A 57,671-nucleotide genomic window follows, 5' to 3' on the forward strand; every position below is an offset into this window, starting at 1 on the left:
TCCTCCGCTATATTACTATGTCTGTCATACTATTAGTGTCGTACTACGTCTGCCGTAGTACTCTATCTATCGCAGTACTATACTACGATAGCTGAAGTATGTCAACATGAAATTTTAAAATTTTTACTGCCTATATTTATTTTTCGATTTTAGGCTGTAGCCTTCTTTTGATTTACTACTGCTTATTTCTATTTTTCTCATCTAGGCAGTACCCTTTTTCAAAATTGCTACTGCTTATTTCCGTTTTTCTCATCTAGGCAGTACCCTTTTTCAAAATCGCTACTGCTTATTTCCATTTTTCTCATCTAGGCAGTAACATTCTCCAAAATCGCTACTGCTTATTCTCATTTTTCTCATCTAGGCAGTAACATTCTCCAAAATCGCTACTGCTTATTCTCATTTTTCTCATCTAGGCAGTAGCATTCTCCAAAATCGCTACTGCTTATTTCCATTTTCCCTATCCAGGCAGTAGCCGACCTCAGATTCGCCACTGAAATAAACAAAAAAATCTCCCCACACGGGATATAATTACTTATCCCGCATGGAGAGATCCAATTATTTATTAATCAATATTTAAGCCTAGAAGCCATCCAAAGCAGCTAATCCTAGAAACCTGCCAACGCTACAGGCCCGCCAATCCTACAAATCTCTAGACTTCTCAACGCAAACGCGCTCTGCTTCAATAACTGCATTTCTGAATCCAAGAGCCTCAAGTGTAGCAACTGCCTCGATTGTAGTGCCACCTGGTGAGCATACAGCATCCTTAAGTACGCCAGGGTGCTCCCCTGTCTCAAGAACCATCTTGGCTGAGCCAAGTACAGCCTGGGCTGCAAACTTGTATGCCTGTGCTCGTGGCATGCCCTCTGCAACTGCTCCGTCTGCAAGTGCCTCAATAAACATATATACATAAGCTGGAGAAGAACCGCTGATACCAACTACAGCATCCTGCAATTTCTCAGGGACGATCTCGGCCTTACCAAATGACTCAAATAAATGAAGCACGATGTCAGCCTCATCCTCTGAAACAAGCTCGTTAGGACTAAGTGCACTCATAGCCTCTCCAACAAGTGCTGGAGTATTTGGCATAACACGGATGAGCTTGAGCTGCTTGCCAAAAAGCTCAGTAAGCTTTTCAATAGACTGACCTGCTGCAATGCTGACAACAATCTTATCTGTAAAATCCATATCCTTGATTCCGTCAATAGCTCCAGCTAAGTACTGAGGCTTAACAGCCAAGAATACAATATCTGCAAAATCTACAACATCACGATTATTAGTGCTTGTTGCAATATTTAACTGGTCGCTAATTCTATCAAGTGCAGCCTGGAAAATATCGCTAGCCATAACATTAGATGCAGCCACGATTCCCGATGAAACCATACCGCCCATCATTGCACTGCCCATGTTTCCAGTTCCAATAAAACCGATTTTCATTTCATTTCCTCCACATATCCTTTTGCTTTAAACAACAACCTAAGTGTAGCATTTTCCGCGTTCTTTGTACATTTTTTGTTGTTTTTTCACTACTATTTTTCCCATAAAAAATCCTGTCTCATCTGTTATCAAAATTATTGATAGTCAGCTATAGGATTTCTGTGGAACTAGACATATTGTGAATTTTGGTGGTTTTTGATATTATCCTACTAACCTACTGGTTTAGTAGTTAATAGGTATGGGGAGGTGATTTATGTTGCAGATTAATAAAGAAGCATTCTTTAAGCTGACATCAATCTCTGAGGCTCAGTATCCAAATGAGGCCTGCGGTGTATTGCTTGGCAACAGTGACTTAAATCAAGTAAACGATGTGTGTAATCTACCGAATTTGGTAGGGGAAACTGACAGTTTCAGAATCGACTCACTGGACTATCTGATGATAGAAAAATGGGCCCAGCACCACCATCTAGATGTTATTGGATTCTTCCATTCTCATCCTGATGCTGCAGCTATTTTATCTGAGGAAGATAAAACCTATATGATTCCCAAACTTAACTACTGTATCACCTCTGTTGCCAGTGATGGCACCAAGCAGATAAAAGCTTATTTTCGCCAGAATATCTGGGAAGGCATAGAAGAATTGGAAATAAACGTGAAATAAGGAGTGGAGAAATGAGCGTATATATATCAGCAACATTGCGAGGATTCTTTGGAAAAAATCATAAATTCGATATCCCCGCTGAGAATATCCGAGGAATACTTGACTGGCTTACAGATGAATACCCAGATTCTAAGGAAATACTATTCGATGAGGACAAGCATCTTCGGAGCTTTATTCAAATATATGTAGGGGACATAAATAAATCAGATGAGTCTACTTGGAGCGATGCATTAATACCAGGTCGAGATGTCTATCTGCTTCCTGCTATTGCTGGTGGCAGCCCTAAAAATAGCATTATATCTGACGAGCGAGCAAAGGCAGTTTCCTTTGACGATTCAGAAGTTGAGCGCTTCGGGAAGCACTTGATGCTTAGAGACATCGGTGTTAAGGGCCAAAAGAGAATAAAGGCAGCAAAGGTGGTAATTATTGGCGCAGGTGCCCTTGGCTCTCCAGTCATCCAGTACTTAGCTGCTGCAGGGGTTGGCACTATAAAGGTAGTAGATTTCGATGTGGTTGCCCTTGATAATTTGCAGAATCAGGTGCTCCACTCTTCTCGCGATTTAAAACGACCAAAGGTAGCATCTGCTAGAGACAAGGTTAAAAACATTAATAAAAACATTGTCTTTGAACCTGAAAATGTGAAATTAGATGCGGACAATATAGTAGAAATAATCGACGGTTACGATCTTGTAATCGATTGTACTGACAACTACAAGGCTAGATATTTGATAAATGATGCCTGCGCTCTCATTGGCATCCCACTTGTATTCGGAGCCATTTATCAGTACGAGGGCCAGGTGGGCATATTTAATTTAAATGGCGGTCCATGCTATCGATGCGTATTTCCAGCTCCACCACCAGCAGGACTTGTTCCTACATGCTCAGAAGGTGGCGCCATCAGCCCACTTCCTGGAATTGTAGGCAGCATTCAGGCCAACGAGGCTCTAAAGCTAATTATAGGTATCGGTGAGAATCTTTCAGGCAAGCTACTTACAGTAGATAGCCTCTACCTTCGCTCTAACCTGCTCACCGTAAACAAAAGCCATAAGTGCCCAATTTGCGGCGATAATCCATCCATTATCAAGGTGGAAAATTTTGATTATGACGATTTCTGCGGATTAAAAGAAGCTGAGGAAGAAATCCCAGTTGAAGGATTCACAGCTGAAGAATTCGCAAGCAAGATAGAAAACGACGAGGCTCTTACCATCGTAGATGTTAGAGAACCTCACGAGCGAGCAATTCTCCGCTTCCCTAATGCGGTAGTAATCCCAATTGGTCAGCTTGCTCGCAGAAAGGGAGAACTTAACCCGGAAATCCCAACTGTCTTCCTATGCAAGGAGGGCAAGCGCAGTATCCTAGCCATCAACACTCTTCGTGAGGCAGGCTATGATGGACCAATGTACAACCTAAAAGGAGGTATTGATTCCCTTAAGGATATTATGTTCTCACATGAGGGAGCTTGGCTGTAAAAAAGGCATATAGTCATAAGACTTTATATATGCAAAACATTCAAAGGAGGATAACAAAATGTCAAAGGAAAATGTTGAGACAAAGGAAGGCATTAATGCACTTGGCGCAAAAGCCGCATATAACCTTGCCAATGTCACAAAGACAAAGCCACAGTACGGTGCTCTCACACCAAAGTGGCTCACAAAGCTTCTTGAGTTCAAGGGACTTGAGACAGGAATTTTTAGAGTAAACAAGGTTGTAGAGGGGGAGACACCTCTCGATGTACTTTGCAGCCAGACTAAGAAGTCCGACATCATCCCTGATGGTTATGTAGAGTACGAGACTGAGCCAAGAGAATACAGACTCAACTCTATTTCTACAATCATCAATGTCAACACTGCAATCGAGGATGTTTACAGCGCTCCTTATGATCAGGTTCAGGAACAGCTTGGCCTTGCAATTGAATCATTACGCGAGAGACAGGAAAGCCAGCTCATCAACAATGATGACTATGGTCTTCTTAAGAATATCGCTGATTCACAGAGAATCCAGACAAGAAACGGCGCACCTACTCCAGACGATTTAGATGAGCTTATTTCAAAGGTTTGGAAAGAGCCTTCATTCTTCTTGGCTCACCCTCGTGCAATCGCTGCATTCGAGAGAGAATGTACAAAGAGAGGCGTTCCACCTGTTACTGTTAACATTGCAGGAGGCACTTTCTTAGCTTGGAGAGGAATCCCAATCATTCCTACAGACAAGTTACTTGTAGACGGATTAAAGAATCCACAGTCTGAAGGTGGAAAGACAAATATCTTACTTATCAGAACTGGTGAGGCAAAGCGCGGTGTAATCGGTCTTTTCCAGGCTGGTTTAAAGAACGAGCACTCAAGAGGTCTTTCTGTAAGATTTAGAGGAATTGATGATAAAGGAGTTGCTTCTTATCTTCTCTCTCTATACTGCTCTGCTGCAATTTTAGCTGATGATGCTATTGCTGTTTTAGAGGATGTAGAGGTAGGTGAGTACTATGACTACGATTGAGAATTTGGCTGGAATTCCCAGCGCTAAGGAGCTGACTCTTTTAGCAAATGAGCTTTTTCCAGACTTAGTTGGAGACACAGCTGCATCTATTACAGCTGTCCCTTCTGCTCCAACTACACTTGATACTCCAGATGCCGTAACAAATGCTGCTGGAGGCAGTGAGGTGGTAAGCAGCATCCCTCAAGGTGATAATGTAAACTACGCTTCTTCCGAATTTGACTGGGAGCATCCTTTTGCTTACGGTGGAGCATCTTCTGAGCCTTGGTTAAACTCTGTTCAGGTAGCTGAAAATCCATACTCTGAATTTTTACCTGATGAAAAAGATTTGCCAAATGAGAATCCTGCATCAGTTTCATATTCACCTGTAGTTTTATCTAAAACACAGGCTCAGGAAAATGAAAGAAAAATCGATGCTCCTACATCTCTTGGTGGTGACAGAGTCACAAATCAAAGCAATATTGAGTTGCCTTATTCATCTAGAGATGAGTCTATTAGAATTGGCTCAAAAACACTTGCACAGATTAGAAGCGATTTCCCTATCCTTTCAGAAAAGATAAATGGAAATCCACTAGTTTGGCTTGATAATGGTGCCACAACTCAGAGACCAAAGGCCGTAATCGACCGTTTGTCTTACTACTATGAGCATGAAAATTCAAATGTTCATAGAGGCGCCCATACCTTGGCTGCACGCTCTACTGACGCTTATGAAAATGCAAGAAATATTGTCCGCGACTTTATTGGCGCATCAAGCTCAGAAGAGATTGTATTTGTAAGAGGTACAACAGAGGCCATCAACCTTGTTGCAAACGCCTATGTTAAGCCTACTTTGGAGCCAGGTGATGAGATTATCGTATCTATCTTAGAGCATCACGCAAATATCGTTCCATGGCAACTTATCGCCCAGGAAACAGGTGCTGTAATCAAGGTAATTCCTTGTGATGAGACAGGCCAGCTGATTTTGCATGAATATGAAAAGCTCTTTACTAAGAGAACAAAATTCGTAGCAGTTACCCACGTTTCTAACGTACTTGGAACTGTTACTCCTGTTGAGGAACTTGTAGCTATCGCTCACCGTCACGGAGTTAGAATTCTCGTTGATGGTGCACAGTCTATAGCTCATATTCCTGTTAATGTAACAGCCTTAGATACAGATTTCTTTGTATTCTCCGGCCACAAGATTTTTGCTCCAACAGGTATTGGCGTTGTATATGGTAAAAAAGAACTCCTTGAAAGTGCAAGACCATATCACGGCGGCGGCAATATGATCGCTGACGTTACTTTTGAACGTACTATATACAATGCTATTCCTAATAAATTTGAGGCAGGAACAGGAAGTATCGCAGATGCTGTTGGCTTAGGTGCAGCTCTTACATACCTTTCAGAAATCGGCATGCCATGCGTGTTTAGATGGGAGCATGAATTGCTTCAATATGCCCTCAAAGAAATGAAGTCAGTAAAGGGAATCACACTAGTTGGCACAGCTTTAAACAAAGCATCTGCTCTAGCCTTTAAGCTTGATGGATACTCAGATGAAGAAGTTGGTAAACGTCTTGATGCTTATGGCATTGCAGTTAGAACAGGCCACCACTGTGCTCAGCCAGTTTTGAGACACTTTGGATATGAAAGTGTAGTCAGACCTACTCTTGCGATTTACAATTCGCCAGACGATATTGATGCACTAGTTAAAGCACTGAAAACATTTGCATAACAAGTGAGGTTAATATGAACGGGATTATAGTAGAAGCTGAAATCGAGAACATCGTTGATACTGTCATTTCAGATTTTGATGGAGATAAAACTATCGACGCAGTTAATATCTTCAACAAGCCTGATAAGGCTGAAGTTACGATTTTAGTTGAGAATTTGCTTAGGATTATCTATCCAGGATACTTTAGAGACCGTACTTACAAGATATATAATCCAAATAATAGCTTTGCAATTACAATTGAAGATATTTTTTATCACCTGAACAAGCAGGTTACACTTGCTCTTGATTTCTGTAAAAAACGAGGTACATTGACAGAGGAAAGCCGTGCTGAGGAAAGCTACAGAATCTGTAAAGAATTCTTCTCCCAGATTCCAAAGGTCAGAGAGTTTATCGAGACTGATGTGCTAGCCGCTTTCGACGGAGATCCTGCTGCAGGATGTTTTGAAGAAATCATCCTTGCTTATCCTGGTCTATTTGCCACTACGGTGTACAGAATAGCCCATGAGCTATACAAGCTTCAGGTTCCCGTTCTTCCTCGTTTGATGACTGAATATGCCCATTCTCAGACAGGTATCGATATTCATCCAGGAGCTACCATCGACAAGTTCTTTTTCATTGACCATGGAACAGGAATTGTAATTGGAGAAACTGCTGTGATTGGTAAAAATGTGAAGGTATATCAGGGAGTCACAATCGGCGCCCTCTCCACAAGAGGCGGCCAAAAGCTTTCGGGCAAAAAAAGACACCCTACTATCTGCGACAACGTAACAATCTACGCAGGTGCTTCTATTCTAGGTGGAGATACTGTTATCGGTGAAAACACCGTAATCGGCGGCAACACATTTATCACTAGATCAATTGGGGCAAACACTGTTGTCAGCATGAAGAACCTGGAAATGGAATACCGTACCAACAACAATGAGCTAAAAACAGAAGAAGTTGTTCAAAGCGATGAATGGTACTACATAATCTAACCCAAAATGGCCCTAGGGGACGGGGTTAGTGGTCCAAAATAAACTTCAACAAAAAGAGCTACGTTCTAGGACGTAGCTCGTACTTTTTTAGATATGTTTTTTTTGATTAGTTAAGGACAGAATAAGCTCCTCCATCCTCTGCAATTAAATGATATGTTACATCAGCTGCAAAATCGTTATCCTCGTTATATGCTCCGATTGTAAAATTGATAGTCTTATCATCGTTGATAACAATATCATAAACAAGTGTATACTCAGCATCAGTACCATCATTTTCACCGTACTCTGCATAGTAGTCATATCCACCGCCCTGGAACATATCACCAGTTTCATAGAATACTTCTGTTGCAGAAGTTGTGCTTTCAATGTTTCCTCTCAATGCACCATTGATGAAATCAGTATATAAGAAGTTAACATACTGCTTGTTCTGGTCGAGCTCAGGTCCCTGCTTAATAGTCTCATCATAAGAAAGACCCTCATATCTTGCATCCTTTAATCTATCACCTACACACTGGAAGGCACCGAACTCACCGCCCATGTGGACTGCACTGATATCTTCATTTCCATCAGAAGAATAAATTAATTCCATATCTTCAGGATTTTTGATTCTAGTATCATAATATGCGTCACCATCAGCTAATTCCTGAGCATCAATCTTTTCTGTCTCGATTATATCTTTTTCCTGGTATAAGTTAATACCACCGGTCTTAGTCTCAACTAGCAATAAGAATTGCTGGTCATCCACATTAGATACTTCTTCGAATGCTGTATAACCCTTGCATTTATCCATAATTGAAGCTGTTGCCTCATCTGAAGTTGCGTCTGTCTGCTCATCAACATTCTGCTCAACAGTTGTATTATGACGATGATGGCAATGTCTATGACCTCTGGCCTCTACTGTTGTATGAGATGTAAGTAATATTCCCGCAGAAAATGCCAATGTAAGTGATAATGCAATAACTTTTCTTCTATTCATGTAAAAATCCTCTCTTTCTTATTGTTGCCATAAGAAACATATTATACACACTTTTGTCGCGACGTGGATATTGTCCCATACTACACATCTTTTTGCAATATAGTTAAGACTTTATTAATAATTTATTAAAATAATTTTACATAAATATTTTTAACAATATTGGCTTTAAACAAACAAATAAAGAGCCACGACAACTGTCATAGCTCTTTATAATATGCTCACCCCTAAGGTGCATTTTTAATAATATTTTAATTAATTGTCCTGCTAGCAGATTATCATCCTACTCTGCTTTTGCGTGAATAAGCTTTTCAAGATATGCAATACGTGCACATACTGTAAATACCTCAGCAGCCTGCTCAAGCTCTTCGATTGGTGGAAGAGATGGAGCAAAACGGATAACTGAATCGTTAGGATCCATGTGATATGGGAATGGAGCGCCTGCTGGTGTAAGCTTAACACCTGCCTCTGCTGCCAAATCTACGATACGAGTAGCTGTGCCCTTTGGAGCATCAAATGTGATGAAGTAACCACCCTTTGGTGAAATCCAAGAACCACATCCTGCCTCTGCAAGGTCTCTCTCCATTGTCTTGATAACAAGCTCAAACTTAGGACGTAAAATTTTAGCATGCTTTTCCATGTGCTTTGAAACAGACTCAACATCTGCAAAATATCTAGCATGACGGAGCATGTTAATCTTGTCGAAGCCGATTGTCTGAACTGTAAGTGTCTTCTTGATCTCCTCACGGTTCTTGTGGTTACATGCGATTGCAGCAATACCGCCACCTGCAAATGTAATCTTTGATGTAGAAGCAAACTCAAATACAAGATTTGGATTGTCTGCTTCCTCACACTCGTGGAGAATGTTTAAGATCTTGCTCTTCTCTTTGTATAAATGATGTACCGCATATGCGTTATCCCAGAATACTCTAAAGTCCTTAGCTGCTGGCTTGAGGTTAGCAATTCTGCGAACAACCTCATCAGAATATACAATACCCTGTGGATTAGAGTACTTAGGCACACACCACATACCCTTGATTGTATCATCTGCTGCAACAAGTCCCTCTACAACATCCATATCTGGACCATCCTCATTCATAGGGATGTTAATCATTTCAAAACCAAAATGCTGTGTAATAGCAAAATGTCTGTCGTAACCAGGAACTGGGCAAAGCCACTTCACACGGTCAAGCTTGCACCATGGTGTGCAACCATCGAAACCAAACATGTAACCACGTGATACTGCATCAAACATCATGTTAAGTGAAGAGTTGCCGCCTACGATAACCTGCTCTGGCTGGCAATCCATAATCTCTGCAAAAAGATGCTGAGCCTCAACAATACCCTCCAACTGGCCGTAGTTTCTAGTCTCTACTCCGTTCATGCACTTCATAAGTGACTTACCATCGAGAATATCGAAAAGTGGCATAGAAAGATCAAGCTGCTCAACTGATGGCTTACCGCGGCTCATATCAAGCTTGAGGCCTTTTGACTGCCATTTTTTATACTGGGCAGTGAGCTGCTCCTTCTCTGAATTTAGTTCCTCTAGTGACATTTCACTGTACTTTTTCATTTTGGGGTTTCCTTCCTTATTGCTTATTTATCTGAGCGTATCTTATTAAGATACTCATTGATAACCTTTTCATATCCCAACTCTCCTGGTCGATAGAAATCACCTATCTCCAGCCCATCAGGCAGGTATCTCTGATGAGAAAAATGATTTGGGAAATCGTGGGCATATTCATAACCTATGCCATGGCCCAACTTACTTGCTGATTTATAGTGGGCATCCTGCAGGTGTGTTGGAATCTGTCGCGTGGTATTATTTCGTACCTCCTGCATGGCCAAATCGATAGCTCCGTAGGCTGAATTGGATTTTGGCGCACATGCTACATAGGTAGCTGCATGAGATAAAATAATTCTAGATTCAGGCATTCCAATTCGCTCAACAGCTAAAAATGCTGAAGTAGCAACAACTAAAGCCTGTGGATCAGCATTGCCCACATCCTCTGATGCGCAGATGCAAATACGCCTTGCGATGAATTTAGGATCCTCGCCTGCATATAGCATCCTAGCCAGATAGTAAACTGCCGCATCTGGGTCAGAACCTCTCATACTCTTAATAAAAGCAGAGATGGTGTCATAATGATTATCGCCATCCTTGTCGTATTTAATAACACGGCGCTGGATACATTCGCTGGCAACATCGATAGTAATATGGATCTTGCCGTCGGATTCGTCCCTGTCTGTGGTCAACACACCCAGCTCAATAGCTGTAAGTGCCGCTCTGGCATCGCCATTAGCTATATCAGCTAAAAACTCTAGGGCGTCATCATCGATAACTGCTCCATAGCTGCCCAGTCCCTTTTCCTCATCTGTCAAAGCCCTATTGATAAGTGTCTTAATATCCTCTGTATCAAGTGGCTTCAGCTCAAAGATGATAGAGCGGGAAAGAAGCGCTCCGTTGACCTCGAAGTAAGGATTCTCAGTGGTGGCTCCTATTAAAATAATGGTGCCATCCTCCACAAATGGAAGTAGATAATCCTGCTGTCCCTTATTGAATCTATGAATCTCGTCTATAAATAGGATTGTCTTTTTACCATAGGCACCAAGTGTCTGCTTAGCTCCCTCAACAACTGCCTCCATATCCTTCTTACCAGAAGTGGTTGCGTTGATGGATGTAAACTCCGCTGAAGTAGTATGGGCAATCACCTGGGCAAGAGTGGTCTTGCCGGTCCCTGGTGGACCATAAAATATAATAGAAGAAAGCTTGTCAGCCTTGATGGCTCTGTAGAGGAGCTTGTCCTTGCCAATGATGTGCTGCTGTCCTACTACCTCATCTAAAGTGGTAGGTCGAAGACGCGCTGCAAGAGGTGACTCCTTTTTCTTAGCTTCCTGCCTCATGTAATCGAATAAATCCATTTATATCCTTCCTTTTGAATACTCATTTTTCGCAATTTAATTATATCATAACGTAAAAAAAAGTATCAAAGGCTTGTACTTTAACTAACTAAAGCATTTACCTTTGATACTATACACTAATTATATTCTAAAAACAACAATTATTTTGCCTACAGCGGACATTTGTCCGTCTGAGAAAGTTTTTTATTATGTACAATCTGCTCTAAAGCCCTTTATTTAGCCAAAAGTTGACTTCCGTCTGAATCGATTGTAATGACAGTACCCTCGCTAATATCTCCTGCGAGAATGATTTTAGCCGCCATTGTCTCCACATTTTTCTGGATGTATCTGCGAAGTGGTCTAGCGCCATAAACTGGATCATAGCCCTGGTCTATAACAAACTGCTTTGCTGCATCTGTAAGGTGAATGCGAAGCTGTCTGTCAGCAAGTCTGCCATTAAGCTCTTCTATAATAAGATCTACGATTCCACCAATGTTGTCCTTTGTGAGTGGCTTGAACATAATAATCTCATCAAGACGATTTAAAAACTCTGGTCTAAATGAATTTCTTAAGTCATTCATTACAAGGTCATTTGTTTCCTTTGTAATCTCACCTGTCACACCATCGATTCCCTCAAGAAGATACTGGGAACCAATATTACTTGTAAGGATAATGATTGTATTCTTGAAATCCACTGTTCTACCCTGAGAATCAGTGATACGACCATCATCAAGGACCTGAAGCAGTACGTTAAATACATCAGGATGGGCCTTCTCAACCTCATCAAAAAGTACTACCGAATATGGCTTACGTCTAACTGCCTCTGTAAGCTGACCGCCCTCATCGTATCCTACATATCCTGGAGGCGCTCCGATAAGTCGGCTCACGCTGAACTTCTCCATGTACTCAGACATATCAAGTCTAACCATTGCATTCTCATCATCGAAAAGTGCCTGGGCAAGTGTCTTTGCAAGCTCTGTCTTACCAACACCTGTAGGACCTAAGAATAAGAATGAACCGATTGGCTTGCTAGGGTCTTTGATACCAGCTTTTGAACGAATAATCGCCTCTGAAACAAGCTTTACTGCATCGTCCTGACCCATTACTCTCTTGTGAAGTTCCTCATCCAGATGAAGTGTCTTGCTACGCTCAGTCTCATTTAATTTAGCAACAGGAATACCTGTCCACCGAGAAATGATTCGGGCGATTTCCTCTTCAGAAACATTCTCATGTACAAGACTTTCATTTCTGCTCTTAAGCTTCTCCTCAGCTTCTGCAAGCTGTGCCTGTAGTTCTGGAAGTCTGCCGTACTGAAGCTTGGCAGCCTCCTCCAAGTCGTATTTTTGCTGAGCAATCTTTATCTGACCCTGAACATCATCAAGCTCTTCCTTGGCCTTTGCCACATCCTCAACCAGCTTTTTCTCATTGTCCCAAGCAGCCTTCTTTGTATTGTACTCGTCTCTAAGCTCTGAAAGCTCCTTTTGAATATCTGCCAGTCTATCCTGAGAAAGCTTGTCCTTTTCCTTCTTAAGAGCGGCCTCCTCAATCTCAAGCTGCATAACTCGACGATTCATCTCATCAAGCTCTGCTGGCATAGAGTCAAGCTCTGTCTTAATAAGAGCACACGCCTCATCCACAAGGTCAATTGCCTTATCAGGAAGGAATCTATCGGATATATATCTATTAGAAAGTGTTGCTGCACTTACAAGTGCGCCATCTGTAATTTTTACGCCGTGGAAAACCTCGTATCTTTCCTTAAGTCCACGGAGAATTGAAATGGTATCCTCTACAGTTGGCTCGTCAACCATTACAGGCTGGAAACGTCTCTCAAGAGCTGCATCCTTTTCAATGTACTCTCTGTACTCATCAAGTGTTGTGGCACCGATACAATGAAGCTCACCACGGGCAAGCATTGGCTTTAACATATTGCCTGCATCCAATCCGCCACTTCCATTTTTACCTGCACCGATGATTGTGTGAAGCTCATCTATGAAAAGAATAATCTCGCCGTCAGAATTCTTGATTTCATCAAGGACTGCCTTTAATCTTTCCTCGAATTCACCCTGATATTTTGCGCCGGCAATCATAGAGCCGATTTCAAGTGAGAATACCTTTTTATTTTTAAGGCCATCTGGCACATCTCCTCTGACGATTCGCTGAGCTAGTCCCTCTACTACTGCAGTCTTACCAACACCAGGCTCACCGATAAGAACCGGATTGTTCTTAGTCTTACGACTTAAGATTCTGATCACATTTCTAATCTCTTCATCACGACCAATTACTGGATCAAGCTTGTTCTCTCTAGCTCGCTCTACCAAATCATAGCCGTACTTTTCAAGAGTGTCATATGTAGCTTCTGGATTATCCGTATTTACGGTTTGATTTCCCCTAACTGTTGCAAGTACAGCAAGAAATGTATCTCTATTGATTCCAAACTGCTTGAAAATATTTTTCACTGGAGTACTAGGCTTTTTAATCATGGCAAGCATAAGATGCTCTACAGAAACGTAGCTATCTCGCATTGCCTTTGCCTCGTCCTCAGCGTAAGTAAGCGTGTAATTAAGGTGCTGACCGACTCTCAGGTCGCCCCCTTGAACCTTCACTCTAGCCTGAAGAGCTGCATCCACAGCACTTTCAAACTGGCCCACATCTATATTCATCTTGCTAATCAATGAAGGAATCAATCCATTCTCCTGACGCAACAGCGCCATCAAAAGATGCTCCTGCTCCAGCTCCTGATTCCCATAATCCATTGCTATCTTTTCACAGGCATTGATTGCCTCAATTGATTTCTGCGTAAATTTCTGAATGTTCATATTCTCACCTCCTAAACCCTTGGTGTTCTCCCTGTAAATTACTATCACAAATTTTCTAATTATGTTTTAACATAAAAATTAGCACTCATCAAGAGAGAGTGCTAATAATTTATAATTATTTAATAATTCCGGCAAGCTAGACCTTATATAAACTGAAAAATATTCATCTGATTATCTACCCAGCTGCGCTGCTCAGCCTCAGTCACAATATCATCTGGCCCTATGTTTCCTATTAAAAGAGGAGAATTCACATCGTGGAATCCTCTGTTGATTCTGACTTGATTTATATCATTGTTGGCGTAGCAGTATTTACAGAAATGGGCACAGGTGTCGTAGGCTCCTATGTCTGCTGTGATGTAGCAGGAGCAATTTTCTCTGGCTGGCTTGTTCTTGGATTTTGGAACTACAAGGCTTTTGCCAATTGCTTTTTCATAGTCAGCTATAGTCATGCAGCCTCCGCAGTCAGCTCCGTATTTTGCCAGAAAATCACCTTCTGCACATGGCTTTACCACCATGTCATGGGCTGCTGCTATCTCCACCATTTTCTGTCCCAGGTACACCTTTTCTTCGGCAGTAACACCCTTGGCCTCTGGGAAATTGCGTTTTACCTTTTCATATATATCTATGAAGCTGATAACCACTCGATTGGTGTACCCCTCTAGATTGGCGGCCATCTCCTGAAATCTTTGCAAATGATAGTCTACAGTGTATTTTTCATCCACAAAAATTGGGTCGTAGCGCCATCCCACAGAATTAATCCCGACTCTTTTAGAAAGCCACTTAAAATCCTCCATGACCTTCTCCTTATCCGGCACCCCAGGCTCTATGTCCTTGCCATAGCCAGTTATAGTCACATACCAAAACTGCCCATAGCCATCCAGCAAATCCATGTATTTAAAAAATGGCCCCGGATTCTTGCTGCAAAATCCAATGACATCCACCACTTCTCTATCCAACCTATATCGACTCACCTGCAGAGGGTTGTATGGATTTCTCACCATGACAAATCCCTCCCTTAATCTGTTGGCAAACCACTCAGGATAAAATGCAGGAATATCAGTCCTCTGTCCTGTATTTATTATCATTAATTCTTCTCCGCCAAAAGAAGGGCCAACACATGAGATACCTGTGGAAAATCTCCCGCCTCAATCAGTGCATCAATCTCTTCTTTTGTATATAGGTCAACATTTAAAAACTCTGTGTCATCCAGATTCTGGCCACTTACCTTGTGACAATTTTTTGCCAAGAAAATATTGGCATAGTTGTCTGCTATGGTAGGATTGGATGGAATTGACAATAAGAATTTCCAGTCATCTGACTCATATCCTGTCTCCTCCATAAGTTCTCTTTTAGCTGCATCAAGTGCCGACTCAGCCTTTCCTGCAGCTCCACGGTCTCCGTATTCCTTGCCGTCCTCACGCTCAAGTCCGCCAGCGCAAAACTCAACTGTCACTCTCTTGATTCCATGGCGGAACTGCTTAACACAGATGTACTTTCCATCCTCATCAATAGCAACAATAACCACATAATCCCTGCGGCTATAACTATAATATGGGCCGAAAACTGTACCATCAGGAAGCAAGTAATCGCTTCTTCTGAAATCTATGTACTCATCCTGAACAATGTGCTGGCATTTTACTTCTTTCCATTCTAGGTTCTTATCTTCTATCATCTCATTATCCTCGTATGTTTTTATTCTCTTATTCTCCCTAACAAAAGTTCCTTTATATAGGAAGAAAAAATGTTTCTCAAAAAATATTTTGACATTTTCCAATAGTTTTTTAAAGCCTATTTTGCAATAACAGGGGATATTATTATATAATCCCTACAGTAACGGCTAGTTACACATTTTATATATGAAACTATTTCACGAGGTAACCATGAACGAGCAGGATCAAATCCTTTACAATAGAATAATTGAGCTTTCAAACAGGGCTTACAAAAATAACATTTACGTGTTTTCCGACTTTTTGAGTCTCAGCCAGCAGGACCTATTTTTCCAGGCTACTAGGGATAAATCATTTGCCCCTATCGCCTACGATTTGTTTGGTGGCTATGAAAATTGCGAGAGAAAAATGGTGCGTTTTGGCAGCGAAAAAGACTTTGGCTATGAAGTAGTTTTTCCTATTAAATGTATCAAGATTGAGCCACTTGCCAAGAAATTTGCCAAGGCTTACACCCACCGTGACTACCTAGGCAGCCTTATGAGCCTTGGAATAGATAGGAAAAAATTCGGTGACATCTTCGTCGATGGCATGGACGCCTACATGTACGCAGACGAATCCACCGCCGATTACCTTTTGGAAAACTTTGTCTCAGTGGGCCGCAACTCAGTAAAATGTTCTTTTTCTGAACTGCCAGAGTCCTACAAGCAGGCCAATCTCAAGGAATCCACTATCCAGGTGGCATCTCCTAGGGCTGATGCAATCATCGCACGAGTTTACAACCTAAGCCGCAAGGATACTATCCCTTATTTCACCGAAAAAAAGGTATCTGTTAACGGCCACATCGTAGAAAATAACGATAAAATCCTAGCCGCTGGGGACTCTGTTTCAGTCCGTGGATTTGGAAAATTCAACATTGTCTCTGAGGGAGGACTTTCAAAAAAGGGCAAATTAAACCTTACAGTTGAGATATTTGGGGCCAAATAGAGCCAAATAACGCCAAATCGTTATATTATATCGCTAATTCCCCGCCCTCCATTTTAGTATATTTACACAAAGTTTATTCTACATATAGTGTCACACTACCCCACTGGTACAAAATATGGTATTATACTTATAAGTGGGAGGGTGTCATATGGTTATGAATGACATATTATTCAAGACTCATCTGAATTATCAGATTGAGACAAATAATGACAACGAAATAGAAGTCCCGTTATCTATGGACGACCTACGGGATATTGATTTACACAGATGTCGCTTCACTGAATTTCAAAAAGCCATTTCTTACATTCGAGACAACAACAACGACCTGCTCTTTAGCGACTCTAGTATCGATGCCATTAAACCTGCAGATTTTTCCGACGACAAAATTTACAACTTTATAGAGCTCATTGAATTTGCCCGCCATACTGCTATCACTATTGGAAACATGGGTCTTTTTAGCGAGCTTCAAAAGATTTCCACTGCTGCAGATAAATTTACTTATCAATCTAGACAGACCGAAGGAAGGAAAACTGAGCCAGTGCTTTCTTTCCAGGATTATGATAATTATGAGGTAAAGGATGCCAACTACGCCATTACTTCAGAAGAGATTGGAAGCTATGTTCTCAGCGGAGGAATGGACGAGGCTGTACGTGTAACCGCCTTTTTCCATGACAGTTCTACACCTGTTTGCCCGATTATATTGGTCCGCTTTTTCTCACTTAGCACTAGCACATATTTACCAAACGAAGACATCATAAACCTTGATACCATTTTTAAGCCTAACGCCTCTATCATAGAGACTTTCGCTTACTTAAGTTATCAGGACTATATGAAAAATACATTCAACCAAACTTTTGACAAGTTGATGTTCAGTGGTGCCATTGATGTAAATACCCTAGACGATATGTACTCAAAACACTACGACTTAACTTTATATGACCACCTAAACTAATTAGGATGTGTTCCCCTTTATCCCTTTGGCCTGGCCAAGGGGATTTTTCTTTGGCGGTTTTTCTTATCCCAGTTCACCGCCCCAAGCTCATTATCTGACAATTTATAAAATAATTCTTAAATAATTATAAATTATTAGCACTCTCTATTGACGAGTGCTAATTCAGGGTGTATAACATAGTTACAACAAGGGAACAAATAAAAACAAAATGTTCCTGAACCAACTTGACTGACCCATCAGTCACCTAACGGGATTATTACAATATCATATATATTTAAGGAGGTAGTAATTATGTTAATGCCTAGTATTTTTTCAAATGATTTTATGGATGATTTCTTCTCAGTACCACGTGTAACAGGTTTTGGTCACTCATATGACAATGACTTCTCACGTATGATGACAACTGATGTAAAAGAAAATGAAAATGGATATCAAGTTGATATGAATCTTCCTGGATTTGCAAAAGAAGATATTAAAGCAGAGCTTAAGGATGGCTATCTCACAATCAAAGCCGAGACTAATCAGAACAATGATGAAAAAGATGATGACGGCAAATACATCCGCCGCGAGCGTTACACTGGTTCTTGCAGCCGTAGCTTCTACGTAGGCGATGCAGTTACTCAGGAAGATATTCACGCAGCCTTTAAGGATGGTGTACTTAGCTTGAATATTCCTAAGAAAGAAGCAATCCCTCAGCAAGATGAGACAAAATACATAGCCATTGAAGGCTAACCATTTTTCCCCCTTTTTATACAGGATTTTTCCTAAATGCCAAATCCCCAGCAAGTAAAATTGCTGGGGATTCTTTTTGTTTAAATTATTTTATTTTTAAAGTTCGTAAATACGTTTTTTGCTCTGGAGTGATTCTAAAACTTTCTACAGCCTTTTGAATAGTCTTGTTGTGAGTCCACTTTTCTAGCTTTTTTTCAGTAATAAATGGCAAAATGTTATCGTATTGTTTGGCTAGTGCCGTAGCAAAATACCAGGCAATCATCATATTTACGTAGTACTCCTCAGAGCGCACCTTAGCTACCATCTTGGCATACTTAATGTCAAAATCCTCATCTAAAAAATGCTCCATCAGCATCTTAATGGCGAAACGAATTGTATACGTCTCATCGGACTTTATCCAGGTATCAATCTCCTGTAGCAATTCTTTTTTATGCTTCTTAAAAATCTTTGGAGACATCTGGTCGCATGTGGCCCAATTATTTACATAAGGTAAAAATTGATTGAGCCTCTCCATACATTTTCCGTAGTCTTTCATATCTGAAATAATAAATGCATGAAGTTGATTTTCATCAAACAGCTGGTGTGGCAACTGATCTAAAAATGCTGACACATCATCTCTTTTGCCAAGCTCCTTGGCATATTTTCTAAGTTCAGGTGTCCTGACTCCCACAAAATAATCAATGCTAACATTTGGAATCAGGTTTGACTGAAAATCTCTATACTCCACATCCTGGCGGGCATTCAGCCCTTCTTTGATTTCCTCTGCAATCATATCTCCCCCTAAAGCTTCATCTCATAGCAAAACATAGGCTGGTCGTAAAGCTCACATTCTCCCACCTTGTTAAAACCAAAGGCTGCGTAGCTCTTCATAGCCTTTAAGTTATGGCGATTCACAAGAAAATGAAGGCTTTTGAAATCTCTTTCCTTCAGGGTCTTCATACCGTAGTTAATCATTTCCTTGGCAATGCCTTGGCTCTGAAATTCCGGGTCCACCGCAAGGCGAGAAAGCTCCCCACCTGGCTGCAATTCATTTGTCCAATGTGGCAATTCATTTACCAGCTCATCATCATCAATAGAGATGGCGGCAATAATTTTCTCCCCCTCTCTCATAATAAAAAGAGAGTCACGACCTAAATCAAAATCGATTTCATCCATGGTGGGATATTCTTCTGTCCATGGGCAGTACTGCCTTCCCAGCTGAGTCCTATAAAGAGCTAATATTTCCTCTGCATCTGCTCTGGTTGCATGCTCTATTTTTCTCATTTTATTCTCCATGTAGCTGCTTAAAAATTCTATAAAACCCCTAAGCTATTCTATACATCTTAGGGGTTCTATCAGGCTGTTTATTTACAAATAATATCGTAGGAAGTCTTGAAGACTTCGCCTGCCTCAAGGGTATTTCCGTATTCTCTCTCCTCAAGCTTTTGATTAAATCCCACTCTGTCGCAACGTCCATACCATGGCTCGATACATACAAATGGTGCATGCTTGCCAACTGGCGACCACACTCCAAAAAGTGGTGCATCAAATTTTACCGATAACTGGTCCACACCCTCTGGATTTACAAGAGTAACCTGGTCTGACTGGCGGTCTTCGATAATGAGAGCGTCTCTGCTAAAAAGCTCATCAGACATATGAAGAATGCCATTATCAAGGGCAAGTTTCTCCTTCTCATCTCCTAGGCATCCGCTGCCATCTGAGGAAATGATAAATGCTGTAACTGTATCATTTACCTTTCCTGCTTTTTCAAATCTAAGAGTCCATGTATCTAAATCGCAGTTAAATGCTGGATGTCCTCCGATTGAAAAATACATCTTAGAATCATTTGGATTTTCAACCTGCCAACCTACATTTACAGTACCATCTGTAATCTTATAGCTAAGAGTAAGGATGAAAGAAAATGGGTATTTCTCCTTTGTCTCCTCATTATCTTTTAATGTAAAAACAAGCTCATCTGCGCTCTGAGATACAAGGGTAAAATCCATATCTCTAGCAAATCCATGCTGACCCATCTCATATGTCTTGCCAGCATATATTGATTTCTTTCCATAATAATTGCCTACAAGTGGGAAAAGTACTGGAGAAGTACGTGCCCAAAATGCGCCGTCGGCCTGCCACATAAGCTCTCTTCCATCAGCTTTTCTAATAAGTGACTTAATCTCTGCGCCGTGGTCGGCAACTGTTAATTTTATCTTTTCATTTTCAATAGTGTATAACACAAGAAAACCTCCCTATCCTCTAGTTTCATAGATTAACTATACTAGAATCAAGGGAGGTTGAAAACACTAAATTCTATGTGTAGTGGAATTATCTTTAAGCGTCCACCAATTGCTCCATATTTTTATGGTGCTCTTCTTTTTCATTGTACATGAGAGCATCTAATATCTCAGCGAATTCTTCTCTAGCCATATTGCTGGTTGAAACATAAATAGAATATCCACAGCTTATGTCTACATTTTTGTCCCATCCACGCTTGTCCCTAATGTGGGCAAGCTTTTCTCGCACTTCATTGATAATCATATCAAGCTCAATTTTAGATACATTATCCGTAATTACGAAGAACTCATCCCCTCCGAATCTGCCAATTGATGTATCTTCATCAAAGGAATTGGTCAAAATATCAGCCATCTGTTTTATGGCTTTGTCGCCTTCTTCATGACCAAAGGTATCATTGATGGTTTTGAAATTATCAAGATCCATCATAATAGCCGCAAAATTTTTGCCTGAGGACTGGCTATTTTTTATCATCTCATCCAGCTTGATATCGATACCACGTCGATTCAACACACCAGATAAATAATCGATATTGACGTCATTGCTTTGGAAGAAGAAAAACAGCACCAAACACCCTAAGGATATTCCTGCATAAGTGGTATCCATGTTATAAAAGAACACTTGGCATACTGCACCTAGCAGAGAAAAGAGTGGGAGCACCAAAATCATATTTTTGTATTCGCTCATGAAATCTTTTCTAAACACCACTGTGTATACTAAAAGCAAAACGATAAACAGCATCACAAGCAATGCTCTTATTATGTACAAACTGCCTCTGTAATATAATCCATCTTCAAAATAGAAAAACCATCTAAGTCTAAAAAATGATGATAGGGTAACAAACACACCGTTTGCGATTGCAAATGCTCTAAAGGCATTTTTGAATCTCTTGCGCGGCCTGCTATTTTCGTTATCCATCCAGCAATCTACGTAGTTAACTGCAAATAAAATATCCACCGGATCTAATATGAAAATCAGAAAATATCCGATTCTAGCCAAGAATAAGAGATTGTCAGGATTGTATTCTCCTACTCTTCCTATAGATTCTGAAATTAGTAAAATAAGCGTACAAGTAAGAATTGCAGAGTATTTACGACCTTTCTGCAACCTGGAAGTTTTGTTCTGAAACACCAAAAGAAGAATCAGAAGGAACGATGTGAAAAAATTTAGTACCAGCCAACTAGGTATTTCAACCATTTTATGCCTCGCTAAAATAAACAATTATCCATTGTTATCTTTTGATTGTACCATCATATGTTTATAAAATTGTGTCTTTTCTACAGTTTCTCTAGGTTCATTTTATTGCAACTACCGCATATTTTGCAACAAAACTTGCTCTAAAATTAATCATTTATCCATGAATTGACCAAGGCGATTTCCTCGATGTATCCCTGGTCATCATTTGGAGTCTCTAGAATAAATGGAAGATTCTGAAGAGCAGGATGAAGTGCAATCCTCTTCATTGCCTCCATTCCAATACACCCCTGGCCCAGCTTCTCATGACGGTCCTTTGCTGCACCACATTCATTTTTACTATCATTGAAATGGATAGCCTTAAGACGATTTAGACCTATAACCTTGTCAAACTTTGTAAGGACTCCATCCAAATCATTTACAATATCGTATCCCCCATCCCAGATATGGCATGTATCAAGGCACACACCTAGCTTTTCATTAAGGGTAGTTCTATCGATAATTTCTCTGAGCTCCTCAAATGTCTTTCCAACCTCTGAGCCCTTGCCTGCCATAGTCTCAAGCAAAACTGTAGTCTTCATCTCAGGCCAAAGAGACTCATTCAGTCCATCTGCTATCTGCTGTATCCCAATCTCCGGTCCCTGACCTGTGTGAGAACCTGGATGAAAATTGTAGAGCTGATTAGGCACCTGCTCCATACGCTTTAAGTCCTGCTTAAGCATATCTAGTCCATTGGCTCTAGTCTCTTCCTTAGCAGAGCATAAATTCATTGTATAGCTAGCATGAGCAACCAGTTTGCCAAACTTCTCCTTCTCAAGAATAGCCTGAAGCTTTTTAACGTCTGCATCATCGATTTCTTTGGCCTTCCCGCCTCTTGGATTTCTCGTAAACCAAGCAAAAGTATCGCCTCCAAATTCCGTCATCTGACGTCCCATTGCCTCATAACCATTTGTCACCGATAAGTGGCATCCTATGTATATCATGCTTATGTCTCCGTTCTTTTTGTCTTATATTATAACTTATGTATTATAGTATAATCCATCTTGAAGCAGACTACAGCAAAAACTAACACACAAAAAAAATGGAGAACAAACCTAGCACAGCTGTATCGCCATGCTAAGCTTCTCCTATACCTATTTCAAAACCAAACTTCTCATAAAGCTCCCGCATGTCATATAACTAGTAAAAATTTGGAAAGTCGTGACGACATGTCACAAAAAGTGATAAAAAATAGATATAAATCATAACTCGCAGATAAATATAACGTCTTAAATACTCTTTGTCAACAGATTTTTTCTTATTACACAAATTGTTCACTGTTCCACATAATAGCACTATCTGTCATGTAAAACTTATGACTCATCTCCACCAACTCTATAAATAGAGCCATCATCAATCATTTCAAGCATAATATCTGCAAACCTAGGGTCAAACTGGTTTCCTTTGCCCTTTTCTATTTCGCCGCGAACTATTTCTAGAGGCAGGGCGCCTCTGTAGCTTCGGTTGCTAGTCATGGCATCGTACGCATCAGCCACAGCAATAATCCTAGCTTCCTCTGGGATTTCGTCCCCAGAAATCCCCTCTGGATATCCTTTTCCATCGTACCTTTCATGATGCCATTTTGCCCCTGCTGCAAGCTCTGGCATTTCCTTTATATTGCCTAGAATCTTGCCGCCAATGCCAGGGTGCTTTTTAATAGCGGCAAACTCCTCATCCGTAAGCCTTCCCGGCTTGTTAATCACTTCATCGGGAACTCCAATCTTGCCAACATCATGAAGAAGGCCCATCATGAAAATATTCTCCTGTCGCTTTTCATCATAGCCGTATCTTCTTGCGATTTCCTTGGAATAGGCTGCCACTCTTCCGGAATGGCCTTTAGTATAATTGTCCTTGGCATCAATGGCGTCTGCAAGACTCTCCACAACGTGCAAGAAAAGATTTTCATTTTCCTTTGTCTTCTCGTCTACCACACTTTCAAGATTTCTTTGCAGTCTTATAAGCTCCACCGCGTGCTTAACCCTAAGCACAAGGACACTGGCAACAAATGGCTTTCTAATAAAATCCATGGCGCCAAGAGAAAGTCCCTTTGTCTCCGTATCCTCATCCTCATTTCCTGTGAGAAAAATCACTGGGGTATCTCTCCAAGCAGCCTCGCTCTTTTTAAGGGCCTTGACCGTTTCGAATCCATCCATTTCAGGCATACTAATATCCATCAAAATAAGGTCTGGAGCAGAATTGTCTTTAATATACTCCAAAAGTGCTTTGCCGGATTTTAATGCCACAACCTTCAGGCCAGCACTTGTGAGAGTGTTCCAGGCTCTTTTTAAAATTATAGGATCATCATCAATAACTACAATCTGCGGAATCATTTCTACCTCCTATAAGATATGCCTTCCAATGGTGATATTTTCCATGGTTTATACCCTAATTTAATAGTGGTATACTCAAATTATGGAGGGGCATTTATGAACATTAATATTCCTGGTATTGATATAACAAAAGCTATCCAAAACTCTGGCTCTGAGGAGCTCTTTAAAGAGCTTCTAGGCGATGTATACAAACTAATGGATGACAAAATCAATCTGGTAGAATCCTACCTGATGCAAGGGGACATCCAAAACTTTACTGTCCAGGTCCATTCCCTAAAAACCACCTGCCGCATGATTGGGGCAATGGATTTAGGTGAAGATTTCTTTACCCTAGAAAAACTAGGCAAGGACAACAATGTACCTGAAATACAAAATCTTACACCAGGGATTCTTGACTCTCTTAGGGCGCTAAAGCCTTATCTTCAGCCATTTGCTTCAAATGGTAATACCGGTCAAAAAAGCTTTGACAAAAATGCCCTGTCAAATATCTTGAACACCCTTATTAAAGCAGTGGACGATTTTGATCTTGGCGCTGCAGAAGAGGCTACAAAACAGCTCTTTTCTTATAAATGCCATGAAGAACTTTCGGAGAAAATTACTGCTCTTGATAAGCTTGTTTCCAATCTTGATTACGACGAGGCAAAAGAGCTAGCTAAACAAATCCTAAGCTCTCTCTAATCTGTGTTAGTCAGTAGGTATTGTTCCGTAGCCTGCCACTGCTTCATCAACGGTCATCTCTCCGTTAACAACTGCGTAGGCCGCTGCTCTGAACTGCTTTACCGCCGTGTCGAGAATTTCTGTATCCCTAAAGTTTACGGTCCGCTCCTCAGGAAAATCCCCTAGGGAAGCATAGACTTCATCAAGAGAATAATCCTTGGTAGGTGTAATAAGTCTTTTCTCCAGGGCCATGCGTCCAAGTTCATCATCACTAGTTAGGAATCTGATAAATTCATTGGTCATATCTAAGGTTGCGCTGTTTTTGTTTACGCAGAATAATATGGAAATTGAATCCATAAAGTAGCCGCCCTCGTCTCCAGAAGGTGCTACATAAAAATCATATCTAAAAGGCTTAGCAGAAAATGCTTCTGACTTACTCTCTCTCTTTTTAGTTCCAGAAACAACGTCCCCAGAGCAAAGCATCATCGGAACATCTCCCTCAAAAAATCTCATAATAACTGCATTGTAATCATCTTCAATTTCAGCTGTACATTTATCTACATCTATGCAACCTAAATCCACAAGCTCCTTTAATCTAGTAAGGGACTCTCTCATGACTTCACCTGCAGAAGGTACCAGATTATTAAGGTCATCCTCGACGCTTCTATCATCTTTTACAGTTTTTGCAAACATAGGATATGCAAAAGCGTAGCCGATACCTGGAGTTGTTGAAGTGTTTGCTCCCATGACAGGAGAAGCATAGCCTGCATCTTTTAGCTTTTCACATACTACTTTTAGTTCATCAAATGTCTCTGGAATCTCAAGGCCTTCCTTTTCGAAAATGTCCATATTCACAAGCATTCCATAGGATGTGGCAAATACTGGAAGAGCCACTATTTGACCATTATCCATCTCCCACTGAACGCTTGGACGTATACAATCTAAATTGATTTCAAGCTCCGGAGCAGAGAGCACTTCTGCATCGTCAAATAGTGATGTAAATAGCGGATTCCCATACATCCATGGCTGCACCACATAGATATCAGGTGGCTCCTGTCCAGCCAGGGCAGGCCCTATTGTATTTCTGTAGTCGTCCAAAAATGTGTAGGTAATCTCCCCGTTTGGATAATATTCGTAGAACCTGTCGATAGTACTCTCGAGGGATTCAAAGTTAGAATATGTTCCAACAACAGAAAGCTTGTACTCAGTGTCAGATGAGTATTTTGGAGAAAAGCCCTCGCTAGCTTCTTCATGCTGTTCACTTTGCTCTGAGCTTTGATCTTGGCTCTGATTCTGCCCCTGATCATGTCCACAGCTGGCCAAGTTAAATCCCATCATTGCCACAAGGGTCATAGATAATATTGTCTTAATTCCTCTATTCATGTCTTCTCCTTTCCACTATCATCAACCTTAGAAAAATAATCATCTGCCAAGGAAGCCACTTCTTCCACATTCATTTCTTCGAAATGGGCCCCTATGATTTTTTCCTCATCAACATCAGTCAATTTTGGCATCTGGTAATCCACCAGTAATAAATCCACTTCATGAGTCTTTAAATATCCCTGGGCCTGCTCTGTAGATTTTGCAACTGCCACCTCATAAAGATCTGATAGCTTTGCCATAACCCCTCTCAAAAAGTCGATATTCTCACCCACTACAAGAATCTTTTGCTTCTTTTCATCCACTTCCTTTATTAAATCAGCAGACAAATATGTAAGCAGCATGCCTTCTAGCTTTTTCGTATCAATTGGTTTTGTTAGATAGTCATCAAAACCGGCATTTATATACATTTCTCGCATGCCTGATACCGCATTTGCGGTAAGACAAATAATAGGTGTTTTACTGTTTGGCGTGTCGGTATAGGCCTTCATTTCCCTAATGGTCTCTATGCCATCCTTGTTAGGCATCATGTGATCTAGGAAAATCACATCATAGAAATTACGCTTGAAAAGAGCAATACATGCGTCTCCACTTTCTGCCGTATCTATCTGCATCTTGGTCTGTCTAAGAAGATTTACAAACACCTTTAGGTTGATTTCATTATCATCAACCACCAATATTCTTGCATCAGGTGCCACAAAGGAAACTTTGTATTTCTCACGCTCTTTAAGAAAGCTTTTGAAAGCAGCATCAAACTCACCCAGTGGCTCCCATTTCACCACCTTTTGTCTCAAGTCAAATGAAAATACAGAGCCTTTTCCATACTGACTTTCCACCTGGATTTTGCTATCCATCATATTAAGAAAACTCTGGGCAATAGCCATTCCAAGGCCAGTGCCTTCTATATTTCGATTCTTCTTTTCCTCAATTCTCTCAAAGGCTTCAAATAGCTTATGAAGGTCCTCTTCCCTTATTCCAATTCCAGTATCTGCCACGCTGACGTGTAGATTTACATAATCTGGACTATCCTCACATTTACTGCTATTTATTGAAAAAGTCACAGTGCCTTCTTTTGTATATTTGACGGCGTTTGAAAGAATATTAGTGATGACCTGTTTAATCCTTATTTCATCGCCGTGGAGGCATCGCGGTATGTTATTGTCCACCTCCAGCTTGAAAGTAAGCTGTTTTTCCTCTGCTTTCCTCTGCACCATATTTACAATGTCATTTAAAAGGGAAGCAAAATTGTAGTCCACATCAATGATTTCCATTTTTCCAGCCTCAATTTTGGAAAAATCAAGGATGTCATTGATAATGCCAAGCAGGGTATTTCCCGCTGCTCTAATATTTTCTGAATACATAAGGACATCATTATCCCGGCTGTCCCTTAAAATCATTTCATTCATGCCAATTATGGCATTCATTGGTGTCCTGATATCATGGGACATGGTAGAAAGAAAATATGATTTTGCTTCATTGGCCTGATTTGCAGCCTCTGCTGCAACAGCCAGCTTTCGATTATAGTTGTGGAGAATTATTAGGTTGAAATGAAGAAGAATCATAAGTCCTAAAGCGACGATTCCTAAAATCATCCAGTCAATAGACCTGCTTACCGTCAGTTCATTTGCTGGAATATAGGCCACAAGAAACCATGACTCCAGATTACTTAAAGGAGCGTAGGCAATCACACTGTCCTCATTTTTAGAATTACGAATATGCATGGAGCCTATATCTGTGCGGATTGTCTCCACCACATTCTCATATTCCTGGGCGGACATAGGATTGTATGATTTAAAGTATTCAAAGAAATTGCTATTTTTAAGGGATTTGCCATGAATCATGTAGTCGCCATCCCAATCGATAAGGGATATTTCAACATTTTCATACTCGCCCTTCAAGAAAACCAGCTTCTGCTCTAGACGGCTCACCGGTACCACGCGAATAATAAGTGCATCTCGCATATTACCTGTTTCACCATCCATCACCTTTATGTTATTCAAAAAAGCGATTGACTGGACGCCATTTAAAGGGTTGGTATAGGCCCTTGTTAAATTAACAACACCATCTACGTTGCTAATCTCTAGATTTTCAAAAATATTAATATGGGTATACTTTACAGAGAAATTGGACGGGTCTGTAGAACTAGCCGTTGTAGAAATGCCTGCCATAGAGCCGTCATCAATATAAATAAGATGTCCTGAGATCTCAGGAGAAATTTTTGCTTTTCTAATATATGAAATGGCCTCATCAACAGTCATAGGAGTCCCTGCCTCCGCTGACCTATTGATGTAATTAGCCCAAATATCACACAGATGCTGCTCGTCCTCCAAATAGTTGGCCACAATCTGTTCTGTTGTAGTAGTCATTTTCTCAAAAGACGCAATTGAAGCCTGGTTTGATTCTGTCGCCCTGTCATTGGCGTACTTTACAATAATGAAAAGAATCAAACCTACTATCAAAATATTAATGATAACAATGTATCTTTTCTTCAATCTGCATCCTCTGTAATAATACACAATTTACGTTTATGATACAGATTAATTATAACATCTAACCTATAGCGATTTTGTTAAAAAACTTTTAATTCGCTATGGAGCCGGTTCTAAAACGCTGTCCGGTCTGCTGTCAACTTTCTAAAACCTCGGCGACGTGTAACCTCTCTTTAACAGTTCAATTAATTTGTCCGAAGGCTCATCCATGTCATTATCAACCCACTTGATCAACATGCAAAACATTCCGCCCACACTATAGGCCAAAAGATAAGGTACCTCCTTTTCCATGCTCTGTGTCCTTTCCTTAGTATGAACATACTCCATAACCTGAAGCGATTTTTGATACATATGATCAAAGAAAGAGTTTAAGATATTTTGTTGTTTTAAAAGAAAAAGCAATGATTTTCGTTCTTCACAAAACTCAAAATAACATTTAACCACATCCCAATAATGATGAATGTCTCTTTCCTTTACCTGTAAAAAAAATTCCTGAAACCATGATTCAAACAGAAAAACAAGTAGTTCTTCCTTGCTTGAGAAAAGCCTGTAAAAGGTTCTTCGAGACAACTTTGCCTCCTGGGCTATCTGTGTAACAGTAATTTCTCCAAAATCATATAGATTCATGCACTTAAGCAGTGCCTTCCCCATTTCTTCTTTTGATTTCTCTGCGATTTTTCCGTTAGTTCTGTTCATAAATCTCACTCCCAATGGTATATTTGTATAAAGTGTTACACTATTGTAAATATGTGACACATTAGCAATTCCCGTTGACTTCTAATTATTTTATAATATAGTATATTCATATTTGACACAAGTGTGACACATTAGAAGGAGTGAAAACATGTTAGAAATAAATATTTATATGATTGTTGGATTCATCACTTTATGCTGGATTATTACCAGATTAGCAGTCTTTCTTTTAACGAAAAAATTAAATATCTTAAGAGAGTTACAGCTCATCCTTGTCTATATCTGTATTGTAGTTATTTCAAGAATGGTACTGCTCCCTTTACATCTTGTAAATGGACACCTAGGAACCATAGTTTTTGATGCTTCAAGGATTTTGCCCTTCTGGATGAACCTTAAGCCTTTTACATTTGTAAATGATTTTTATGATGGTTGGAAGACAAACGTAATCGGAAATATCGCCATGTTTATTCCTGTGGGAATCGTGTGGCCATTTTGCTTTAAAAAGCTTAATACCATAGGAAAATCAATTCTGGCAGGCGGATGCTTTTCGCTTTTTATCGAAATATTTCAACTGCTCTTCTTTGACCACTGCAGCGATGTGGATGACTTAATCTTAAACACAACCGGTGTAGTAATCGGAAGCCTCATATATTTCGGAATTAAAAAAGCTACAGGGAAAAAGAAATAAAAGAAGTGCCCTTGAATGCAAGCATTCAAAGGCACTTTTTTTAATGTTATCAAGGGAGTGTTATCACACTTGCCTTCACTTGTTTTTTTCGCTTGCAATTTCTCCCACCATATATTTGGCATAATCCTTTGCAAGATTCGTATCATAAGATATATTTCTGTCCTCTGCATATTCTATCAGTGCATCTTGTATCAGACTATGATATCTTTCATGAACATTCTTCAATGCCCATTCTCCCCCCTCTTTCTTGGAAAGAACAAGGCCATCTTTCAAATACGCAAGTACTCGTGAAAGATTCACTATTAGGTACATAGGATTATCTGTGATTTCCTCTTCCGCTTCAGCAATATCATTCCAGATAGAGTCAATGTAATCCTGTACCGGTACGTCAGCAAAAATATCTTTGATAGAAGCGCCATATAAACACTTGCCCCTATGGTTTATGATTGTAAAATGCGCAGCAAGGTCTTTATCCTCGCCCTTCATTTTCGAAATATAATCATCCGGATTCTTTCCATACCAATCCAGATGCGCAACTGAAAAATGTAGTTCAAAAGGAGTGGGATAAACAAAAGGCTTGCAAACACTTTGCTTTACAATACTCATTTCAATTCCTTTAGCCGGTCCCTTATTATTTAATTCCACTACCATATCCATAAAGGATTTTTTAACTTTATCCTCTATAGCATTCTTCACTACTACAATCAGATCTATATCACTCTTAGCAGGATTATAACATCCCATAACAGCAGAGCCATGTAGATATACTCCTACCAAATTATCTTGCAAGATTTCTTTTGACTTTTCTACAAAACTATTTGTAACTGTATCCATTTCTCCCCTCATTCGTTGTCTCTGTTCCAAACGTCCTCTGTATCTAGCAATCTTTTTAATTCCTCTATATCTGGTAGTGCTTTTCTAAGATCTTCTGACATATCTCTTGACGTTTTATATGTTGCAACACCCATTGGCTTTGAATAATCTTGGATTACATAATCAACAAATGACTTATTCATATCCTTACACAAAATCAGTCCAATAGCAGGATTCTCATGTGGCTTTTTTTCATATCCATCTAGTACACTTAAATAACCTTGTAACTGTCCTAGATAAGATGGTTTAAACTTTCCTCGCTTGAGTTCGACCGCAACCAGACAATTTAATTCCCTGTTAAAGAAGAGTAAATCGATGTATTGATCTTCTCCAAATGCATCTAAGTGATATTGGTTACTTATAAACGCAAAGTCTTTTCCAAATGTTAAAATAAAATTTTTAACATTATTAACAATAGCATTTTCTACAACTCGTTCATCTACATCAGCTGCATCACGGATATCTATTTCTTCAACATTTATATAATCTAGAAGGTACTCATCTTTGAATGTACTAATAGCCTTAAGTGCTTGTACACCTGTCAGCATTGTATCACCAAAATTATTTGGTAATTTACCCTGGTGCTTAAAGTCTTCAGCTACAATACTAGCTGTTAATTGTTCTCTACTTAGTTTTTCATTTGCGCATTTCATTATATAGAATATGCGCTCATCATACTCTTTGCATTTACTTAATATAGTCCTATGATGCGAAAAGCCTATCGCACAAAATTGTTCAACTGGAAATTCTTCTATATTTGGCACCTGCTGGTTCCATATTTCAATTTCCAATTTGGCACCAGCGGGTGCCAAATTAGAATTGTTATCTTCAATAGTATTTGTACTAGACGAATCTAGCATTCGCCATTCTTCATAAAAGGTTCTCATATATCTTAAATTTCTTGCTGAAAATCCTCTTAACCCAGGCAATTCTCTTTCTAGCTGTTCACTAATAGTATCAATAGCTCCCTGACCCCAAAATCCATTTCTTGAATTAAGTGATATATATTTTCCAATGCCAAAGTAAAGCATTAACTGTTTTTCATTTACAGATTTAGCAGCTTCATATTGGCTTTGAAGAATTGCCGTTTTAATAAGCTGTACTGCATCTCTATATTTCTGATCCATATCAGACCTCCACCATATAAATATTTCGCTATCCTGTCCTCTGTTCCATAGTCAATCATGCTTCTTCTGCGGCTTCTCCGCCTTCAATTGACCCCATTCGATTTTCCTCAAGCAACAAAATATACGCCATCATTCTAAGCAAATATTCCGGAGGAGCGCTTATTCCTTGTTCCCATTGTTGAAGAGTCCTCACCGGAATCCCAAATTTTGCAGAGAACTTACTTTGCGATAATCCCGTTTTCTTTCGTAATTCCTTTATTCTGGCTGAAACATCCATATCATCACCTCCGCAACACCTCTATACTTTATTAAAGTATAGAGAAAAACATATACGTTGTCAACGTATATGTTTTTTGTACCAAACCATGCTCTGTTATTGACTCACTATGCTCATCAATAACCATCCTATAGTCAGCAAATTAAAAAAGTGCCCTTGAATGCAAGCATTCAAAGGCACTTTTTGTTATTCATTTCATTAACTACATAGCTTATTATTCCAGCTCTACTGTTCCTGGTGGCTTAGATGTGAGGTCGTACATTACGCGGTTAACGCCCTTGACCTCGTTGATGATGCGGCTCATAACGCGCTGAAGCACATCAAATGGAATCTCTGTAGCCTCGGCTGTCATAAAGTCGATTGTCTCTACGGCGCGGAGAACTACTGCATAGTCGTATGTACGCTCGTCGCCCATAACGCCAACTGAGCGCATATTAGAAAGTGCTGCGAAATACTGATCAGGAAGCTTTTTAAGTCCTGCCTCAGCAAGCTCTGTTCTATAGATGTAGTCAGCATCCTGTACGATGCGGACCTTTTCTTCTGTAACCTCACCGATGATACGAATACCAAGACCTGGGCCTGGGAATGGCTGACGGAATACAAGGTACTCTGGAAGACCAAGCTCAAGACCAACCTGACGAACCTCGTCCTTGAAAAGGTTGCGAAGTGGCTCGATGATTTCCTTGAAATCAACATAATCTGGAAGACCACCAACATTGTGGTGAGACTTGATAACAACTGACTCGCCGCCAAGTCCAGACTCAACAACGTCTGGGTAGATAGTTCCCTGTGCTAAGAAGTCAACAGTACCAATTTTCTTGGCCTCCTCCTCAAATACACGGATGAACTCCTCTCCGATAATCTTACGCTTGCGCTCTGGCTCCTCAACACCAGCAAGCTTAGCATAATAGCGGGAAGCTGCATTAACACGTACAAAATTAATATCGAAGGAACCCTCTGGTCCAAATACGCCCTCAACCTCGTCGCCCTCGTTCTTACGAAGAAGACCGTGGTCAACGAATACACATGTGAGCTGCTTGCCGATGGCCTTAGCAAGAAGGGCTGCAAGTACAGATGAATCAACACCACCTGAAAGTGCAAGTAATACCTTGCCTGAGCCTACGCGCTCTCTAATCTCACCGATAGTCTGCTCAACAAAGGAATCCATTCTCCAGCTTCCAGCTGTGTTGCAGATATTGCGAACAAAGTTAAATAAGATTTCCTTACCCTGTACTGTGTGAAGTACCTCAGGGTGGAACTGAATAGCATAAAGCTTTTTAGCCTCTAAAGCTGCTGCTGCAACTGGGCAATCAGCAGTGTGGGCAATTATGTCAAAACCAGGTGCCACCTTGCTAATATAATCAAAATGGCTCATCCAAACGATTGTAGACTTTTCAACACCTGCAAAAAGTGTATCTGTACAACCATCTATAAATGTCTCAGTCTTACCGTACTCACGAACTGGTGCCTTCTCTACCTTGCCACCGAGAACATGCATCATAAGCTGTGCTCCATAGCAAAGTCCAAGTACAGGAATACCAAGCTCAAAAAGCTCCTTGGTGTATGTAGGGGCTCCATCCTCATAACATGAATTAGGACCACCTGTAAGGATAATTCCCTTTGGATTCATTTCTTTAATCTGCTCGATTGGGGTGCGATAAGAATAAATTTCGCAATAGACGTTACATTCTCTGACACGACGGGCAACTAGCTGATTATATTGACCGCCAAAGTCGATAACAATGACTTTTTCCTGGTTCATCTGACACTCCTTCTTATTAATATGAAATTAAATTTCCTATAGTATAGGAGAATTCGCCATAATCTTCAACCATCAAAGTAAATAAAAATTAATAACTTCCGATATAAGAACTAGGAGGATTTTAGTATGAGTATGAACGTTTCCAACTCACTTAGCTTAAGAATATACTACAACAACTATTCAAAAGTAGTTACAGGTGCCACCCGCAAAAGTGCAACTTGCGGTACTTTGTCATTTGCGGACTCTTCAGCTCTTAAGAATGCTATTCGCAACCTACAGGACTACAACTTTGAAGAGGCCTCTGATGCGCAGACTCAAGAAAAAATAAGAGCCTTTGCCGATACGTTAAATAACACTCTTCAGTCGGCTGGAAAATATGCACCAAATAGCTCTTCAGTAAAACATGCTCTTACTAATATTAAAAACCTCAATAGCCAGTACGCTGATGAACTGAAAAAAATCGGAATTACTGTTGATAAGGATGGCAGCCTTTCAGTATACGAATCAGCTGGTAAAAACTATAAGAAAACAAAGTTTGATAACTTTTTCGATAAAGACTCAGAATACCTAAATGCCTTATATAAAGAGGCTAAAAAGATTAACCGCCGGGTAGATGTCAGAATTTAACTTGCACTTTTGCCTCTTTTAGACTACATTATGATATGGATGATTATGTAATTAAGAATTGTCCATATTTTTACAGTTATCTTGGAGGCAATTAAATGGCTTTTACTAACTCCTCAAAAAGAGGACTTAAAATAATAATCGTAGGATGCGGTAAAGTTGGTCGTACCCTTGTTGACCGTCTTTCAAAAGAAGGTCATGACATTGTGGTCATCGATGAGAATCAGGACCGTATCGATAATCTTACAAATCTCTACGACATAATGGGAATTCAAGGCAATGGCGCCAGCTACAGCACCCAAGTTGAGGCTGGTATCAACGACGCCGATCTCATTATAGCCGTTACCAACTCTGATGAGCTCAACCTCCTTTGCTGTACTATTGCAAAGCAAATGGGTGATTGCGCTTCTATCGCTAGAGTTAGAAACCCAGACTACTCAAAAGAAATTTCATACTTACAGGAAAAGCTTGGTCTTGTTATGATTATCAACCCTGAGTTAGAGGCTGCCAGAGAGATTTCTTCTATTCTCTCACTTCCATCCACACTTGAGGTTTCTTCATTTGCCCATGGCCAGGCAGAAATGGTTGAGTTTAAAATCGAGGAAGGCAATGTTCTTGACGGACTCGCCATAAAGGATTTACATAGAACAATCTCAAGTAAGGTGCTTATCACAGCTGTTAAGCGCGGCTCTGAAGTTATCATCCCAACTGGTGATTTTGTACTCCAGACAAATGATATCGTATGTGCGGTAGGTGCTAGACGATTTGCCCGTACATTCCTTAGCGAAATCGGATTCAAGACACGTCAGGTTAAAAACTGTCTTATCGTTGGCGGTGGTAAGGCTTCTTATTACCTTGCCAAGCTTCTACTTCAGGCTCGTATTGATGTTAGCATCATCGAAAGAAGCAAGGAGCGCTGCGAGGAGCTTTCAATCGCACTTCCAAAAGCTACTATTATAAATGGCGACGGCGGCGACGAGTCCCTTCTTAGAGAAGAAGGCATCGAATATATCGAGAGTTTCGTTCCTCTTACAGGAATCGACGAGGAAAATATTATCCTTACTCTCTATGCTAACCAGGTCAGCAATGCCAAGGTTGTTACCAAGGTTAACCGTATCAACTTTGACAATGTACTTTCACAGTTAAATCTTGGCTCTGTTGTATATCCACGTCACATAACAGCCGAGTCAATTATCGCATATGTACGTGCTAAGAGTGCTTCTGGCGACGGCAATGATATCCTCACTCTTTACCATCTCTTTGATCAAAAGGTAGAGGCTATCGAGTTCAATATCAGCGAGAAATCTGCTGCTGTTGGCGTGCCATTCTCTGTTCTTAAATTTAAGGACAATGTACTTATCGCTTTCATCAACCGCAACGGAACTATCATTATTCCAAGCGGTTCTGACACAATAGAAGTTGGCGACACCGTCATGGTTGTTACCACTCATACCGGATTCGGTAATATTAAGGATACTTTGAGGTAATCGGACATGAATAATTCCGTGATTCGCTTCATATTAGGATATGTAGTAGGCTTCATGGGCCTATTTCTAATGCTTCCTATTATTGTTGCATTTATCTATCATGAAGATGTTTGGCTTGAATATGCAATCGTAGCTTTCCCTTGCCTAGTGCTAGGTGTTATCAACAGCTACTTCAGACCTAAGAAGTTCTTCTTTTTCTTAAAAGAAGGTTTCTTCTGCACAGGTGCTTCCTGGGTAGTTTTATCAGTTATTGGTGCTATTCCTCTCTGGCTCACTGGAGAGATTCCAAGCTACGTAGACGCTTTATTTGAGGCAGTTTCTGGCTTTACTACAACTGGTGCTTCTATTTTGCCAAATGTTGAGGCTCTTTCTCATGCCTCTCTTTTCTGGCGAAGCTTTACTCACTTGGTTGGTGGTATGGGAGTTTTAGTATTCCTCCTTACAGTTATTCCACTTGCCGGTGGTGACGGCTCCCAGTTCAACCTTATGAAGGCAGAATCACCTGGACCATCTGTTGGAAAGCTAGTTCCAAAGCTTAAAAACACAGCACAGATGCTTTACCTGATTTACCTTGGACTATGCGCTCTTGAGATAATACTTCTTCTCATTGCAGGCATGACTCCATTTGAGGCAATCAACACAAGTATTGCCACTGCTGGTACTGGTGGTTTCGGTATCTACTCAAGCAGTATCGGTGGCTTCAATGTTGCCTGTCAGTGGATTGTTGCCGCATTTATGTTCATTTTCGGTATCAATTTTAACTTTTACTATTACATACTCTTCCGTCACGCTCGCGCAGCATTTCGAATGGAAGAGGTGAGAATGTATTCATTCCTTACAGTTGCTTCCATCGGTATCATCACAGTAAATACTCTTAGCTGCAGCTCAGGACTTTTTGATGCATTGACTAAGGCAGCCTTCCAGGTTACTTCTATTCAATCATCAACTGGTTTCTCCACAGCAGACTTTGCTGTTTGGCCACAGACTAGCCGATGCGTTTTAGTACTGCTCATGTTCATCGGTGCCTGCGCCGGTTCAACAGGTGGTGGTATCAAAGTTTCCCGCTTCGTACTTATGGGAAAGGCCGTACACAAGGAGCTCATCAGCTACATACATCCACGTTGCGTCCGCAAGACAATCATGGATGGCAAGCCAGTTAACCACGAGACAATCCGCTCTAACAACGTATTCTTTGGCACATTTATGCTGGTATTCTTTGTGAGCGTAATTTTGTTATCATTTGAAAACCTTGATTTTTCAACTATTTTTACATCCGTAATTGCCACAATGAGCAATATTGGACCTGGTATGAGTCTAGTAGGACCTACTGGAAACTTTGCATTCTTCTCTAACTTCTCAAAGATTGTACTTATCTTTGATATGTTGGCTGGACGTTTAGAGCTTTTCCCAATACTTATGCTCTTCCACCCAACAATTTGGAAGGACTTATTCACAACATACCATGCCAAAGAGCCTAAAAATGCTGGCAAGGTAATGAAAGAATCATGAAAACAATTATTATAAAAATGACTGACGCATACGACTATCAGTCATTCTATGAGACAATTGAAAATTGTACTATGATTGATTGCAGAGATTTAGAGGGTACACGCTGCTATCTGGATGACTCTGCCAAATCAATTCTTGTAGATCGATTAAATGAATACTCTGCAAAGGGTATTCATTTTATTGATTCTGGAAACTATCACTATCTCAGTCTTCTATGGCTTCAGAAAATCACCACACCATTTAACCTAGTTTTATTTGATCATCACCCTGACAATCAGCCTCCTAGCTTTGGAGAAATTACTTCTTGCGGGGGATGGGTTCTTGAAGCAACTGAAACTCTTCCAAATCTAAAAAACGTATTTACGTATGGCGTTGGGAACGAGACTCCTATAGAAAATATCCCGACTGATTTACCTATTTATATTTCAATCGACAAGGATGCCCTGTCAACAGAATTTGCAATCACTGATTGGGACCAGGGAAACATGACATTAGATGAGCTTCTAAAGGACCTTGAATTCCTTTACTCAAGCCATCAAATTATAGGCGTAGACATCTGTGGGGATTCAGGAGAAAATGCCGAAAATGGTGGAAAAGTCAATAATCAGACAAATCACTCTCTTTTTGACTTTTTGTCGAAAAAATTTTAAACTATAGGTAAGAAAAATGTATTGGAGGGAACCACTATGTATCCTGTAATTACCATTAGTAGAGAATTTGGCAGCGGTGGTCATAGCATTGGCGAAGCTGTGGCAAAACAGTTGAACATCCCATTTTACGACGGAGAAATTGTTAACCGCGTGGCCATCGAAAGCGGTTATGCAAAAGAGTTAATAGAGACACAAGGTGAGTATACAAGCTCAACAGCCATGTGGTTTGATATTTCAGCTGCTGGCACAATGTATTTCCAGAGTCCTCAGGACGAAATTTTCATTGCACAGAAAAAAGTCATTTTAGAATGTGCAAAAAAAGGACCTTGCGTAATCGTAGGTCGCTGCGCTGACTACATTCTCAGAAAGGAAGGCATCCGCTGCATGAATGTTATGATTCACGCAGATATGGAGCATCGTAAAAAGAGAGTTCTCGAAAGATACGAGAATATTGAAAATGTCAGCATAGAAAAGAGACTTGCTAAAAAGGATAAGCAACGCAAGACTTACTACAAGTATTACACCGATAAAAACTGGGGCGATTTCCGTGAATACGATGTCATCCTTGACAGTGGATCACTTGGGGAGGCCATGTGTGTTAAGACTATCTGCCAGCTAGCAGAGAATTTCCCAGAATAAAAATTAAGTAATATCGTTTTGGAATAGTTACGTTAATCATTAATAGCATGGGGGGCTTTTTATGTTAAAAGAGTACACTAAGATTCCAGCACCACTTAATTCTGAAGTAGCACTTAAAATTATTCCTGGTCATTTTGCCACCAATCACTCTCACATTACTAACTACATGGAGATTGGCACAATGAAAACACGATGCAACGAGGCCCAGGGCGTGGCACAGCTTCTTGCAATGCACTACTCAGTTCAAACACCTGTTGATACTATTGTTTGCGCTGATGACATGGAAGTTGTTGGTACATTTTTAGCTCAAGAGCTTACAAAGGCCGGCGTTGCCAATTACAACCAGCACAAGACAATTTACGTTACATCTCCTGAAATCACATCTAGTGGTCAGAGCATTTTCCGAGACAATATGCAGCTTACTGTTAGAGATAAAAATGTATTGTTGCTATTCGGCTCACTTTCTACAGGACGTACTGTTGAGAGCTTAGCTGAATGTGTTAAATATTATGGAGCAAAAATAAGTGGCGCATGCGCTATCTTCTCAGCTGTTAGAGAAGTAGGTGGCATTCCAATTACAGCAGTCTTCCACGATGAGGATATTCCAAACTATCAGTCTTATCCTCTTCATGATTGCCCACTTTGCAAGCAGGGAGTTCCTATTGATGCTATAGTAAATTCATTTGGATATTCTGAATTACGATAAATGACAATAAAAAACTCGAGCTACCATTTGGTAACTCGAGTTTTATTTTTTAGCCTAAAAATCCACTTGCTATGCTAAGAACAAATTCAAAGGCGCAAATGAGTAAGAATAAAATCATACCTACATTCAAACAAACTGTAGCAACTTTGCCCTCTTCAGGAAGCTCAAGTCGCTCTTGACTGTAGCTTCTCTTTTTAAATCCAAGTATGAGACATATAAGACCAGCAATTGCCAAACCGTACACTATAAATACATATATTATAATACCAGCAACACCAGCCATCGCATCAGGCGATGCTAACAATGCCTCGATATCGCTCGTATCTACACCATTAAGCTTATTAAGGAAATATACAGAAACAACACTACCTCCAAAATTAACTAACATATGCATGATAATTGTATAGATAACTTTGCCTGTCTTATAGTAAACATAGCCCCATACAAGTCCCATTAAAAATGTGTAGAACACCTGAGAAAAATTACCGTGGAATAATGCAAACATCGCTGCACTAGTTATTACTGCAACCTTACCACCATAAACATGTATGCGGTCAATCAAAAACTTACGGAATATGAATTCCTCCACAATTGGTGCAAGTATTGCCAGTACAATCGGTGCCAACGCACTATTTGTTGAAGTCAGGGTCTCCATAGTTACATTTGTATTAATGTTGAATCTTTCAAATATTCTTCCTACAAATGATGCTACCAAAGAACCTGCTACCATTCCAAAAGTAGTCAATGTAAAAAATCTAAGCCAATTTGGAAAATTCAATGTCCTAGTCTCAACAAATGGCTCTGCCGGAACACGCTTAATCAATAAGATAAAAATTGGAAAAGCAATACAATACATTGGCACAAAGGTTGAAACCCACATTGCCCATGATGGCGGATTATTAACATCCACCAATGAATATACTACAGTAGAAAAAATCATCTGTAGCACAAATGATACTGCAATGTAGATAAAAAATGCTAACCCCACTGCTGAAAATGTTTGTTTTGCCGTTCTCTCCATAACAACCTCCTCTTTTATGCCAGTTTACGTTACATTGCCCCCCTCACACGTATAAATTCTATTTACAAAATAGCATTAGCTATATCGTGTCTCATATACTTGTTTTCAAACTGAATCCACTCTGTTGCCTCGTAAGCCTTAGCGCGAGCCTCTTTTAAATCCTTGCCAAGAGCTGTGATACCAAGAACACGTCCACCATTTGTTACTATCTCACCCTTGTCATTTTTAGCTGTTCCAGCGTGGAAGCAGTAGTAATCCTTGTTATTGAACTTCTCAAAGCCAGTAATAGGGAATCCCTTCTCATAAGAAACAGGATAGCCATCAGATGCTAAAACAACACATACGCATGCCTCATCTGAGAACTTCAAATCAATCTTATCAAGTGTGCCATCGATACAAGCATTAAATACGTCGATGATATCATTCTCAAGACGTGGTAAAACAACCTGTGCCTCTGGATCACCAAATCTTGCATTGTACTCAAGGACCTTTGGACCATCCTCTGTAAGCATAAGACCGAAGAAGATAACACCCTTAAAGTCTCTTCCCTCTGCCTTCATAGCATCAACAGTTGCCTGGAAAATATTCTTCTGGCAGTACTCCTCGATTTCCTTTGTAAAGAATGGAGATGGGGAGAAATTGCCCATTCCACCTGTGTTGAGTCCTGTATCACCATCCCCTGCACGCTTATGATCCTGAGCAGATGACATGATTTTTACTGTGTTACCATCTACAAATGAAAGAACAGATACCTCACGGCCTGTCATAAACTCCTCGATAACCATAGTGTTGCCTGCATCACCAAACTTCTTGTCAGTCATAATCTCTGCAACACCTGCTACAGCCTGCTCATGGTTCTCACAAATAAGAACACCCTTACCAAGAGCAAGACCGTCAGCCTTGAGAACGATTGGATACTTTGCTGTCTCAAGATACTTAAGAGCAGCCTCTGGATCTGTAAAGTTCTCATAACCTGCTGTAGGAATATTATATTTCTTCATCAAATCCTTTGAGAATGCCTTAGAACCCTCGATGATTGCAGCATTCTTTCTAGGACCGAAGCAGCGAAGACCTGCCTCCTCAAACTTATCAACTACACCGCCAACAAGTGGATCATCCATACCGATTACAGTAAGGTCAATCTCCTTTTCCTTGGCAAAAGCTACAAGCTTATCAAACTCCATAGCCTTGATATCTACGCACTCTGCAAGCTCTGCAATACCAGCATTGCCTGGTGCGCAATAAATCTTATCAACCTGTGGGCTACGAGAAACTGCAAGAGCAATTGCATGCTCGCGGCCGCCGCTACCTACTATAAGTACTTTCATAAACTATCCTCCTAGTCCGCCTTATCATAGCTTATAAATATTATCATTCACCACGCTTTCGCTCTTATTCGCTCATTACCCTACATAAGATGCTGCTACGCACCATCTAAGTAGGGATGGCTCATCAAGGGTTCATTGATAATATTTATAATCTATTCCTAAGGCTCATCTAATAATCTACTATTCTATTAACTACTCTTTTATACGTACCTTGCCCGACTCGACGGTTACGCAACCACGAGCGATTAGGTCGATGGCGCGAGGCATGATTTCCCACTCAGCCTGCTCCATTACGCGTCTCTGAAGCACCTCAGGTGTGTCGTCTTCTTTTACCTCAACAGCCTTCTGTAGGATGATTGGGCCTGTGTCTGTGCCTTCATCCACAAAGTGGCATGTTGCACCAGTGACTTTTACACCGCGTGAAAGCACGCCCTCGTGTACCTTCAGCCCATAATATCCTGTACCGCAGAAGCTTGGGATAAGTGATGGGTGAATGTTAATAATTCTATTTCTGTAATTGCGAATCATCTCTGGTGGAATTACCACTAAAAATCCTGCCAATACAACTAAATCAACATTGTATGAATCAAGCTTTTCAAGGAATGCCTTATTGAAAGATTCACGGTCAGCAAAATCCTTTGGTGAAATGCATACACCCTCGATACCAGCTTTTGCTGCACGCTCTAAAGCAAATGCATTTTTATTATTTGAAATTACAACTGCAATCTCAGTATTGTGGATCTCACCGGAATTAATTTTATCAATAATCGCCTGAAGATTAGTGCCGCCTCCAGACACACATACTGCTATTTTCATTCTTACCTCCGCTTCTTACACTAACAATCCTTAGATACTCTCTGTCGGACTATATGTCCTTGCAAAGTGCACTAAGAGTTTGTTAGCTAGAAGCTTATTTAATAATTAAACTAAATCTACACCCTTCTCGCCGTCGATAATCTTACCTACAACATAAGGTGTATCACCAGCAGAGCGCATAGCTTCCATTGTCTTATCAACATCAGCAGGGTCAACTGCAACGATCATACCAAGACCCATGTTGTATGTATTGTACATCATCTGCTCAGAAACATTACCCTTCTTAGCCATGAGCTTGAAGATTGCAGGAATCTCATAAGAATTCTTTTCAACTACAGCACGCTTGCCTTCTGGAAGCATACGAGGAATATTCTCATAGAAACCGCCACCTGTAATATGTGAGCAAGCCTTTACGCGAACGCCTGCATCCTTAACTGCCTTAAGAGCCTTAACGTAGATACGTGTTGGAGCGATAAGAGCCTCTCCAAGAGTTGTACCAAGCTCATCATAATATGTATCAAGACTTTCCTTTGTCATCTCGAAAATCTTACGAACAAGAGAGAAACCATTTGAGTGAACACCTGTTGAAGCCATACCGATTAGCACATCACCATCTTTAAGCTCCTGACCTGTAATGATATCCTTTTTATCTACGATACCAACTGCAAATCCAGCAAGATCGTACTCTTCCTCAGGCATAAGACCTGGATGCTCAGCTGTCTCGCCACCTACAAGGGCACATCCTGACTGCTTACATCCCTCTGCAACACCACTTACGATTGTTGCAATCTTCTCAGGGATATTCTTGCCGCAAGCAATATAGTCAAGGAAGAATAAAGGCTCTCCACCTGCACAAGCTACATCGTTAACGCACATAGCAACAGCATCAATACCGATTGTGTCATGCTTGTCCATTAAGAATGCCAACTTAACCTTTGTTCCGCAGCCATCTGTACCAGATAAGAGTACTGGCTCATCCATGTTCTTAATAGCGCTAAGGTCAAATGCACCTGAAAATCCGCCAAGTCCGCCGAGGACCTCTGGACGCATAGTGCCCTTAACAAATTTCTTCATGAGCTCCACTGACTCATATCCTGCCTCAATATCAACTCCTGAACTCTTGTAATCCATGTTTCTCTCCTTTTTACTGTAACTTTTGTACGCCTGTATGTACTCTTTCTCCCGCTGGTTACGTCTACAAGCCTTAGTGTCTATTCTCTCGGCTAACATGCCTCGTTCATAGACCTAAGAGCTTGATGCCTACCAGCTATCGCTAATATTACTACAGGCTCATATAAAATATATAAATAAAAGGAAACCCTTAATTAACAAGAGTTTCCTTATTTACCCTATAGAAAGGCCTTATATCCCTCATTCTGTAAGCGTGCGTCCTTAGACTCCACCTGTTCCTTTTGGTCTACGATGAAATCATGAAGCTTTGCCGCCAATGCAGCATCAGCCATAGCAAGCATCTTAACCGCGAGAATACCTGCATTTGCGCCACCATTAATAGCCACAGTTGCAACTGGTACACCTGTAGGCATCTGCACAATTGAGTATAATGAATCAACACCACCAAGGTCGCTAGTCTTCATAGGGATTCCAATAACTGGCCCCTCAAAAATAGCAGCACACATACCAGGTAAATGAGCCGCCTTACCAGCGCCTGCAATAATTACCTGCACGCCTCTATCCTTAGCAGTTTTAGCATAGTCTACGAAAATATCTGGCTCACGATGAGCAGAGATAATTCTAATCTCGTAGTCCACTCCAAACTTTTCAAGAATCTCCACAGCCTTTGCCATAATAGGCATATCGCTGTCGCTTCCCATAACAACTGAAACCTTAGCCATCTCATTATCCTCCGTTTATTCTCTCGCTTATTAAGCGTCTAGTACTTCATTGAGCACCTCGGTGCCTGGCACTACGAAGCGGCCCTGCTTGATTACAGGTAGCTCCTGACCATCGGCGGTGATTACTGTGATATCACCGAGCTCATAATAAGGTATTGTAATATCTGTATGGCAATTAAAATATGCCTTAGAAAAATCGGTTTTGCGAAGTAGCGAACATGAATTGTCGCGGGCAATACACTCCTTGCCGTCTGGATTGTACATTGCTACATCCTCGGCATGTGAATAGCAAGTATCACCTACTGCAAAATGTGGACCAGTCTTTTCTGCGATGAGAATTGGAAGCTTGTCAGCGATACCATATTTCTGACCCATGACAAAAGCTCTAGTATTAGTACCAATGGCGAACTCACCAATAGGTAATGTCTCATGCTTGAAAAGCACATTATCAAAAATATATTTTTTATTTTCTTCTTCAGTGTCAAAATTGCTGCATGTATATGAAACAATCTTGCCGTCTTCGAACTTCATCTCAAGATTGCGATAGCCAAGCTCATTAAGATATACCTGTGTAACATGAAGCACTCCATTTGTGCCCTCAAGCTCAGGTGAAGTAAACACCTCACCAACAGGAATATTCACATCAGCAACGCAGTTCTCAAAATTAGTCTGCTTAGAAGGGTCATCCAAATGATGAAGCTTAACAGTGATGTCTGTGTGATTGTCACCGCGGCCTGTCACATGAACTCTGTCGCCCTGGTCTAACACATCGATGATGTGCTGCTGAATATTCTTATAAAGCTCATAATCCATAGTGTTGACAGCAACTGTCTCGTTGAAAATCTCGTTGAAATCCTTGCCGATTTCAGGAATAGGATAAGCAATAATAGTAAAGCTGCGCTCCTCACCCTTAACGTACTGATTAGTAATCTGTCCACTCTGGCTAGCAAAATATACATTTAACTCATCCTGCTTTTCTGTGTACTTTGAATTAGCCTCAAAGTTAGCAGGCTCGAAAGGTACCTCGCCAAATGTCTCAATAACTGCCGGGCCACCAAATACAGCAGCCAAATCCTTGTGTTTCTCATATGTATTCTTGAGAACCTCAAGCATCCTATCTGCAAGACCCTTGTCCCAAATGTAGGCCTTGTCATTCTTATGGTCATACTCGCACTGCTTGTTAGGAACAGTGGAGAAAAGATTTCTGCCTGTAGTGCCACCGTAGCGGACTGTAACTGCAAGACCTGCCTCGTTAAATAGGCGAATAGCCTCGCGAGTCATAAGCTCAAAACCAACTGGGGCATGAACTTCAACAGTCTCCTTCTTGGAAATGTCCTTGCCGGTCACCTCAAATCCCTTGATGTAACCCTCTACATAGGTACGAGCCATAGCAACCACATCCTCATGTGGAAGACTGCGCAAATGAGCCGCAATACCACGCTCATTAGGACCAATGTACGTACCGTAGCGATACATATATCTGTCATCAGATAAATCCGCATTTACGATAATATCTGTATAGAAATCATATTCTGGATCTATCATAGAGATAGTGCTCTCAGAAATGAATATCTGGCAATAGTCGTGCTGGAATGAGTATACTGCACTCTCCACGCCCTCTCTGCGATACTTGTCCTCAGACTCCATCTGGCACTCGCCATAAACCTGAAGGAACAGCTCCATGTAAATAGTAAACAAATCAAGTCTACCAGCAAAAGCTACACGAATGATACTAGTGAGCTTGTAGAATACATGAGAAAGAATACCACCAAGCTCCTGTCCAAGATGCTCCACTGCATATGTAGGGCAAAGGAAGCTATTAGAATAGTGCTCTGCAGAATAAATAGCGAAAATTGAATCTGCATCCTGCTGGCATTCCTCTAAAGATCTATTAGCAAGCTCGCCTGCAATCGCCTTGTTCATAACAGGTACAACAGTCAAAATAAAATCTGCAACCTGGTTGAAAAAGCCCTGAAGATTATCAGGCAAGTCCTTGTCTTCTTTTATTGTAGAGATACGCTCACAAGCAAGCTCGTAGCGCTCGATGATATCATCTGTCTCTTTATAAAATGTGTTGCTCATCTACCAAATTCCTTTTAATTAATCATCCCTAAAACAATAGTAGCAGTCCACACAATCATGGCTAATGTGCTGACACCAAGGCAGATGATTCTGTATTTAAACTCTGTCTTGGTCTTCATCTGACCGATGTTGTAAATGAACGCTCCCAGTGCTATACAAAAGCACAATGTAGCAGAGCCTCCCAACCACTTAGGAGTCTCTCCCGACATGTAAACTGAGCCAGCAATAATGGCTCCATATAAAATTAATGAAAAGACAGAAACGCCAGCGGCATACATAGCCTCAATAGGCAAAGCCTTCAGCTGATTGCCGGATCTGTTGCGTCTGTGTTTGTAAATCTTAGTCATTAATTAACTCCGTACTGCTTGTAATACTCGTCAATACGTGCCTTCATAGCATCGTCGATAACGACCTTGCCCTGACACTCTCTGTTCCAAAGATGCTCAACAACCTCGTCCATTGAAACGATAGCTCCAGTAGCAAATCCATAAGTCTCTGCCACCTCATCAAGAGCTGTCTTAGATTTGTCACCTGAAAGTCCAACTTCCTGACGGTTAAGTGAAACCATAAGTCCCACAATAGTAACATCTCCCTGAGCTCTAACGATAGGAACTGTCTCCTCCATGCTCTTACCAGAAGTAGTAACATCCTCAATCATAACCACTCTGTCACCATCCTGAATCTTGTATCCAAGAAGTGAGCCCATATCTGCGCCGTGGTCCTTTTCCTCTTTACGATTGCTGCAGTACTTAATCTCCTTGCCGTAGAGCTTGTAGAAAGCCTCAGCAGTAATAACAGCAAGAGGAATCCCCTTGTAAGCAGGTCCAAATAAAACATCGAAATCATCGCCATATTTGTCATGAATAGCCTTGGCATAATACTCGCCAAGACGCATGAGCTGGCTACCTGTAACGTATGCTCCTGCATTCATAAAAAAAGGAGACTTCCGCCCGCTCTTCAATGTAAAATCACCGAATTTGAGGACATCAGACTCCACCATAAACTCTATAAATTCTGACTTGTAGTTCTCCATAAAAAATTCTCCTATAGAACAACCAAATTGATTACCAAAACCTCTCCGATTGTAACATAGAAACACTTTCTTTTCAATCAAAACGCCAATGCCAAAATGTTAGAAATTAAACTTAATTTTACTATTTATTGTTGCACTTTTTACAGTGAGCCAAGAAACATGGCAAACCAACAAACACCATTCCACCTAAGATATTTCCGATAGTTACAGGAATCTGGTTGGTAATAAAGCCTGCCAAGCTAAGATTAGACAACTGGTCAGCTGTAATGCCATAGGCCTCAGCAGCCTTAGCAACATAGGCATCGTTGTGAGCTGCGAAAATGCCCATTGGAATATAGAACATATTTGCAACGCAGTGCTCGAATCCGCCAACAACAAAAGCCATGATTGGGAAGAAAATAGCCCAAACCTTGCCGCCAATGTCCTTTGCTGCTGCACCCATTAAAATAGCTGCACAAACTAAAATATTGCAAAGAATACCAGAAGTAATACCCTTGATAGGTGAAATAGTCGCCTTGCCAAGAGCCACCTTGATAGAATACGCACCAAGCAATCCACCTGAATAATCAAGATTTCCAGAAAAATATGTAAGTGCCACAATAATAAGTGCACCGATTAAATTAGAAACCCAGATAATAGCAAGGTCTCTTGCTACCTTGCCCCATGAAAATCTGTGGTCCATAGCACCCATTGAAGTAAGGCAGTTACCTGTAAAAAGCTCGCCTCCAATAAATGTAATAAGCATAAGACCAACTGGGAAAATAGCGCCTGCTACGAAACGAGAAACGCCAACATTTGTAATAGCATGAGCTGCTGTAGAACTAGTCGCTCCACCAAGAGCAATAAATGCTCCAGCCATAATGCCAAGTAAAATCATCTTAGAAAGTGGCAAATTAACTTTTTTCTCTCCGCCACAAATATTTCCTTCAATCACCTCTGCTGGTGAGTTAAATAAGTTATCCATTTTTTGCTCCTTGTTAAAAAATTCACTAACTATTATAGCAAACTCTTTTCTTGTTGAACACCCTGTTTATACAGATGCTTTGCAAGTTTTTTCCTTGAATTATCAGTTAATTAGCATATTGCAAAAACCATTAAAACCCTCTATCCTATTTCTTAATAAATGAAGAAAATCTTTTAAATCACAGGTGATAAAATGCGAAAAAAAGAACTGGCTTTAATAGTAATAGATCGATTAAAAAAGGAATATCCATACAGCGACTGCACTCTGGATTACGACCAGGCATGGAAGCTACTGGTATCGGTACGTCTTGCTGCTCAGTGCACAGACGAGCGTGTCAACCAGATTGTCCCTTCCTTATATGAAAAGTTTCCAACCATAGATGCCCTTGCGGATGCAGAGGTAAGCGATGTTGAGGCTATCGTTCGCCCTTGCGGCCTTGGCAAATCAAAAGCCAAGGACATCGTTGCTTGCATGAGAATGCTCCGAGACGTATACAAAAACCAGGTCCCTGACACCATGGAAGAACTTCTGGCCTTACCAGGCGTAGGGCGCAAATCAGCCAATCTCATCCTTGGTGATGTCTTCGGAAAGCCTGCCATCGTCACTGACACACACGCCATCCGTCTATCCAACCGCATCGGACTTGTAGACAATATAAAAGAGCCAACCAAAGTAGAGATGGCTCTTAGAAAAATCGTCCCTGCAGAAGAAGGCAACGAACTCTGCCACAGACTAGTAGACCATGGCCGTGCTGTCTGCACCGCCCGCACTACACCTCACTGCGACCAGTGCTGCCTTGAGGATGTATGTAAGAAGAATATTTAGTTTCACCACACATGTGGAATCAGCCTGCTTCGCACCTTTCTCATGTATTCTCTATAGCCAGGCAGGCCTTCTGCTAGAACTTTCTCTTCATTCTTGATTCTTAAGACTATTATTGGAATGTATAGTAGCGTTATGACTAGCGAAATTATAGAGCCTAAAACTACTGGCATGGCCAGAAACATAACTAGCGTCACCATGTACATAGGGTGTCTAACTGCCCCGTAGAGTCCTGTATCAACTACCCTCTGATTCCCCTGTATTTCAATGGTTCTCGATAGATATTCATTCTCTCGAAGGACTTCTCCATAGAGTGCATAAGCGATTAAAAATATAATCGCTGCTGCAATACAAATCCAATCTGAAAATACCATCCAATTAAATCTGAAATTCAATCCTGCCAGGATAAAAGCTGCCATGAACATAGTCCCACTGAGGGCCACCACCAGCTTTTGCTCCTTCTGCTCCTCTTTCATATTAAGCCTCTTCTTAAGAAGCTCTGGAGCTTTGTACATAAGTACAAATCCTGCTACAATCATCGGAACAAATAATATCCCAAGAAGCAACCATCCCTGCCAATAGGCCCAGGTCCCTGCCGGTATAAATATCAGTGCTGCCATTATCACTATTCCTGCTAACACTCTAGTTAGCGCTGTGGTCAAAAGCTTTTTATCCATCATTTCCCTCCACCTACAAATTATGCCTAACTCTTTCCTAATTCACCTCTCCATTTTACCACTTCCCCCTTCAATCTCCCAGCAATCAACACTACATCCTACTGCCTATTATCTCTTTTCCATTTTAGGCAGTACGCTTTTTTCAAATCATTACTGCCTAATTTCCATTTTCCCATACAGGCAGTAGCAAAATTCCAAATCACTACTGCCTAATTGCCATTTTCACATATAGGCAGTAGCAAAATTCCAAATCACTACTGCTTAATTTCCATTTTCCCATATAGGCAGTAGCCTTTTTTCAAATCATTACTGCCTAGATTCAATTTTCCCATACAGGCAGTAACCTTTTTCCAAAATCACTACTGCCTAATTTCCATTTTCCAATCCAGACAGTAACCAACTCCAAAATCACTACTGCCTAAACACAATTTCTCAATCTAGGCAGTAACCAACTCCAAAATCGCTACTGCCTAAATCCAAATATCCCCCACAGGCAGTAACCAACTCCAAAATCCCACAACTCAATAGCTTTTTCCTGCCACCTCTAATATCCAATCTCCAACAGCCGATAACTATAGTATCAAGGATGGTGACTACTGAACTATGGATGGTTCATTTTTTGTTGGGTAAATGGATTCTGAGGAATAGTTATGGTAGTTCAGCATAATATCTCGGCTAGCAACGCAAGCCGCATGTTAAACATCACAAATTCTTCAATAGTCAAGACTCAAGAAGAGCTCTCAAGTGGTTATAGAATTAACCGCTCTGCTGATGATGCCGCAGGTCTATCCATTTCCGAAAAAATGCGCAAACAAATCAATGGTCTCGGTAGAGCATCTACAAATATCGAAGATGGTATTTCCCTAGTACAAATTGCTGATGGCGCTTTAACCGAAACTCATGATATGCTCCAGAGAATGAATGAGCTATGCGTTCAAGCTGCAAATGGAACAAATACCGATTCCGACAGAATGGATATTCAGTACGAAATCAATCAGTTGAGAGACGAGATAGATAGAATCGCAAAAACCACATCATTTAACAACAAGATTTTTCCTCTGAATGCAGATACTTACATAAAAGAAATAGGCAGTACCGCTATACAAAAGGTCCCTGCCCAAGTAGGTCTTTGTGATTTTCAGCTTATAAATGACTTTGGTGGAGAAATTACTATAAACGGCGTAAATTACGGTACAAACGATGTAACTATAAAAGATGCCATATATGATAAATATTACAACATAGGTACAGGTAGTATATTTCCTGAGCGAGTATATTTTTCTGGAACCTACACTTTCAAGGATGGTACTGTTGTTGATACTGGCTGGGGCCGATTGATTCAGGGAACAAGTGGTTCAGTTTCTAGCATCTTGCACGATGCCTATCCTAGCTTAAATATTAATGATGTAGCTTCAATTAATTTTTATACACCAGTAGCAAAAAATCTTCATACAAATGATGAAGACTATTTATACTTTGGTAATTATCTGCGCGATGAAAATTCAGATAGTGAATTAGTCAAATTGTTTTTAACATCCAAAGGCCACCTTCATCCACATTATATTGACGGATACCAGAATTCAGCCCCATGGACAGATGGTAATAAATACACCAAATACACCTTCAATGCTGTTGAAGAAAAATTTGATTTAGAATTCCTGAAATACAAACCTGACGAGGAAAAAACTATTACATTTGGCCATATAGATGGAGTGGGCAATGACAGGTTATTTCTCCAGTCAACTAACGAAGCCAATGAAGGCATCACTGTTCAGGGTGTAAACGCTACTGCAAAAGCCCTGGGCGTAGAGAAACTTGATATTACAACAGAAGATACTGCTACAGCTTCCATCGATATAGTGGGCTCCGCAATTATGCGAGTCTCTGAAATGAGAAGTTACTTTGGCGCCATACAAAATAGACTAGAGCATTCTGTAAAAAATGTAGACAACATCGTTGAAAACACAACAGCTGCAGAATCACGCATCAGAGATACAGACATGGCAGCCACAATGGTGGACTTTTCGAAAAATAATATTTTACAGCAGGCAGGACAATCAATGCTTGCCCAGGCAAATACAGATACTCAATCAGTACTTTCTTTATTACAGTAGTATCAAAATCCGGAACAAAAAATCCTGCTAACAAAAAAGTGAAGGGCTATCCCTTCACTTTTTTAACCACTATAGAAACTACTGCCTACATGACGCAGCTGGTGCCGCGGCCTTCCATGTCCTCGCCCTTTACGTATCTGGCGTTGAATTCCATGTTAATGTCGCGAAGCTCCTTTTTGCCGTCGATGTAGTCCTCGTACATCTCTGCAAGGCCTGCCATGCAACCATCGCAGTTGGCCTCGATATTGCCCAGAGATTCCTTGACGATTCTCTCTCGCTCTTCTTTCGTGGTATCTTTGATTAAATAAGACATCTAAAAAACTGCTCCTTCTATAAATCCTACAGCTCAATCAATTCGTACTGGAGGCTACCTACCCCCAGCTTTGCTGCTGTGTCTACGGTGTGCTCACCGTTTCTTGATGTGACACGCTCAAGGAAATGATCACGACCCACATCCTTTGAAGCATAGACTAAATCAAGACATGCTCTGTCGATAGCAACTGGATCTAAGCTGGCTAAAATACCGATGTCCTTGAGACATGGGTCCTCAGCAACTGCACAACAATCGCAGTCTACAGACATGTTGGCCATTACATTTATAAATGCAATGTTTTTACCAAAATGGTCAACTACAGCCGATGCTGCCTCAGCCATGCTCTCAAGAAATGCATTCTGCTCTGGCAAATCTGTCCACACTACATCCTGCTCACTGGCCTTGTCGTATTTGCCAGCTGAGTGGATTTTGACCTTGCCGGCACATGAGGCGCAACCGATTGAAAGCTGCTTAAGTGCTCCGCCGTAGCCACCCATAGGATGACCCTTAAAATGAGAAAGCACTAGCATAGAATCATAGTTAAGGAAATTCTTACCCATGATATCCGTCTTAAGATGGGTACCATTTTTAACGGGTATCTCAATATCAGGTCCCTCAGCATCCATAAGGTCCACATCAAAATAATCATTCCAACCATGCTTTTTCAATAATTTGATATGCTTGTCGGTGTAATTTCTCTCTCCCTCATAGGCTGTGTTGCACTCTACGATAGTGCCATTAACATGCTCTACCATAGGCTTCCAGAAAGCCGGCTTCAGATAGTTTTGATTGCCAGCCTCGCCTGAGTGAACTTTTACAGCTACCTTTCCAGGCAATTTGATTCCCAGCATGTCGTACATTTTAACTACAGCCTCAGCTGTAACATCCTTGATAAAATATACTTTTGATGCCATGGTCCCCTCCTTTATCCTACTTAAATAATCCTCCAGCGATATTCTTGATATCGTTTAAATCTAATTTGCCATCAGATAATGCAGCCTTAACTGCCTTGGCGTCAGACTCATCAACCTTAAGTCCAGCTTTGTCTAAAAGGCCCTTCACCTGCTTTGGGTCAGCTTTCTTAATCTGCTCAACCAAATCCTTGTTGCCTGAAACCTTTGCGATAATGTCCTTTACATCCATGATAAAACCTCCCTTTATATATAATTAATTGTTCCCATCAGCACTGTCCTCAGATGTGCCGCCCTTTTCCAACCAAGGAAGCAGAAAATCTGAGTACAACATATCTAAAATAGCAACAGCTGGAATGCAAAGCAAAATACCAACTATGCCAAACATCTTGCCGCCTACAATTACGCCAATAAGCACCCAAAGTCCAGAGACTCCAACAGAATCGCCTACAAGCTTTGGCTTTAAAATGTATCCATCCACCATCTGTAAAATGAGGGTGAAAATGATAAATACTACAGCATACCATGGCTTAACAAGTAAAAGTAAAAATGCACCAATGGCTCCGCCAATAATAGGGCCAAATGTAGGGATAAGATTCATAACCGCAACCACCATAGACACAAGTCCTATGTATGGAAGTCCCACAATCGCCATGAATATCGCATTTACGATACCTACTACAATAGCATCTAAAATATTGAAAACGATATATCTGCTCAATATGTAATCGCTCTTTTTAATTACATATTTTACATCATCATATTTGTCCTTGCAAAGCGCCTTGAGAAATCTTTTGCCGCCTTTTACAAGTCTGTCCTTCTCTGCAAGAAAGTACATAGAAAGCAAAAATGCAATGAAAATAGTACCAAGAGTCTTACCTAAACTAGCTGTAGCTGACAGCACTGTTGAAATGTTATCTGATAGCAATTTGGTGACTGTATTAATCAAATCTGATGATGAGGTAACAAACTCATTTAAATCAATAATATTGCTTGAAACACCAAATGCCACAAGGGTCTTTTGCAGTCCTGCTGCATAGCCATCTAAATTGCTGGCAAAAAGCTTGATGCTCTCAATCATCTGTGGCACAACAGTAAGTCCAAAAATGACTAGGAAAATGATTACTGTCACAAATGCAAGCATATTGCCAAGGGCTGTCTTTACGCCCTCTTTTTTTAGTTTACCAAACAATTTGTCCCTATATAACTTGCCAAGAGGATTGATTATGTAAGCAATAACCGCCCCTAGAAATACAGTGGAAAAGAATCCTATAAATGTTGCTATGCCATCAAAAATGTTTCCAATTCGAATAAGCACTACAAACAAAATAACACCTATACAAATGGAAACCGCAAGTGAATACCATGGTCTGTCTCTAAATTTTTTCATTATATCCTCCGTCTCCTTTTGACGATTAATCAAGGCTGCCCAAGGAAAAAGCGCCGCCTAAAGAAAATTAATACACCTCTATAATATAATAGCCACTATGTAGCTATCAAGCTCTTGGTGTTGCTTAGCTAGACATTTTAGTCTAGCGGTGCAACATCCAAGGCTTGAGAGTGTAACATAGTGGCTATGAATTCATAATTAAAATGTAATTAATCTTCTTTAGGCATTACGATTGCGATGTGTACATCGTCAAGCTGCTTCTGATCTACAGTTGCAGGAGCATCCATCATAATATCCTGTGCGTTCTTATTCATTGGGAATGGAATAATCTCACGGATTGATTCCTCACCAGCGATAAGCATAATCATACGGTCAACACCAGGAGCGATACCGCCGTGTGGTGGTGCACCATAAGTAAATGCATTGTACATAGCTGGGAACTTAGCCTTAACATCATCCTCGCCAAGACCAACAAGCTTGAATGCCTCAATCATAATCTCTGGATCATGATTTCTGATAGCACCTGATGAAAGCTCAACACCATTACATACTAAGTCGTACTGGTAAGCTAAGATATCAAGTGGCTTTTGATTCTTGAGAGCATCCATACCGCCCTGTGGCATTGAGAATGGGTTGTGGCAGAACTCAAGCTCTCCTGACTCCTCGCCGATTTCGTACATTGGGAAATCAACGATCCAGCAGAACTCGTATGTATCCTTTCTCATGTGGCCCTCAGCTGCAGCGCCAAGAAGCTTTCTGAATACACCAGCTGTCTTTTGAGCAACAAGAAGTGGACCTGCTGCAAGACCAACGAAATCACCAGGCTTAAGGCCAAGTGCATCGATGACTGCCTGCTTTCTCTCCTGAAGGAACTTTGCGATACCACCAACGATCTCGCCGTTCTCATCAAGCTTGAACCAGTATGTCTTCTGAGCTGTAGCAACCTCTACCTCAGCGATCATAGCATCAATCTGCTTACGTGTAGCTGTAAGATTATCAACAACGATAGCCTTAACAACATTGCCCTCGAATGGACCGAATCCACAGTCAGCCATAACATCTGTAGCATCCTGAAGAACTAAATCGATACGAAGATCTGGCTTGTCTGAACCGTACTTGTCCATTGCCTCAAGGTATGGAATACGTACAAATGGTGCTGTAGAAGCACTCTTGTATACGCCGTACTTAGCAAAAATAGGTGGAAGCACATCCTCTACTACTGCGAAGACATCTTCCTGTGATGCAAATGCCATCTCCATATCAAGCTGGTAGAACTCTCCTGGAGAACGATCAGCTCTGGCATCCTCATCTCTGAAACATGGTGCAATCTGGAAATATCTATCAAAACCAGATGCCATGAGAATCTGCTTGAACTGCTGTGGTGCCTGTGGAAGTGCATAGAACTTGCCAGGGTGATTACGTGCTGGAACAAGGTAATCACGTGCTCCCTCAGGTGATGAGCATGTAAGGATTGGAGTAGTAATCTCCATGAAATCGTGAGCAATCATGGCGCTGCGAAGCTCTGCCACGATCTTGCTACGAAGGATAATCTTGCTCTTAACGTCTGGATTACGAAGATCAAGATAACGATATTTAAGACGTGTATTCTCGTCAGCTTCCTTTGAACGATTAATCTCGAATGGAAGCTCATTGTGAGTACACTTTCCAAGAATCTCAATTGATGTAGGAACAACCTCAATCTCACCTGTAGGAAGCTCAGAGTTCTTAGATGAACGCTCACGAACCTCACCAGTAACAGAGATTGTAGACTCCTTATTTACAGAATCGATAACAGCCATCATCTCTTCTGTTTCAATAACTATCTGTGTAGTGCCGTAAAAATCACGAAGAATAACGAAACCGAGATTCTTAGACACCTTTCTAATGTTTTCGAACCAACCAACTAATGTAACCTGCTTGCCAGCATCTGAAAGGCGAAGCTCATTACAGTTGTGTGTACGTGACTGAGTCATGTTTCTCTCCTCTTTTCTAATAACAACATAAGGCCGCCTAGCTAACGCTAAACAGCCCTTTAATAATACATCAGATAACGTATTTATTCAATATATATAAAATTTACGCTAGTTACGCTTACAAGCCTGAGATGTTACTTCGAGTTACTAACATGTAACTCTAAAGCAACACTCAGAGCTTGTCAGCTACTAGCTTATTTATCTATTCTTGCTTAATCTACATCCAACCGAGTCTTTCAACATCTTCGTAATATTAATTGCCCTACATCGCCAACCTGGCAATTTTCTTGGAATCCTTAACCCGGCCAGTGGCGTGTAAGCCTGCCTCAAGCAATTCCTTAACCTGAGTTCTGTCAAGGACCAGCTTAGTATCATCATCGAGGGTCACCACCACATTGGTCTCGCAGGCAGTGCATGCTCCGCCAGGACAATCGGTATCACAGTCCTCATCAATGCAGTGCTGCTCGCAAACAGAGCAGTCTACCTGATACATATTCTTGCGGTTCAACACCCCAATCTCCTCCAGAGTGTTTACCATACGATAAACAGTGGCGCTACCTATATTTTTATCTACCTTGATGGCCTCGCGGTAGATTTCCTTAACGCAGGATGGGTCCCCATTTAAAATAATATCAAGAACAACAAGACGCTGCTTAGTGATACGACAACCTGCCTCTCTAAGCTGCT

At 40.8% G+C, this 57,671-nt stretch carries 54 protein-coding genes (1 of these 54 running past the window's edge); 18 read left to right on the top strand and 36 right to left on the bottom strand.

The window, feature by feature from the left end; all coding sequences use genetic code 11:
- Positions 1 to 639 precede the first annotated feature (639 nt).
- Positions 640 to 1,434: a pyrroline-5-carboxylate reductase gene (gene proC, locus BLP50_RS05230; protein ID WP_090152075.1), complete on the bottom strand. Its 795-nt coding sequence runs from the start codon at positions 1,432 to 1,434 to the stop codon at positions 640 to 642.
- A gap of 253 nt (positions 1,435 to 1,687) precedes the next feature.
- On the opposite strand from proC, the gene BLP50_RS05235 reads away from it, so the two are divergent.
- The 5 genes from BLP50_RS05235 to BLP50_RS05255 are packed head-to-tail and all read left to right on the top strand — an operon-like array spanning position 1,688 to position 7,264.
- A complete protein-coding gene (locus BLP50_RS05235; RefSeq protein WP_090152078.1) occupies positions 1,688 to 2,095 on the top strand; it encodes a M67 family metallopeptidase in 408 nt (135 codons plus the stop codon).
- Between the two features lie 11 nt (positions 2,096 to 2,106).
- Positions 2,107 to 3,564 carry a molybdopterin-synthase adenylyltransferase MoeB gene (moeB, locus tag BLP50_RS05240; protein WP_090152080.1) on the top strand — a complete coding sequence of 486 codons (1,458 nt, stop codon included), beginning with the start codon at positions 2,107 to 2,109 and terminating at the stop codon, positions 3,562 to 3,564.
- Between the two features lie 58 nt (positions 3,565 to 3,622).
- Positions 3,623 to 4,582: a family 2A encapsulin nanocompartment shell protein gene (locus BLP50_RS05245; RefSeq protein WP_090152082.1), complete on the top strand. Its 960-nt coding sequence runs from the start codon at positions 3,623 to 3,625 to the stop codon at positions 4,580 to 4,582.
- The gene (locus tag BLP50_RS05250; protein WP_090152084.1) at positions 4,569 to 6,290 is read left to right on the top strand and encodes a cysteine desulfurase; all 1,722 of its coding nucleotides are present in this window, start codon (positions 4,569 to 4,571) and stop codon (positions 6,288 to 6,290) included. The genes BLP50_RS05245 and BLP50_RS05250 overlap by 14 nt, the downstream gene beginning before the upstream one ends.
- A gap of 14 nt (positions 6,291 to 6,304) precedes the next feature.
- Positions 6,305 to 7,264 carry a serine O-acetyltransferase gene (locus BLP50_RS05255; protein ID WP_090152086.1) on the top strand — a complete coding sequence of 320 codons (960 nt, stop codon included), beginning with the start codon at positions 6,305 to 6,307 and terminating at the stop codon, positions 7,262 to 7,264.
- A 106-nt stretch (positions 7,265 to 7,370) separates the two neighbouring features.
- Here BLP50_RS05255 and BLP50_RS05260 read toward each other — a convergent pair whose 3' ends face one another.
- The 6 genes from BLP50_RS05260 to BLP50_RS05285 all read right to left on the bottom strand — a co-directional run bounded on the left by BLP50_RS05260 (position 7,371) and on the right by BLP50_RS05285 (position 15,626).
- The gene (locus tag BLP50_RS05260) at positions 7,371 to 8,240 is read right to left on the bottom strand and encodes a hypothetical protein (RefSeq protein ID WP_090152088.1); all 870 of its coding nucleotides are present in this window, start codon (positions 8,238 to 8,240) and stop codon (positions 7,371 to 7,373) included.
- A gap of 280 nt (positions 8,241 to 8,520) precedes the next feature.
- Positions 8,521 to 9,810: an aspartate aminotransferase type Ic gene (locus BLP50_RS05265; RefSeq protein ID WP_090152090.1), complete on the bottom strand. Its 1,290-nt coding sequence runs from the start codon at positions 9,808 to 9,810 to the stop codon at positions 8,521 to 8,523.
- 23 nt (positions 9,811 to 9,833) lie between these two features.
- Positions 9,834 to 11,159, bottom strand: a complete 1,326-nt coding sequence (locus BLP50_RS05270; protein ID WP_090152093.1) for a replication-associated recombination protein A — start codon at positions 11,157 to 11,159, stop codon at positions 9,834 to 9,836.
- 212 nt (positions 11,160 to 11,371) lie between these two features.
- The gene (clpB, locus tag BLP50_RS05275; RefSeq protein ID WP_090152096.1) at positions 11,372 to 13,954 is read right to left on the bottom strand and encodes an ATP-dependent chaperone ClpB; all 2,583 of its coding nucleotides are present in this window, start codon (positions 13,952 to 13,954) and stop codon (positions 11,372 to 11,374) included.
- A gap of 143 nt (positions 13,955 to 14,097) precedes the next feature.
- Positions 14,098 to 15,039, bottom strand: coding sequence for a DUF1848 domain-containing protein (locus BLP50_RS05280; RefSeq protein WP_090152098.1), 942 nt, complete (start codon positions 15,037 to 15,039; stop codon positions 14,098 to 14,100).
- On the bottom strand, positions 15,039 to 15,626 hold the full coding sequence (locus BLP50_RS05285; protein ID WP_090152100.1) for an NUDIX hydrolase: 588 nt from the start codon (positions 15,624 to 15,626) through the stop codon (positions 15,039 to 15,041). The genes BLP50_RS05280 and BLP50_RS05285 overlap by 1 nt, the downstream gene beginning before the upstream one ends.
- Before the next feature lie 208 nt (positions 15,627 to 15,834).
- Here BLP50_RS05285 and BLP50_RS05290 point away from each other — a divergent pair, with 208 nt between their 5' ends.
- The 3 genes from BLP50_RS05290 (at position 15,835) to BLP50_RS05300 (ending at position 18,289) form a co-directional block, all read left to right on the top strand.
- Positions 15,835 to 16,605, top strand: coding sequence for a YlmH/Sll1252 family protein (locus tag BLP50_RS05290; RefSeq protein ID WP_090152102.1), 771 nt, complete (start codon positions 15,835 to 15,837; stop codon positions 16,603 to 16,605).
- 154 nt (positions 16,606 to 16,759) lie between these two features.
- Positions 16,760 to 17,557, top strand: coding sequence for a hypothetical protein (locus BLP50_RS05295; protein WP_143001124.1), 798 nt, complete (start codon positions 16,760 to 16,762; stop codon positions 17,555 to 17,557).
- 291 nt (positions 17,558 to 17,848) lie between these two features.
- Entirely contained in the window at positions 17,849 to 18,289 is a 441-nt protein-coding gene (locus BLP50_RS05300; RefSeq protein WP_090152108.1) for an Hsp20/alpha crystallin family protein, read from the top strand.
- An 85-nt stretch (positions 18,290 to 18,374) separates the two neighbouring features.
- Here BLP50_RS05300 and BLP50_RS05305 read toward each other — a convergent pair whose 3' ends face one another.
- The 6 genes from BLP50_RS05305 to BLP50_RS05330 all read right to left on the bottom strand — a co-directional run bounded on the left by BLP50_RS05305 (position 18,375) and on the right by BLP50_RS05330 (position 24,126).
- Positions 18,375 to 19,061, bottom strand: coding sequence for a DNA alkylation repair protein (locus BLP50_RS05305; protein ID WP_090152110.1), 687 nt, complete (start codon positions 19,059 to 19,061; stop codon positions 18,375 to 18,377).
- A gap of 8 nt (positions 19,062 to 19,069) precedes the next feature.
- Positions 19,070 to 19,552 carry a GNAT family N-acetyltransferase gene (locus BLP50_RS05310; RefSeq protein ID WP_090152112.1) on the bottom strand — a complete coding sequence of 161 codons (483 nt, stop codon included), beginning with the start codon at positions 19,550 to 19,552 and terminating at the stop codon, positions 19,070 to 19,072.
- A gap of 80 nt (positions 19,553 to 19,632) precedes the next feature.
- The gene (locus BLP50_RS05315; RefSeq protein ID WP_090152114.1) at positions 19,633 to 20,508 is read right to left on the bottom strand and encodes an aldose 1-epimerase family protein; all 876 of its coding nucleotides are present in this window, start codon (positions 20,506 to 20,508) and stop codon (positions 19,633 to 19,635) included.
- A gap of 94 nt (positions 20,509 to 20,602) precedes the next feature.
- Positions 20,603 to 21,694, bottom strand: a complete 1,092-nt coding sequence (locus BLP50_RS05320) for a GGDEF domain-containing protein (protein ID WP_176753694.1) — start codon at positions 21,692 to 21,694, stop codon at positions 20,603 to 20,605.
- A gap of 212 nt (positions 21,695 to 21,906) precedes the next feature.
- Positions 21,907 to 22,740 carry a deoxyribonuclease IV gene (locus BLP50_RS05325; protein WP_090152118.1) on the bottom strand — a complete coding sequence of 278 codons (834 nt, stop codon included), beginning with the start codon at positions 22,738 to 22,740 and terminating at the stop codon, positions 21,907 to 21,909.
- A gap of 369 nt (positions 22,741 to 23,109) precedes the next feature.
- Positions 23,110 to 24,126, bottom strand: coding sequence for an HD domain-containing phosphohydrolase (locus BLP50_RS05330; RefSeq protein WP_090152120.1), 1,017 nt, complete (start codon positions 24,124 to 24,126; stop codon positions 23,110 to 23,112).
- A gap of 96 nt (positions 24,127 to 24,222) precedes the next feature.
- Between BLP50_RS05330 and BLP50_RS05335 the strand changes: the two genes are divergently transcribed.
- A complete protein-coding gene (locus tag BLP50_RS05335) occupies positions 24,223 to 24,804 on the top strand; it encodes an Hpt domain-containing protein (protein WP_090152123.1) in 582 nt (193 codons plus the stop codon).
- A 6-nt stretch (positions 24,805 to 24,810) separates the two neighbouring features.
- On the opposite strand, the gene BLP50_RS05340 is transcribed toward BLP50_RS05335, so the two are convergent.
- The 3 genes from BLP50_RS05340 to BLP50_RS05350 form a co-directional block, all read right to left on the bottom strand.
- Positions 24,811 to 26,166, bottom strand: coding sequence for an ABC transporter substrate-binding protein (locus BLP50_RS05340; protein WP_090152126.1), 1,356 nt, complete (start codon positions 26,164 to 26,166; stop codon positions 24,811 to 24,813).
- Positions 26,163 to 28,655: a response regulator gene (locus BLP50_RS05345; RefSeq protein WP_090152129.1), complete on the bottom strand. Its 2,493-nt coding sequence runs from the start codon at positions 28,653 to 28,655 to the stop codon at positions 26,163 to 26,165. The genes BLP50_RS05340 and BLP50_RS05345 overlap by 4 nt, the downstream gene beginning before the upstream one ends.
- Positions 28,656 to 28,796: 141 nt before the next feature.
- Positions 28,797 to 29,348, bottom strand: a complete 552-nt coding sequence (locus BLP50_RS05350) for a TetR/AcrR family transcriptional regulator (protein ID WP_090152132.1) — start codon at positions 29,346 to 29,348, stop codon at positions 28,797 to 28,799.
- 148 nt (positions 29,349 to 29,496) lie between these two features.
- Between BLP50_RS05350 and BLP50_RS05355 the strand changes: the two genes are divergently transcribed.
- Entirely contained in the window at positions 29,497 to 30,033 is a 537-nt protein-coding gene (locus tag BLP50_RS05355) for a VanZ family protein (protein ID WP_090152135.1), read from the top strand.
- 75 nt (positions 30,034 to 30,108) lie between these two features.
- On the opposite strand, the gene BLP50_RS05360 is transcribed toward BLP50_RS05355, so the two are convergent.
- From BLP50_RS05360 to guaA, 4 genes are all read right to left on the bottom strand, one after another.
- Entirely contained in the window at positions 30,109 to 30,867 is a 759-nt protein-coding gene (locus BLP50_RS05360) for an aminoglycoside adenylyltransferase domain-containing protein (RefSeq protein ID WP_090152283.1), read from the bottom strand.
- 8 nt (positions 30,868 to 30,875) lie between these two features.
- Positions 30,876 to 32,033 carry a PDDEXK nuclease domain-containing protein gene (locus tag BLP50_RS05365; RefSeq protein ID WP_090152138.1) on the bottom strand — a complete coding sequence of 386 codons (1,158 nt, stop codon included), beginning with the start codon at positions 32,031 to 32,033 and terminating at the stop codon, positions 30,876 to 30,878.
- Positions 32,034 to 32,088: 55 nt separating this feature from the next.
- Positions 32,089 to 32,310 (bottom strand): helix-turn-helix domain-containing protein, encoded by a 222-nt coding sequence (locus BLP50_RS05370; RefSeq protein WP_090152142.1) that lies wholly within the window; start codon positions 32,308 to 32,310, stop codon positions 32,089 to 32,091.
- Positions 32,311 to 32,524: 214 nt separating this feature from the next.
- On the bottom strand, positions 32,525 to 34,072 hold the full coding sequence (guaA, locus tag BLP50_RS05375; protein ID WP_090152144.1) for a glutamine-hydrolyzing GMP synthase: 1,548 nt from the start codon (positions 34,070 to 34,072) through the stop codon (positions 32,525 to 32,527).
- A gap of 126 nt (positions 34,073 to 34,198) precedes the next feature.
- Between guaA and BLP50_RS05380 the strand changes: the two genes are divergently transcribed.
- From BLP50_RS05380 to BLP50_RS05405, 6 genes are all read left to right on the top strand, one after another.
- Positions 34,199 to 34,699, top strand: a complete 501-nt coding sequence (locus tag BLP50_RS05380; RefSeq protein WP_090152147.1) for a hypothetical protein — start codon at positions 34,199 to 34,201, stop codon at positions 34,697 to 34,699.
- 95 nt (positions 34,700 to 34,794) lie between these two features.
- Positions 34,795 to 36,183, top strand: coding sequence for a Trk system potassium transporter TrkA (gene trkA, locus BLP50_RS05385; RefSeq protein WP_090152149.1), 1,389 nt, complete (start codon positions 34,795 to 34,797; stop codon positions 36,181 to 36,183).
- 6 nt (positions 36,184 to 36,189) lie between these two features.
- The gene (locus BLP50_RS05390) at positions 36,190 to 37,692 is read left to right on the top strand and encodes a TrkH family potassium uptake protein (RefSeq protein WP_090152152.1); all 1,503 of its coding nucleotides are present in this window, start codon (positions 36,190 to 36,192) and stop codon (positions 37,690 to 37,692) included.
- Entirely contained in the window at positions 37,689 to 38,342 is a 654-nt protein-coding gene (locus BLP50_RS05395; RefSeq protein ID WP_090152155.1) for a hypothetical protein, read from the top strand. The genes BLP50_RS05390 and BLP50_RS05395 overlap by 4 nt, the downstream gene beginning before the upstream one ends.
- 36 nt (positions 38,343 to 38,378) lie before the next feature.
- Positions 38,379 to 38,981: a cytidylate kinase-like family protein gene (locus BLP50_RS05400; protein ID WP_090152159.1), complete on the top strand. Its 603-nt coding sequence runs from the start codon at positions 38,379 to 38,381 to the stop codon at positions 38,979 to 38,981.
- Between the two features lie 61 nt (positions 38,982 to 39,042).
- Positions 39,043 to 39,687, top strand: a complete 645-nt coding sequence (locus tag BLP50_RS05405) for a type I phosphoribosyltransferase (protein WP_090152162.1) — start codon at positions 39,043 to 39,045, stop codon at positions 39,685 to 39,687.
- Positions 39,688 to 39,736: 49 nt separating this feature from the next.
- Here the strand turns inward: BLP50_RS05405 and BLP50_RS05410 are convergent, their stop codons facing one another.
- From BLP50_RS05410 to BLP50_RS05450, 9 genes are all read right to left on the bottom strand, one after another.
- Entirely contained in the window at positions 39,737 to 40,708 is a 972-nt protein-coding gene (locus BLP50_RS05410; RefSeq protein WP_090152165.1) for a CPBP family intramembrane glutamic endopeptidase, read from the bottom strand.
- Positions 40,709 to 40,770: 62 nt separating this feature from the next.
- The gene (purD, locus tag BLP50_RS05415; protein ID WP_090152168.1) at positions 40,771 to 42,036 is read right to left on the bottom strand and encodes a phosphoribosylamine--glycine ligase; all 1,266 of its coding nucleotides are present in this window, start codon (positions 42,034 to 42,036) and stop codon (positions 40,771 to 40,773) included.
- 192 nt (positions 42,037 to 42,228) lie between these two features.
- Entirely contained in the window at positions 42,229 to 42,852 is a 624-nt protein-coding gene (purN, locus tag BLP50_RS05420) for a phosphoribosylglycinamide formyltransferase (RefSeq protein ID WP_090152171.1), read from the bottom strand.
- Positions 42,853 to 42,957: 105 nt separating this feature from the next.
- Positions 42,958 to 43,983, bottom strand: a complete 1,026-nt coding sequence (purM, locus tag BLP50_RS05425) for a phosphoribosylformylglycinamidine cyclo-ligase (RefSeq protein ID WP_090152173.1) — start codon at positions 43,981 to 43,983, stop codon at positions 42,958 to 42,960.
- Between the two features lie 218 nt (positions 43,984 to 44,201).
- Positions 44,202 to 44,705, bottom strand: coding sequence for a 5-(carboxyamino)imidazole ribonucleotide mutase (gene purE / locus BLP50_RS05430; RefSeq protein WP_090152177.1), 504 nt, complete (start codon positions 44,703 to 44,705; stop codon positions 44,202 to 44,204).
- A gap of 30 nt (positions 44,706 to 44,735) precedes the next feature.
- Positions 44,736 to 46,787 (bottom strand): aminopeptidase, encoded by a 2,052-nt coding sequence (locus tag BLP50_RS05435; protein ID WP_090152180.1) that lies wholly within the window; start codon positions 46,785 to 46,787, stop codon positions 44,736 to 44,738.
- Between the two features lie 14 nt (positions 46,788 to 46,801).
- Positions 46,802 to 47,134: a hypothetical protein gene (locus BLP50_RS05440; protein WP_090152183.1), complete on the bottom strand. Its 333-nt coding sequence runs from the start codon at positions 47,132 to 47,134 to the stop codon at positions 46,802 to 46,804.
- The gene (pyrE, locus tag BLP50_RS05445; protein WP_090152186.1) at positions 47,134 to 47,820 is read right to left on the bottom strand and encodes an orotate phosphoribosyltransferase; all 687 of its coding nucleotides are present in this window, start codon (positions 47,818 to 47,820) and stop codon (positions 47,134 to 47,136) included. The genes BLP50_RS05440 and pyrE overlap by 1 nt, the downstream gene beginning before the upstream one ends.
- Before the next feature lie 121 nt (positions 47,821 to 47,941).
- Positions 47,942 to 48,784 (bottom strand): formate/nitrite transporter family protein, encoded by an 843-nt coding sequence (locus BLP50_RS05450; protein WP_090152188.1) that lies wholly within the window; start codon positions 48,782 to 48,784, stop codon positions 47,942 to 47,944.
- 192 nt (positions 48,785 to 48,976) lie between these two features.
- Here BLP50_RS05450 and BLP50_RS05455 point away from each other — a divergent pair, with 192 nt between their 5' ends.
- Positions 48,977 to 49,609 carry an endonuclease III domain-containing protein gene (locus BLP50_RS05455; protein WP_090152191.1) on the top strand — a complete coding sequence of 211 codons (633 nt, stop codon included), beginning with the start codon at positions 48,977 to 48,979 and terminating at the stop codon, positions 49,607 to 49,609.
- Positions 49,610 to 49,611: 2 nt separating this feature from the next.
- Here BLP50_RS05455 and BLP50_RS05460 read toward each other — a convergent pair whose 3' ends face one another.
- Positions 49,612 to 50,286 carry a methyltransferase family protein gene (locus BLP50_RS05460; RefSeq protein ID WP_242869219.1) on the bottom strand — a complete coding sequence of 225 codons (675 nt, stop codon included), beginning with the start codon at positions 50,284 to 50,286 and terminating at the stop codon, positions 49,612 to 49,614.
- 647 nt (positions 50,287 to 50,933) lie between these two features.
- Here BLP50_RS05460 and BLP50_RS14440 point away from each other — a divergent pair.
- Positions 50,934 to 52,397: a flagellin N-terminal helical domain-containing protein gene (locus tag BLP50_RS14440; protein ID WP_242869220.1), complete on the top strand. Its 1,464-nt coding sequence runs from the start codon at positions 50,934 to 50,936 to the stop codon at positions 52,395 to 52,397.
- Between the two features lie 85 nt (positions 52,398 to 52,482).
- Here BLP50_RS14440 and BLP50_RS05470 read toward each other — a convergent pair whose 3' ends face one another.
- From BLP50_RS05470 to BLP50_RS05495, 6 genes are all read right to left on the bottom strand, one after another.
- On the bottom strand, positions 52,483 to 52,710 hold the full coding sequence (locus tag BLP50_RS05470) for a purine biosynthesis protein PurH (protein WP_090152198.1): 228 nt from the start codon (positions 52,708 to 52,710) through the stop codon (positions 52,483 to 52,485).
- A 26-nt stretch (positions 52,711 to 52,736) separates the two neighbouring features.
- Positions 52,737 to 53,624: a DUF362 domain-containing protein gene (locus tag BLP50_RS05475; protein ID WP_090152201.1), complete on the bottom strand. Its 888-nt coding sequence runs from the start codon at positions 53,622 to 53,624 to the stop codon at positions 52,737 to 52,739.
- A 16-nt stretch (positions 53,625 to 53,640) separates the two neighbouring features.
- Positions 53,641 to 53,853, bottom strand: a complete 213-nt coding sequence (locus BLP50_RS05480) for a hypothetical protein (RefSeq protein WP_090152204.1) — start codon at positions 53,851 to 53,853, stop codon at positions 53,641 to 53,643.
- Positions 53,854 to 53,877: 24 nt separating this feature from the next.
- Positions 53,878 to 55,011, bottom strand: coding sequence for an AI-2E family transporter (locus BLP50_RS05485; RefSeq protein ID WP_090152207.1), 1,134 nt, complete (start codon positions 55,009 to 55,011; stop codon positions 53,878 to 53,880).
- 209 nt (positions 55,012 to 55,220) lie between these two features.
- Complete coding sequence (gene aspS / locus BLP50_RS05490; protein WP_090152210.1) at positions 55,221 to 56,984, bottom strand: aspartate--tRNA ligase; 1,764 nt, start codon at positions 56,982 to 56,984, stop codon at positions 55,221 to 55,223.
- Positions 56,985 to 57,246: 262 nt separating this feature from the next.
- A protein-coding gene (locus tag BLP50_RS05495) for a Fur family transcriptional regulator (RefSeq protein WP_090152213.1) crosses the window boundary here: on the bottom strand, positions 57,247 to 57,671 show its 3' portion. The gene runs 46 nt beyond the window's last position; 425 of the gene's 471 nt are visible here — the last part of the coding sequence; its start codon lies beyond the right edge, outside the window; it ends in the stop codon at positions 57,247 to 57,249.

It is taken from the genome of Pseudobutyrivibrio sp. AR14, from assembly GCF_900101325.1.
Taxonomy (GTDB): Bacteria; Bacillota; Clostridia; order Lachnospirales; family Lachnospiraceae; genus Pseudobutyrivibrio.

What these genes read in the sequence shown, in the direction of transcription:
- aspS (WP_090152210.1), bottom strand. Translation starts at nt 56,984, where the DNA reads ATGACTCAGTCACGTACACACAACTGTAATGAGCTTCGCCTTTCAGAT.
- BLP50_RS05435 (WP_090152180.1), bottom strand. Translation starts at nt 46,787, where the DNA reads ATGAGCAACACATTTTATAAAGAGACAGATGATATCATCGAGCGCTAC.
- BLP50_RS05350 (WP_090152132.1), bottom strand. Translation starts at nt 29,348, where the DNA reads ATGAACAGAACTAACGGAAAAATCGCAGAGAAATCAAAAGAAGAAATG.
- purE (WP_090152177.1), bottom strand. Translation starts at nt 44,705, where the DNA reads ATGGCTAAGGTTTCAGTTGTTATGGGAAGCGACAGCGATATGCCTATT.
- BLP50_RS05330 (WP_090152120.1), bottom strand. Translation starts at nt 24,126, where the DNA reads ATGATTCCGCAGATTGTAGTTATTGATGATGATCCTATAATTTTAAAA.
- BLP50_RS05485 (WP_090152207.1), bottom strand. Translation starts at nt 55,011, where the DNA reads ATGAAAAAATTTAGAGACAGACCATGGTATTCACTTGCGGTTTCCATT.
- BLP50_RS05405 (WP_090152162.1), top strand. Translation starts at nt 39,043, where the DNA reads ATGTTAAAAGAGTACACTAAGATTCCAGCACCACTTAATTCTGAAGTA.
- BLP50_RS05305 (WP_090152110.1), bottom strand. Translation starts at nt 19,061, where the DNA reads ATGATTGCAGAGGAAATCAAAGAAGGGCTGAATGCCCGCCAGGATGTG.
- purD (WP_090152168.1), bottom strand. Translation starts at nt 42,036, where the DNA reads ATGAAAGTACTTATAGTAGGTAGCGGCGGCCGCGAGCATGCAATTGCT.
- BLP50_RS05265 (WP_090152090.1), bottom strand. Translation starts at nt 9,810, where the DNA reads ATGAAAAAGTACAGTGAAATGTCACTAGAGGAACTAAATTCAGAGAAG.
- BLP50_RS05470 (WP_090152198.1), bottom strand. Translation starts at nt 52,710, where the DNA reads ATGTCTTATTTAATCAAAGATACCACGAAAGAAGAGCGAGAGAGAATC.
- clpB (WP_090152096.1), bottom strand. Translation starts at nt 13,954, where the DNA reads ATGAACATTCAGAAATTTACGCAGAAATCAATTGAGGCAATCAATGCC.
- BLP50_RS05400 (WP_090152159.1), top strand. Translation starts at nt 38,379, where the DNA reads ATGTATCCTGTAATTACCATTAGTAGAGAATTTGGCAGCGGTGGTCAT.
- BLP50_RS05295 (WP_143001124.1), top strand. Translation starts at nt 16,760, where the DNA reads ATGAATGACATATTATTCAAGACTCATCTGAATTATCAGATTGAGACA.
- BLP50_RS05290 (WP_090152102.1), top strand. Translation starts at nt 15,835, where the DNA reads ATGAACGAGCAGGATCAAATCCTTTACAATAGAATAATTGAGCTTTCA.
- BLP50_RS05325 (WP_090152118.1), bottom strand. Translation starts at nt 22,740, where the DNA reads ATGATATACATAGGATGCCACTTATCGGTGACAAATGGTTATGAGGCA.
- BLP50_RS05395 (WP_090152155.1), top strand. Translation starts at nt 37,689, where the DNA reads ATGAAAACAATTATTATAAAAATGACTGACGCATACGACTATCAGTCA.
- BLP50_RS05355 (WP_090152135.1), top strand. Translation starts at nt 29,497, where the DNA reads ATGTTAGAAATAAATATTTATATGATTGTTGGATTCATCACTTTATGC.
- BLP50_RS05380 (WP_090152147.1), top strand. Translation starts at nt 34,199, where the DNA reads ATGAGTATGAACGTTTCCAACTCACTTAGCTTAAGAATATACTACAAC.
- BLP50_RS14440 (WP_242869220.1), top strand. Translation starts at nt 50,934, where the DNA reads ATGGTAGTTCAGCATAATATCTCGGCTAGCAACGCAAGCCGCATGTTA.
- BLP50_RS05440 (WP_090152183.1), bottom strand. Translation starts at nt 47,134, where the DNA reads ATGACTAAGATTTACAAACACAGACGCAACAGATCCGGCAATCAGCTG.
- BLP50_RS05310 (WP_090152112.1), bottom strand. Translation starts at nt 19,552, where the DNA reads ATGAGAAAAATAGAGCATGCAACCAGAGCAGATGCAGAGGAAATATTA.
- BLP50_RS05475 (WP_090152201.1), bottom strand. Translation starts at nt 53,624, where the DNA reads ATGGCATCAAAAGTATATTTTATCAAGGATGTTACAGCTGAGGCTGTA.
- BLP50_RS05410 (WP_090152165.1), bottom strand. Translation starts at nt 40,708, where the DNA reads ATGGAGAGAACGGCAAAACAAACATTTTCAGCAGTGGGGTTAGCATTT.
- purM (WP_090152173.1), bottom strand. Translation starts at nt 43,983, where the DNA reads ATGGATTACAAGAGTTCAGGAGTTGATATTGAGGCAGGATATGAGTCA.
- purN (WP_090152171.1), bottom strand. Translation starts at nt 42,852, where the DNA reads ATGAAAATAGCAGTATGTGTGTCTGGAGGCGGCACTAATCTTCAGGCG.
- BLP50_RS05255 (WP_090152086.1), top strand. Translation starts at nt 6,305, where the DNA reads ATGAACGGGATTATAGTAGAAGCTGAAATCGAGAACATCGTTGATACT.
- trkA (WP_090152149.1), top strand. Translation starts at nt 34,795, where the DNA reads ATGGCTTTTACTAACTCCTCAAAAAGAGGACTTAAAATAATAATCGTA.
- BLP50_RS05260 (WP_090152088.1), bottom strand. Translation starts at nt 8,240, where the DNA reads ATGAATAGAAGAAAAGTTATTGCATTATCACTTACATTGGCATTTTCT.
- BLP50_RS05335 (WP_090152123.1), top strand. Translation starts at nt 24,223, where the DNA reads ATGAACATTAATATTCCTGGTATTGATATAACAAAAGCTATCCAAAAC.
- BLP50_RS05280 (WP_090152098.1), bottom strand. Translation starts at nt 15,039, where the DNA reads ATGATAATAAATACAGGACAGAGGACTGATATTCCTGCATTTTATCCT.
- BLP50_RS05250 (WP_090152084.1), top strand. Translation starts at nt 4,569, where the DNA reads ATGACTACGATTGAGAATTTGGCTGGAATTCCCAGCGCTAAGGAGCTG.
- BLP50_RS05235 (WP_090152078.1), top strand. Translation starts at nt 1,688, where the DNA reads ATGTTGCAGATTAATAAAGAAGCATTCTTTAAGCTGACATCAATCTCT.
- proC (WP_090152075.1), bottom strand. Translation starts at nt 1,434, where the DNA reads ATGAAAATCGGTTTTATTGGAACTGGAAACATGGGCAGTGCAATGATG.
- moeB (WP_090152080.1), top strand. Translation starts at nt 2,107, where the DNA reads ATGAGCGTATATATATCAGCAACATTGCGAGGATTCTTTGGAAAAAAT.
- BLP50_RS05450 (WP_090152188.1), bottom strand. Translation starts at nt 48,784, where the DNA reads ATGGATAACTTATTTAACTCACCAGCAGAGGTGATTGAAGGAAATATT.
- guaA (WP_090152144.1), bottom strand. Translation starts at nt 34,072, where the DNA reads ATGAACCAGGAAAAAGTCATTGTTATCGACTTTGGCGGTCAATATAAT.
- BLP50_RS05340 (WP_090152126.1), bottom strand. Translation starts at nt 26,166, where the DNA reads ATGAATAGAGGAATTAAGACAATATTATCTATGACCCTTGTGGCAATG.
- BLP50_RS05390 (WP_090152152.1), top strand. Translation starts at nt 36,190, where the DNA reads ATGAATAATTCCGTGATTCGCTTCATATTAGGATATGTAGTAGGCTTC.
- pyrE (WP_090152186.1), bottom strand. Translation starts at nt 47,820, where the DNA reads ATGGAGAACTACAAGTCAGAATTTATAGAGTTTATGGTGGAGTCTGAT.
- BLP50_RS05245 (WP_090152082.1), top strand. Translation starts at nt 3,623, where the DNA reads ATGTCAAAGGAAAATGTTGAGACAAAGGAAGGCATTAATGCACTTGGC.
- BLP50_RS05285 (WP_090152100.1), bottom strand. Translation starts at nt 15,626, where the DNA reads ATGATAGAAGATAAGAACCTAGAATGGAAAGAAGTAAAATGCCAGCAC.
- BLP50_RS05300 (WP_090152108.1), top strand. Translation starts at nt 17,849, where the DNA reads ATGTTAATGCCTAGTATTTTTTCAAATGATTTTATGGATGATTTCTTC.
- BLP50_RS05455 (WP_090152191.1), top strand. Translation starts at nt 48,977, where the DNA reads ATGCGAAAAAAAGAACTGGCTTTAATAGTAATAGATCGATTAAAAAAG.
- BLP50_RS05360 (WP_090152283.1), bottom strand. Translation starts at nt 30,867, where the DNA reads ATGGATACAGTTACAAATAGTTTTGTAGAAAAGTCAAAAGAAATCTTG.
- BLP50_RS05460 (WP_242869219.1), bottom strand. Translation starts at nt 50,286, where the DNA reads ATGATGGATAAAAAGCTTTTGACCACAGCGCTAACTAGAGTGTTAGCA.
- BLP50_RS05370 (WP_090152142.1), bottom strand. Translation starts at nt 32,310, where the DNA reads ATGGATGTTTCAGCCAGAATAAAGGAATTACGAAAGAAAACGGGATTA.
- BLP50_RS05365 (WP_090152138.1), bottom strand. Translation starts at nt 32,033, where the DNA reads ATGGATCAGAAATATAGAGATGCAGTACAGCTTATTAAAACGGCAATT.
- BLP50_RS05270 (WP_090152093.1), bottom strand. Translation starts at nt 11,159, where the DNA reads ATGGATTTATTCGATTACATGAGGCAGGAAGCTAAGAAAAAGGAGTCA.
- BLP50_RS05480 (WP_090152204.1), bottom strand. Translation starts at nt 53,853, where the DNA reads ATGGATGTAAAGGACATTATCGCAAAGGTTTCAGGCAACAAGGATTTG.